Below are 57,671 nucleotides of genomic sequence, written 5' to 3' on the forward strand. Positions count from 1 at the left end.
GCCCGCCGGGCAACGGCCCGGCGGGCGGGCGTGTCGGCCGGGTCACACCCCGACCGCCTCCTCCATCTCCTCCTCCGCCGCGGGGGCGGGAACTGCCGGCGCCGGCGTGCCGCGCCGGGCCTCGACGGCCGCGGCGACGGCGACCGTGACGACACCGGCGGCCAGCCACGCCACCAGCGTCCACACGTGCCGCCCGAGCCCCGTGCCGTCGAAGTAGACGAGGCTGCGCGTGCCCTCGACGAAGCCGGCGCCGTTCCAGAAGGAGTGCAGGGCCGCGAAGAAGCCGTTCTGCAGCTCGGGCCGGTACACGCCACCGGCGGTGGTGAAGTTCAGCATGACGAACAGCACCATCACGCCCAGCGTGGTCCAGCGCCTGAGGAACGTGTGCAGCCCGGTGCCGACGAGCAGGATGCCCGCCGAGTAGATCCACGCCATCGTCCACAGCCCCGCCAGCCCCCGGTCGACCAGGTGGAAGACCGGTCCGGCGAAGACCACGCCGATCACGCTCACCACCAGCGACATCGCTGCGGCCAACGTCACACGCGCCCGCATGGCCAGCGCCCCGCCCGCGCCGCCGATCACGGCGACGGAGGCGTACGAGCCGATGCTCAGCGCGACGAGCAGGAAGAAGATGCCCTGGCCGGTGGGGTCGCCCTCGGCCGGCGGGACGACGTCGGTGACCTTCAGCGGGCTGCCCTGGTGCAGGGCGACGGGCGTGAAGACCTTCTGGACCGCCATGGCGGAGGTGTCCGACCCGGCGGAGGCGATCAGCAGCTCGGGCGAGCGCCGGTCGGGGACGTAGGCGCCGAAGACGTCCTGTTCCTTGAGCTGTCGTATCGCCTCGGTGCGGTCGGCGACCGTCCGCACCACCAGACGGTCTCCGGCCTTGTCCTCGATCGTCCGGGCCAGGGCCCGGGCGTCCGCTCCCTGCCCGACGACGGCGACGGGCATGTCGTGCGGGGCCGGGTGGGCGAAGGCGCCCAGGTAGGCCAGGCCCATGCCGATGCACATCAGGAGGGGGGTGAGCAGGTGGGCGAGTACGTGACGCAGTGCGCCGCCGGTCGTGCTTCTCATCGGCGTTTCCTCGGGAGGTCGGCGGTGGGGCAGGGGGTGGGGGCAGAGGATGTGGTCAAGGGCCGGGCGGTACGCGCCACCACGATGGTTGGCAAATACAACCCACCCATGAGGTTGTACTATACAACTACGACCTTGAGAGGAACTCCCGTGGCCCACCGTGACGAATCCGTGGCGACCATCCAGCGCGAGCTGACCGCGTTCGCCCGGCGCGCCCGCGCCACCGCCGCCCGCATGCACCCCGAGCTCTCGCTCGTCTCCTTCACCCTGCTCGCCCACCTGGAGGACCAGCAGGGCTGCCGGGCGACGGACCTCGCCGCCCACTACCTGCTCGACAAGTCCACGGTCAGCCGCCAGGTCGCCACGCTGCAGCGCCTCGGTCTGGTCGAACGCCGCGTCGACCCGGACGACCAGCGCGTGCAGGTGCTGCACCTGACGGCCGCGGGTGCCGAGACGCTGGCCGAGGTCGCCGCCAGCCGGCTGGCGGCCTTCCAGGAGCGGCTCGCCGACTGGAACGAGGACGACCTCGGCCGTTTCGCCGACTACCTCCTGCGGTACAACGCGGCGGCCCACGACCCGTCGGCGGACGGCCGGCCGGCCCCGGTGCCCGCACCCCCGGTCACTTCACGACGACCGTGACCTTCCAGGGGACGATGACCTGGGCACAGACGCGACCGCCGTCCGGAACGCACCTGCTGTAGGTGTCGACGGTCGTCGTCCCGGCTTCCCCGGCCCGGAAGTCCGCGGTGACGCCTCCGTCCGGCGACGCCGAGGAACCGGTCGGCAGGAGCACCCAGAAGTCGCCGGTCACCGGATTGCCCCACACCCACGTCGCCCCCGGGACACGGATCCCGGCGAGCCGGACCGTCACGACGTCACCGCTGTTCACCGTCACGGTCCGGCCGTGGTCCTTGTTCGTCAGCACCACCTCTCCCGCGGGCACGGTCGCCGGTGCCGACGCGGATACGGGCGCGGACGCGGACGCGGGCCCGGCGACCGCCACGGCGGTCAGCGCCAGCCCCAGGACGAACGGAACGGTCGGAAACCTCGTGGTTCTCACGTAGCCACCTCAACCCGTCGGAGAGCTTCCGTCGGTGACCCGTCTACACGCCCGCCGGCTCCGCCGCCGCCCCCTTTTCACGCCATCCTGCGCACCCCCCCCCGCCCCGGCGCGCCCGTCTCACTCGCCCAGCAGGCGCCGCACCACGCGGCCGAAGACCAGGCGGCCGCACCGATTCATCAGGGGGTCGGCCAGGCGCGGCTGCCCCTTGACGCGCAGCGCCTCCCGCCAGACGACGTACGAGCCCGCCGCCCGGGGGCCCGCGTCGCGCGGGCCCACCTCCAGTTCGGCCCAGCCGGTGATCACCGCACCGCGTTTCTCCAGTCGGCAGCGGCCGGGACTGGCGCCGGAGGGCGGTTGCCAGCGCACGACCTCCATGACGTCGTCGACGACCGCCCGGCCCGCCCCGGTCCGCGCCACGAAGCGCGTCCCCACGCCCGTCGGCGGTGTCGTCGTCACGACGATGCGGGTGAGCGGCACATGGTCCGCGTGGCGCGCCCAGTCGGTCAGCCGCCGCCACGCCTCGTCGGCGGACAACCGGCAGTCGTGCCGGACGAGGAAGGGCGTCATGGCCGCATCGTAGCCAGCGGCGCGGGCGGGGCCCCGGCCCGGCGCGCGTGCACGTCAGCGCCGCAGGTAGCAGCGCGTGGTGGTGGAGCCGGGCACGGTGTGGGTGCGGACGAGGTCGCTGAGGAAGTGCACCAGGAGCAGGCCGCGGCCGCCCGGCCGGTCCGGTGGGGGCGGGCACCGGCCGGCCAGCGGGTCGCCGATGTGGCCGCGGTCCTCGACCTCCCACACGACGTGCTCCGCATCGGCCCAGATCCGCACGGTGCCGCGGCCGCCGCCGTGCAGGACGCTGTTCGTCGTCAGCTCGGCGACGGCCAGGGCGAAGTCGTCGCGGCGGCCGGGCGCCAGGCCCAGCGCGACGGCGCGTTCGAGGACGAGGTGGCGGGCGTCGGGAAGGAGGTCGCCGTCGAAGGAGAACGAGAACACCGGCTCGTCGGGCGGGCCCGGCAGCGGCTCGTTGTACGCGGCGATGACCCCGTCCGGTGCGTAGGACCCGCTGACGAGCTCCACCCCGCCGCTGATGACGACGGGGTGGGTGGCGTGGGCGTCCGTCAGCACGTGGGGGGCGAGCCGGGACGCGTCGTACGGGCACAGGATGGTGACCCGGCGGCCGGTGAACGCGTGGTTGATCAGGGCCTCGTGCTGGGCGCAGGCGGGGTACTCGGTGGGCGAGCGGCCGGCCCAGATCGGTTCGCCGATGAGGCGGACGTGCCGGCCGGGGTGGGCGTCGGCGAAGGCCAGCAGCACCCGGGGGATGATTCTGCCCGGGTTGCGCCCGGCCTGCTGCATGTCCACGAACGTCACGCCCGACCCGTCCTTGCCGAGTTCCCCACGCAACAGCTTCAGGTTGTCCTCGGGGACGGCCACCGCGACCGGGTCCCCGGCCTCCAGCCCGGCCCGGACGAACGCCACGTTGGCCGACAGGTACTCGAACTGGTCGCGGTAGAACAGCGCCGGGTGTGTGAACACCTCCGCACCCGCCGTCGCTTCCCTCACTCCGTCACCCCGCTCACCCACACGCCGGACCAGTGCCCTCCCAGGATGGGGTGCAATCAGGGCGGTGGGGGCCGACATCATGGAACCGGTACCTCTCCCGCACCGCGGCCGGGGTCACTGCTCGGTGAGCAGGTGCCCGCGGAGTTTGGCGAGCGTACGGCTGAGCAGCCGGGAGACGTGCATCTGGGAGATGCCCAGCTCCTCCCCGATCCGGGACTGCGTCATCTCCTCGCCGAAGCGCATCCGGAGTATCTCCCGCTCCCGCCCGTCGAGGCCGGGCAGCAGCTGCTTGAGGACCTGGATGTTCTCGACCTTCTCCAGGTTCTCGTCGGTCGTCCCGATGCGGTCGGACCAGGGGCGCGCGCCGGTGCGGCCGCGCTGCGGTGCGTCCTCGTCGGTGGGCATGTCCAGGGAGTTGGCCCGGTAACCGTTGCTGGCGATCTGGGCCTCGACGATCTCCTCCTCGGAGAGGTCCATCACCTCGGCCAGCTCCTTGACGCTGGGGGAGCGGCCGAGGCGGCTGGAGAGCTCGTCGGTCGCCCTGGCCAGCTCGACCCGCAGCTCCTGCAGCCGCCGGGGCACGTGGACGGCCCAGCTGGTGTCGCGGAAGAAGCGCTTGATCTCGCCGGTGACGTAGGGGATGGCGAAGGTGGTGAACTCCACCTCCCGCGTCAGGTCGAAGCGGTCGATCGCCTTGATGAGGCCGATGGTGCCGACCTGGACGATGTCCTCCATCTGTTCGGCACGTGACCGGAAGCGGCCGGCGACGAAGCGGACGAGCGACAGGTTCATCTCTATGAGGGTGTTGCGCACGTACTGGTATTCGTGCGTTCCCTCCTCAAGAACCGTCAGCCGGTCCAGGAACAGCTTGGTCAGGGACCGGGCGTCCCGCGGGTCGAGGCCGGCCGGGTCCGCGATCTCCGGCAGCACGCCGGTCTCCGTCCCCGCCTCGCCCCGTGTGCTGGTCCTCTCGGTCCTTGCCGACCGCGTCGCATGTGTGGTGGTCACGCGCACACCCCTCCTTTGCTCTGCTGTCGGTCCGGCTTCTGCCCGTCAGCCGGTTCCTCATTCCCCTGCGGAGCGAATTTCTGCAGCGGGCCGGAAGAGGGGGGCTCCGGCGGGCGGATGAGATCCGGGGAGGGACGGGTGGTCAGTGCGACGGCAGGTGCCGGGCGAAGAAGGAGTGGACGCAACCGCGCACCGAGGGCACCGAGGTGGCGGGATCGATCGCCCCGACCAGTGTGCCCCGGTCCCCGGCCGTCATCAGCCCGGCGGCCTGCAACTGGGGCGCCAGGGCGGCGTAGTCGGTGAACACCCAGTGCGTGGCGTTGCGGAGCCGTCCCCGGCGGGTGCGCCCCCGGGGGTGGGCGAGCATGGCCGACCAGGAGCGGTTGAACCGCTCGTCACGGAAGCCGTCGGTCCCCAGCAGCAGGAGCGGCCGGTCCACCCCGTCGCGGGCGACCGGGAACAGCTCCCCTTCCCGGCCGGACGCGTCCGGCGGGTAGTCGAGGTACCCCTCCAGGTCGACCGCCGCGCGGACGCGGCGGTCCTCGTACAGGACTTCCGCGGCGGTCGTGCCACCCGCCGAGTGGCCGTACACGCCCACGCGCCGCAGGTCGAGCGCCCGGCCGAGGCCCGGCGGCAACGGCCGGCCCTCCGCGTCGGGGTTGTGCCCGGCCGCCAGCGCTTCGAGCCGGTCCAGGACGAAGCGGGTGTCCGCGATCCGTGTGCTGATCATGGTGCGGAAGAACTCCGGTGTGGGCGCTCCGCGCAGGACGGTGGGGCGCAGCTTCTCCCGGTGGGCCGTCGCGGTGGGGAAGTCCACCTCACTGGCGTCACCGGGGTGATCGATGGTCACCACCACGTACCCGCGGCTCGCCAGCTCTTCGGCGAGCCCGGTGCCCAGCGTGCGGGGATCGCCGCCGCCCGGGCTGTACAGCAGGACGGGGCGTCGAACGGCCTGTGCGGGTGCGTTCGTGTGCGCGTGGGTCGCGGTGGCCGCCCAGTCCACGCCGGTCCCCGGCACCTCCCGGTGCACTGCGTGGCCGGACTCCACGAACGACCGGGCGGCGTCGGCGGTCATCTGACGGGCGACCGGACAGCCCTGGACGGACCGGGCCGGGTAGAAGACGGTGGTCATCACCTCGCGGACGGGGATGGCGCTCTCCCAGGGGTCGCGCCGGGAGCGGTCGACCAGGTGCAGCGTGGTGACACCGATCCGGTGGGGGCCGGTCGGCGCCGGCAGCCGCAGGGTGACGGCACCGGCGGGGCCCGCCCCGCCCGCTGCCCGGGCCTGCGCGGCGCCGGCGCCCGTGAACAGCAGCGCGGCCGCTGCGACGGCGGACTTGGTGACGGTGCGCCGATCGACCATTCGATGCATGACTCTCCCCTTGTGGCTGTGTGACGTGTGTGGCTGTGTGACGCCGGTCCTTGCGCCTGCCGGTGGCCCCTGCCTTGAATGACGGGGGCATGACCTGAATGCTGGCGCGGGGCGGGGAGCGCGGGCGAAGGTTGAGGCCCTGGCCGAAACGATGGTGCGGGGCCGTCAGGGAGCGTAGTGATCCGGATCCACTTCACGGCAGCGGACCTCGCCGGCGTCCGGTTCGCGCCCCGGCCGGCGCCGCTGCAGGAGCTGAACACGGCCCTGCTGAAGATGTGCGTCCGTGATGACGAGCTGCTCTACGGCCGCTGGAGACAGCGGCTGCTCCGGACCCTGCCGGCCGCCGTGGACCCGCTGGCGGACCTCGTTCCCGCGCACGAGGCCCCGGCGTTCATCGACGTGTTCAGCGACACGCTGACGGAGGGGCTGGACATCGTCCGGGCGTCGCCCCCGGACCTGGTCCGCGCCGAAATCGAGCGCGTGTACGCCCGTCGTGCGGCACCGGCCCCGCTGTGGATCCGCGGCCTGCACCGCGGGGACGCCGACGCCTGGCACGTCCTGCGCCGCGCGCAGCAGACGGCGTTCGAGACGATCCTGCGCCCCGTGTGGCCCCTGGTGCAGGACCTGCACCACAAGGAGTTCGCCCGCCATGCGCTGGTGACCGCCGAGCACGGCATCGGCGCCGCGCTCGCCGCACTCGCGCCCGGCAGCCGGCTCCACGACGGCGTGTGGGAGGTCGAGGGACCCGGGGAACGGGACGTCAGGCTGTGCGGCCGCGGGCTGGTGCTCGTCCCCACCTTCCACTGGACCGGCCACCCCCTCGTCGCCGACCTGCCGGGCCGCCCCCTCCACGTCACCTATGCGGCCGGTCCGGGCCTGCCGCTCTCCCCGGCCGGGGCGGGTGGTGCCGGTGGCACCGAGGAGGCGTTGGCCGGGGTCCTCGGGCGCACCCGTCTCGACATGCTGATCCTGCTCGTGGACGAGCACACCACCAGTGGGCTCGCCCGCCGGCTGGGCGTCAGCAACGCCACCGTTTCCGCCCATGCCACGGCCCTGCGCGGCGCGGGCCTGATCAGCACGGCCCGCGCCGGACGCGCGGTCCTGCACCGGCGCACCGCGCTGGGCGCCCTGCTGGTGCAGCGGGGCGGAGCGATCCCCCGCCCCGGGGACGCCGGCGTCCGGAGCTCGCCGCGCCCGCGCCGGTGACCCGGCCGGCGGCTGCCTGCCATGATCTGCGACATCCTCCCCGGCTGCTTATGGTGCTCGTATGGGTGGAACGAGCGACGGCGACGGCCCCGGCTCCGGCGCCCGGACGTCCTCCGCCCCTGCCTCCGCCGGCAGGCGGCCCCGTGCCGGTGAGCGGTGGAGGGCCTTCCGCCACTCGCCGTTCTTCCCGGCCACGGTGCTCGTCCTCATCGTGGCCGCGGCCGCCGGCCTCTTCGCCGGCTCGTACACCTACGCCATGGCCAATCCGACGCCGCACAGCGTCCCCACCGCTGTCACCGGCGTGCCGGCATCCGAGGTCAAGCGGGCGGAATTCGTCCAGGGCATGGAAGAGGCGCTCGGGGCCGAGCTGACACTGCACCACTACGACACGTACGAGGCCGCCCGGAACGCGGTGGACGAGCAGCGGGTCTACGCCATCCTCCAGGAACGCCCCGGCACGGCCGAACTGGACGTCTCCGGTGCCTCCGGCGCCACCGTCGCCCAGCTGCTCGCCGAGACGGCGCCCCGCGTCGGCAAGGCCATGGGCGTGCCGGTGACCGTGCGGGACGTCACCCCCCTGCAGGAAGGCGACCCGCGCGGCCTCGCCCTCTTCTACCTCACCCTCGCCGCAGTGATCGTCGGCTTCGTCGGTGCCATCCAGCTCAGCGTCCACGCCCGCGAACTCAACCCGGCCGAACGCATCGCCTGCACCGCCGGCTACGCACTGCTGGGCGGATTCACCATCGCGGCGGTCGTCGACTGGGGACTGGGCGCGCTGCGTCTGCCGTTCGCGGAGTCCTGGCTGATCCTGGCCCTGACGATGTTCACGTCGGGCATGGTCTTCACCATGTTCAACACCCTGATCGGGCGGTGGGCGATGCTGCCCACGTGGGGCCTGCTGGTCCTGCTGGGCAACCCCTCCTCCGGCGGCGCGGTCTCCTGGCCCCTGCTGCCCTCACTCCTCGGCGAGATCGGCCGCTGGCTCCCCCCTGGCGCCTCCATCAACGCCCAGCACACGGCCGTCTACTTCGGCGGCCACCAGCACGTCTTCCCCTTCGCGGTCCTGGCGGCCTGGTCCGCCGTCTCCTGCACCGTCTTCTGGACCTGGCGCCACCGCCACCCGGGCGGCCGGGAGGGACCCGCGACAGCGGGTGCGCCGGCGGGGTGAGGGGGCGGAAAGGGGGGAAGTCGAGCGTTCGCTGCAGTTTCTTACAGTTTGATGTAGCGATCTAGCGCGCTGCGTGCGGAGCTGGTCTGGTCGGACGAGGGCGCCGAGCTGGGTGAGACGCGGCTCTGCGTACAGGGCGAGACGGACATCGACTTGTCGGCGGCCGAGGCGGACGCCCTCATCGCGCAGGCACAGGCGTTCGTGGACTCTCTGCGGGTGCTGCGGCGGCGGATGGGGTGAGGGCCTTGCTGGGGGGCCGGGGCGGCGGAAGGCTGCCCCGGCTGCAGGGTTCAGCCGGCTTCGGCTGTGGGCGGATTGAAGTGTGCTGTCAGGCCGGAGTTGTACTCCCAGAGGGCTTTGAGTGCGGGTGTGTCGTTGCCGGGCGGTTTGCCGCAGGGGCAGACGATCGCGTGCGGGATGCGGCAGTAGGCGGCTTCGGGTCCTGCGCTGTTGATGGCTGTGCCGTCGGACAGGACGGTCCACCGGGCTGGCAGCTGGCGTTGGTGCTCAAGCAGGACGTACCGGTGGTGCTGGGTCTGGTGCAGGTCTTGGAGGGATGTGCAATCGGGGCAGTGCGGTGACGGTGCGGTGGTGTCGCTTTCGCTTGGTTCGTAGGTGACCCCCATCTGAGGCAGCTTGCCGGTTCGATCTTGCCGGGGTCAGGGATTCGCTGGCCGTTTTGCTGGTGGTCGTAGGTATGAGTGGGCTGGTAATCAGCCCGCGGGGTGTCGCCGGGCCCGGTCGTGTACACGACGGCTGGCTGGTGGGGCGGTCTTGTCAAAGTTTCCCGGCCCGTCGGGGAGCCGGGGTCGTTCGGGCTGTGGAAGAGGGTGAGTGCGATGGCGGAGTGTGACCACGATTGGTGTGAGTGGAGCGGTAAGGCGCGTTGCTCGAAGTGCGGTGCGACGCAGAAAGGGCAGTGGTCCGCTGTGGGTCATGGCGGGGGTCGCGGTTGCGGCCCCCGTTTTTGTGTCGGGGAGGCGTGGTGCGTACTGACTGGGCGGGGTTGCCGGCAGGTGTGCGGGCGGCTGTGGTGGCAGAGGCGGGACCCGTGGTGGCGGTTGAGGTCGTGCCGCATGGGACCACCTGCTCGTTCACTGCGGTGTTGCGGACCGCGGCGGGCCGGGTGTTCGTGAAGGGCGTGCCGGTGGGCGATGAGCGTGGCCGGGCGGCGCAGGCAAGGGAGGTTGCGGTCAACACGCTGGTGACGTAGGCGAGTCCTCGCCTGCTGTGGCAGGTCGAGGCTGACGGCTGGAATGTGCTGGGTTTCGAGGCGGTGGACGGTCGGTACGCGGACCTGTCGCCGGGGTCGCTCGACCTGCCGCTGGTGGCCGCGGTTCTAGATGCTGCTCAAGGGCTGGTGGCCCCGGTGGGCGTGCCGCAGTTCGTTGACCGGGCTGATGGCGAAGTCTCCGCCCATCGTTAGCGGAAGTTCTCACAGTGAGCTGCCCAGGTCGACAAATCCGATGAGTTCGCGTATCCCGGAAGAAAGGATAAAATGGCCCTTTCGGGCCACTGGCCATATCGCCCTCACCCCTTGGTGGCGATCATTATGCGTGCCAAGCGGCTGATCGGCGTCTTCCTCGGCTTGGCTCTGGCCGTGTCAGTCTGCCTGTTCGCGCCTATGTCGGCGCACGCAGCACCGGCAGCACCAGATCCTTGTGCGGGGAAGCCGATCCTCACGAAGATTCAATGTCTCGCGGGATACCCGAGTGCCCGCAGTCTCCTCAACTACTACTGTCAGGTAGCGGTCTCGATAGGGCTTCTGAGTAAGTCGAACCCGCAGCTACTGGCTTACCAGATTTGCAACAAGATCATCCCGATCAACAGTTGAGGCTCCCGGCATTCATCCATTTGGTGCAAGCTCCAACGGACAACACAAGGAGCAGTCGCGCCGAAGGACGCGACATCGCAGCGTCGAAGTCCTGATGTGAAAGAAGGCCCCCGCCCGGAGCGTGGGCGGTGGCCTTCATGTGTCTCGGGGTTCAGCCCACGCAGTTGATCTGAACCAGCGTGATGGTGTCGTCGCCGATGAGGATGACGCCGGCAGTGTGGCCGTGGGCGATGGTGCGGAAGACGCCGTCGTCCATGCCGTACGGGGCGGAGTGGGCGATGGGGTCGGCGAGGGCGTCGAGCAGACAGACGGCGAGGTCGCGGCGAGCGTCGTCGGGGAGGCTCTTGTAGGTGGCGTGGAGGCTCGGGTCGATGTGGAGCCGATGGGTCACGCGGCACCTCGGCTGCCGTGGTCGGCGGCGGCACGGAGCTCGCCCTCACTCACGGCGATGAGATCAGCGGTGTAGGTCTCGGGAAGCCGGCCGTTCTCCCGGACCAGCGTCCGCAGGTGCTCGACTCGGTCCCGGCCGGCTTCGAAGTCCTCGATGAACCGGACCCAACGGTCGAGGATGCCCGGCAGGTTGCGGACGTCCGTGAAGGTGGCTTCGCGCATGAAGGTGGCGCGGAGCTCGGGGTGGGGGAGGGCGTGCGCGATGCTGTCGATGGTCCACGGCAGGTTGGTGCTCACGGGTCCTCCAGGCGTCGGCTGCTCGCGTGCTTCACGATATCGCAGGTGGTGTCACGGGCGTGTCCGATGGCCCGCTTGCCGTGTTGCCGGTCCATGGCTCGCCGAACGTCATCTGCCGCTCGTGCCAAGGGATCGCGCCGGGTGGGTTCACCTGCGATAGCCTCGCAACGGCGTATGTCGTACCGGTCGGTCCGGGCCCCCGTCCGTTGGCCGGCACCGATGTGACGGGCCGGTGCGTGTGGGCGCCTTTCCTCTTCACCGTGGGTCGGACGAGCGGAACGAGGCTGGTACATGAGCGACAGCACGCTGGACGACTGCTTGCCCGGGCCCCGCGGAGGGACGTCCCGCGCCGCCGGCGATCCCGTGGAGCCGGAACTGCGGCAACTGCTGGCGGGACTGACCGCCGTGCGCGACGGGGACTTCGGGATCCGGCTGCCGGACGGCGGCGAAGGGCTGCTCGGGGAGATAGCCACCGTCTTCAACGGGATGGTCGACCAGCTGTCGCTGTTCACCTCCGAAGTCACGCGCGTGGCCCGCGAGGTCGGCAGCGAGGGCATCCTGGGCGGTCAGGCCGACGTCAAGGGCGTCTCGGGCACGTGGCGGGACCTGACGGACAACGTCAACGTCATGGCCTCCAACCTCACCGGCCAGGTGCGTTCCATCGCCCAGGTCGCCACGGCCGTGGCCCGCGGCGACCTCTCGCAGAAGATCACCGTCGAGGCGAAGGGCGAGGTCGCCGCGCTCGCCGGGGTCATCAACGTCATGGTGGACACCCTGTCCGCGTTCGCCGACGAAGTGACGCGCGTGGCACGTGAGGTGGGCACCGAGGGCATCCTCGGAGGCCAGGCCCGGGTGCCCAACGTCGCGGGCACCTGGAAGGACCTCACCGACCACGTCAACTCGATGGCGAACAACCTGACCAACCAGGTGCGCAACATCGCCCAGGTGACCACGGCCGTCGCCAGGGGAGACCTGTCGAAGAAGATCGACGTCGACGCCCGCGGCGAGATCCTGGAGCTGAAGGAGACCATCAACACGATGGTCGACCAGCTCTCCGCCTTCGCCTCCGAAGTCACCCGCGTGGCCCGCGAGGTCGGCAGCGAGGGCCGGCTCGGCGGCCAGGCCGAGGTCGAGGGCGTCTCCGGCACCTGGAAGCGGCTGACCGACAACGTCAACGAGCTGGCCGGCAACCTGACCCGCCAGGTACGGGCCATCGCGGAGGTCGCGAGCGCCGTCGCCGAGGGGGACCTGACCCGGTCCATCACCGTCGACGCCTCGGGCGAGGTGGCCGAGCTCAAGGACAACATCAACTCCATGGTCGGGTCGCTGCGCGAGACCACCCGCGCCAACCAGGAACAGGACTGGCTCAAGTCCAACCTGGCCCGCGTCTCCGGACTCATGCAGGGCCACCGCGACCTCGCCGCGGTCGCCGAGCTGATCATGGACGAGCTCACGCCCCTCGTCGACGCCCAGTACGGCGCCTTCCACCTCGTCGAGGAGGACGCGACCGGCACCGTCCTCCGCCTCATCGGCTCCTACGGCTACCCCGACGACGCCGAACGCCCGCCCTGCATCCCCATGGGGCGTACGCTGGTCGGCCAGGCCGCCCGCAGCCGGCGCACCATCGTCGTCGACGGGCTGCCGGCCGGCTACGTCACCATCGGCTCGGGGCTGGGCCGCGCCGACCCGGCCAGCCTGATCGTGCTGCCCATCGTCGCCGAGGACCAGGTGCTGGGCGTCATCGAGCTGGCCTCGGTGACAGCGTTCACGCCTGTACACCGCGACTTCCTCGACCAGCTGATGGAGAACGTCGGCGTCAACGTCAACACCATCCTGGCCAACGCCCGCACCGACGAGCTGCTCGCCGAGTCCCAGCGCCTCGCCGCGGAGCTGCGCGCCCGCTCGGAGGAGCTCCAGGTCCAGCAGGACGAACTCCAGCGCTCCAACGCCGAGCTGGAGGAGAAGGCGGCGCTGCTCGCCTCCCAGAACCGCGACATCGAGCACAAGAACCTGGAGATCGAGCAGGCCCGCCAGGAACTGGAGGAGCGGGCCCAGCAGCTGTCCCTGGCCTCCACGTACAAGTCGGAGTTCCTGGCCAACATGAGCCACGAACTGCGGACCCCGCTCAACAGCCTGCTCATTCTGGCCCAGTTGCTGGCCCAGAACCCCACCAGGAACCTCACCGCCAAGCAGGTCGAATACGCCGGCATCATCCACTCCGCCGGTTCCGACCTGCTGCAGCTGATCAACGACATCCTCGACCTGTCGAAGGTCGAGGCCGGCAAGATGGACATCACGCCCGAACGGGTCCCGCTGCGCCACCTGCTGGAGTACGTCGAGGCCACCTTCCGCCCCATGACGGCACAGAAGGGCCTGGACTTCCGGATCACCACGGGACCCGGGCTGCCGGCCGACGTCCTCACCGACGACTCCCGGCTGCGGCAGGTCCTGCGCAACCTGCTCTCCAACGCCGTCAAGTTCACCGAGGAGGGCGGCGTCGAGCTGCGGATCGTTCCCGTCGGCGAGGCGCAGCTGCCCGACCCCGTCCACCGCGGCGGACCCGTCATCGCCTTCGAGGTGAAGGACACCGGCATCGGCATAGCCGAACACCAGCTGGAGACCGTCTTCGGCGCCTTCCAGCAGTCGGACGGCACCACCAGCCGCACCTACGGCGGGACGGGGCTGGGCCTGTCCATCAGCCGCGAGATCGCCTACCTGCTCGGCGGCGCCGTCACGGCCCGCAGCACCCTCGGGCAGGGCAGCACCTTCACCCTCTACCTGCCCGTCGCCCGCCCGGACTTCCAGGAGAGGAGCACCGCACCGCAGACGGGCGGCCCCGAGCAAGCCGTGGACGCCGACGGCACGGACGCACCGGCCGCCCTCACCACCGCTCCCGTGCCCGCCCGCCGCAGGGTGCTGGTGATGGAGGAACGCCCGCGCGGCCTGCTGTCCCTGGTCGCCGAGAGCGCCGTGGCCGACCTCGCCGACAGCCGGCGGACACGGACACCCGGCCGGACCGTACCGGTCGAAGCCGTCCCGACCGAGGTCGTCCCGACCGCGATCGTCACGGCCGAGGTCGTCACGGCCGTCAACGCCCAGGAGGCGGCGGCCTCGCTCGCCACCGGACCGTGTCACTGCGTGGTGCTGGAGGCCGGCATGCCGACCGGGGCGGCCCTGCGCCTCCTGGAGGCCATGGACGGCGATCCCGCGCTGAGCAGCGTCCCCGTCCTGGCGCACAACGGCCACCGCCTGGACGCCGCCCGGGAACGAGCCTTCCGGGAGCACGCCGCCAACCGGCCGGTCGAACTGCTCTCCAGCCTCGACGGACTGCGCGAACGCATCACCTTGCACCTGTCCGCCGGCGGCCCCGGCGAAGTCCTGCCCCCGGTCCGCGAGGACACCGCCGCACAGGCCGGGCCGCCGGCGGAAGGCGGTGACCTGGCCGGGCGGACCGTGCTCGTCGTCGACGACGACGCCCGCAACGTCTACGCGCTCACCGGGATCCTCGAACTGCAGGGCATGCGCGTCCTGCACGCGGAGAACGGCCGCACCGGCATCGAGACCCTGCAGCGGCACCCGGAGACCGACATCGTGCTGATGGACGTGATGATGCCGGAAATGGACGGCTACACGGCCACGGCCGCCATCCGGGCCATGCCCCGCCACGCGGACCTGCCGGTCGTGGCCGTCACGGCCAAGGCCATGCCCGGAGACCGGGAGAAGGCACTGGCCTCCGGGGCGAGCGCCTACATCACCAAACCCCTCGACGCCGACGACCTGATCGCCTGCATCCACCGCTCGCTGAACGTGTAGACCCTCCGCCCTACGGGTCGTTCGGGGTACCCGCCCCGGGCCGACACCGTCGCCACGACGAGGAGCAGCCACGTGGTCACCCCCCGACAGCCCGAGCGCAGCGAGCAGCGGAGCAACGCGGCCCCCGACGACGAACGGGCCCGGCCCGGCGGCCCCGACGGCCCGGCGGGAGGCGGCGGCCCGGGCGGTTCCGGGGGCACCGCCTCGGCCCTGGGCCGGCTGGCCGACACCGTCGACCGGCTGCGCCGTGAAGTGCGCGAGGCCCACGCGGCGGCGGACGGCCGGGCCCTCATCGAAATGGCCAAGGGCATCCTGGTCGAACGCCTGCGGTGCGGCCCGGTGCAGGCGGACCGTCAGCTGGCCTCCCTGTCAGCCCGGGCCGGCGTCACCCGCCTGGAACTGGCCGCCGACATCATCAGCCAGGCCGCCCACGACCGCCTCGCCGAGGTGACCGCGAGCTTCATCGCCGACGTCGGCGCCGTCCCGCCCGCGGCCGACGGAACGGCCGGAAGGACGGCCGGCGGAACGGCCGGCGGGACGACTGCCCGGGCGACGGGACGAGGAGCCACCGCGGTCCCGTCCGTGGCGGTCCGGCTGCGCACCGCCGAGAGCGGCGCGCTCGCCGCCGATGACACCCAGGCGGTCGCCGAATCACTGCTGGCCCACGCCCTCGCCCCGTTGGGCGCGGTCGCCGTCGCCGTGTGGGCCGCGCGGACCGACGCCTCCCTCGCCCTGGCGGGATGCGCCGGACTTCCGGCGGAGGAAGCAGCACGCTGGCACTACGTGCCTCCCGCCGTGGCCACCCCCGCCCGGCGCGCCCTCACCGAGCGGCGCCAGGTGTCCTTCCCGGTGCTCAAGGACGCCTGCCTGCCGTCCGTCGGACACCGCGAACTCCCCGACGGCGGCCGCGTGGCCGTCCCCGCCGAAGCCGGCGGGCGCATCCTGGGCGTGCTGGAGATCTGCTGGCCCCGCCCCCTGCCCTCGCAGTCTCCGCAGATCCGGCGCCAGCTCGAAGCCCTCGCCGAGCTGTGCGCGCACACCCTCGAACACTCCTCACCCGCCGCGGCCGGTCCCTGCCCCGCCCTGCAGCCCTGCGCGGCCGGCGGCGTCGGAGAGCTCGTCGACCTCGCCGACGGCATCCGTGACCCCGCCCTCGTCCTGCTCCCGGCCCTCGACGCACACGGCAGGCTCGGCGACTTCCGCATCCACCACGTCAACCGTCACTTCGTGGACCCCCTCGGCCGGCCCGCGGGCGCGGTCACCGGTGCCCTGCTGCTGGAGGCGTACCCGATGGCCGCGGGCCACGAGGGACTGTTCCACACGATCGAGCGCGTCCACGCCACCGGTGAACCGTTCCGGGCCGAGCGCATCACCCTCACCACCGTCGTCGACCACCAGATACCGGTCACCTCCCTCGCCGACATCAGCATCAGCCGCCACGGCACCTGCCTGCTGCTCGTCTGGCGGGTCGAGGACGAGGCGGTACGGCTCGCCAACCTCCTGCAGCACGCCCAGCGCCTCGGCCGCATCGGCGGTTTCGAGGAGAGCACCACGACCGGCGAGATCACCTGGAACCAGCAGCTGTTCTCCTTCTACGGACTGCCCTCCACCGCGCGGCCCGTGCCCCTCGAACAGCTGCCGGCCTTCGCCCACCCCGACGACTCCGCGACCATCGGCCGGTTCCTGCGCACCCTCCTGCACCACCGCCGCCCCGCCTCCACCGACTTCCGGCTGCGCAGGCCCGACGGCATCGCCCGGCACATCCGCATCGTCGGCGAGCCCGTCCTCGACGCAGCCGGCCGGCTGCTCGCCGTGCGGGGCGCCTACCAGGACATCTCCGCCCAGCACTGGACCGAGGTCGCCCTGGCCGCCACCAGGGACCAGCTCGCCCACACCGAACAGCAGGCCGCCGAGCGCAACCGCCTGACGCTGCAACTGCAGCACGCCATCATGCCGCCCGCGCGCGGCCCGATGGACACCCCGCACCTGCACATCGCGGTGCGCTACCGCCCCGCGGAGAAGGACCACCTCGTGGGCGGCGACTGGTACGACGTCGCCACCCTGCCCACCGGGCAGACCCTGCTGTGCGTCGGGGACGTCGCCGGACACGGCATCGACGCGGCCACGGACATGGTCGTCCTCCGCAACGCCCTGCGCGGCCTCGCCGCGACCGGCGCCGGCCCGGCCCAACTCCTCGCCTGGCTGAACGTGGTGACGTTCCACCTCACCGAACGCGTCACCGCCACCGCCGTCTGCGGCCTCTACGACCCCGCGAGCCGCGTCCTGAGCTGGGCGAGGGCCGGGCACCTGCCGCCGGTGCTGATCCGCCGGGGCCACGCGGACGCCCTCCCGCTCATCAAGGGCCTCCTCCTCGGCGCGGTGCCCGAGACGCGGTACGAGGAGAGCCGGCTCCAACTGGAACCGGAGGACGTCCTGCTCATGTACACGGACGGGCTCATCGAGTGCAAGGACCGTTCGCTGCACGACGCGCAGCGCCAGCTCCTGACGACCGGCGACTGCTCCACCGACACCCTCGAACAGCGCCTGGACAAGCTGCTGTCCCGCAGCAGCGCCGACACCGACGACGACACCTGCGTCATCGGCATGCAACTGCGCTGAGCGCAACCCGGTCACACCCCGGACCGGCCGTGACGTCGTCATGCCGTGACGCCAGATGCGTCACAGCGAAAAGACGGGGCAACCCCTAGAGTGCCCCGCATGAAGATCATCGACCTGGCTCCCGGCGACGCACGGCTCCTGTCCGACCTCCTCCCCGTCCTGCGCGAACTGCGCCCGCACCTCACCGAGGACCTCTTCCGCGAGATCTACGACGAGGGGCACGGCCTGGGCCTGCGCTTCACGGCCGCGTACGACGACGACGGCCGGTGCGTGGGCGCGGCGGGCTGGCGCGTGGTCGTCAACACCAGCACGGTGCGCTCGCTGTACGTCGACGATCTCGTCACCGCCTCCGACGCGCGCTCGACCGGCGTCGGCCACCACCTCCTGACGTACCTGCAGGACCACGCGCGCGAGACCGGCTGCCACCTCTTCACCCTCGACTCCGCCACGCACCGCACGGACGCCCACCGCTTCTACCTGCGCGAGCGGATGGCCATCGCCGCCTTCCACTTCCAGAAGGAGCTCGGCTGACCCCGGCGGGAGCCGCCCCCCGGCCAGGGACGTTCGCCCCTGGCCGCCATGGCCGGTGAGCTATGTTGAGCGGGAAAGGCGAGAAGGAGGCCCACCGGTGCGATCAGGGCAGCGGGCACGTGCACAGGCGTCTGCGATCACTCCGGGAAGGCGCTCTCCGGAGACGGAGCCCGCCCCCGCGGACAAGGTCCGTGCGTTGTTCGGCGGCCACCGGCTGTCCCCCGCACAACGGCGCATCGCGCAGTACATCACCGACCACCTCACCGAGGCCGCGTTCCTGTCGATCACGGACCTCGCCGAGCGCGTCGGGGTGAGCCAGCCGTCCGTGACCCGCTTCGCGACCTCCCTCGGCTTCACCGGCTACCCCGCCCTGCGCGAGGCGCTGCAGCCCATCGCCCTGAGGGCGGTGGCCGGCTCCCCGGGGACGGGGCAGGCGGACCGCAGCAACGAGCTGCAGGCGGCCGTCGACGCCGAGATCGCCAACCTGGAGAGCCTGCGCAGGGTGTTCGCCGACACCGACCGGGTACTCGACCTCGGCCGCGAGCTCGCCCGGTCCGTTCCGCTGACGATCCTGGGCCTGCGGATCTCCGTCTCGCTGGCCGAGTACGTCGCCTATGCGGCGAAGCGCATCCACCCCGACGTCCGCCTCGTCTCCCGCGGGGGCACCGTGGCCTACGACGCGCTGCTCCAGGCGCGGGAGGCGGGCGGCACGTGGGTGCTGGCGTTCGCGATGCCGCGGCACGCCAACGAGACGCTGGCCGCCATCCGGGCCGCCCGCAGCACGGGGCTGCGCGTCGCCCTGATCACCGACGTCACGCTGGGGCCGCTCGTGGAGGAGGCCGACGTGGCGTTCACGGCCGGCACCGGCTCCCGCCTCGTCTTCGACTCCTACGCGGCGCCCGGAGTGCTCTCCGCGGCGATCCTCCAGGCCATGGCCGACGCGGACCCCGAGCGCACCCAGCTGCGCCTGGAGAAGTACGAGCAGGCGGCGGAGCAGCACGCCTTCTTCCTGGACTGACGGCCGCCCACCCAAGCCGTCCCGGCCGGGACGTTTTCAGGCCCCGAGCTGCATGAAATTTTTCATACCCTTGCGTACTCGGCGGTAAATATATTTACTGCACTTGGCACAGCGCAGGGGCCGACGGCCTCCTCGTCGACCCGCGTGGTGTGCCCGTACGGGTGGTCCGCTCCCCTCGGACGCCCCGTTCGGCCCCGGCCGGCCCCTGGGCCGGGGCCGCAGCCTTCCTTCCGCGCCCCGGCAAGCCGCAACGCCTCACCCGTTCGGCCTAATGCCCTCGCGCTCCTCTCCGCGTCCACGCTGGTCAAGAGGGGTCCGGCCCCCCGCCCGCCGCGAACCCATGCCGCCCGCCTGTCCCGGGTGGCGCAGTGGTGCTGAGCTGGTAGAGGGGTCCCTCGGGGCAGTGCAGGCAGCACAGAAGGGATGCGGATCATGTCGATCAGGATCGGGAACAGGAGCCCCTGCAGGTGCCTCTTCGTCCCGCCGCACATTCTCGATCACATCGCCAAGGTCACCGCGGTGAGCGACGCCAAGCCCCATCCGGCGACCTTGACCGCGGCGGCCAGTAAGCAGCTCCGCGACCAGAGGAGGCGTGCGGTCGTCGACCTCGTCGCGCTGACCGCCGCACAGGAGGGCCAGGCGCGGCGCGTGATCTTCGACTGCGACCGGGGCGTCGACTTCGACGCCGCCCGGAAGGTCCGGGGAGAGGGCGACCCCCCTGTCGGCCAGCCCACGAGCGCGGATGCGGCGTACGACAGCGTCGGAGCGGTGCTGGACTACTACAGCAAGGTCCTCAGGCGCAACAGCCTGGACGACCTCGGCATGGACATCGACGCCTATGTGAACTACGGGGAGAACTTCGACAACGCCTTCTGGGACGGCTCCCACATCGTCCTGGGGACCGGGGACGGGGAGATCTTCACCGACTTCAGCCAGTCCCGCGAGGTGATGGGCCACGAACTGGCCCACGGCGTGGTCGAGCACACCGCGAACCTGGAGTACAACGGCCAGTCCGGGGCGTTGAACGAGCACTTCGCCGACGTCTTCGGCAGCCTGGCCGACCAGCATTCCCAGGGGCTGACCGCGCAGAGCGCCAACTGGCTGATCGGCGACGAGATCATGGCGCCGGGCCTGTACGGGGAGGCGCTGCGGTCGATGGCCCACCCCGGCACCGCGTACGACAACCCCCTCATGGGCAGGGACCCGCAGCCCGCACACATGCAGGACTACTACGCGGGCCCTCTGGACAACCAGGGCGTCCACCGCAACAGCGGCATCCCGAACCGGGCCTTCTACCTCACGGCCGCGGAGATAGGCGCCGACGAGGCCGGCCTGATCTGGTTCCAGGGCCTGCTGAACCTCTGGCCCACCGCCACGTTCCCGGACGCGGCGACCGTGATCAGCGCCCAGGCGAGGATCCTCGTCCGCGACAAGGTGGTCACCCACCGGAACGGCGTTCAGGCGGTGCGCTCGGCCTTCCGGGCGGTGGGGATCCTCTGACCGGCTGCCAGGCCGAGTGGCCGGCCGGCTGACGGACCGGCCGGCCGGGAGTCACGTATGCGGCCCTGCCGGCACCGGCAGGGCCGCTTTCTCGTGCGCCGAGCGGCGGGTCGGCGATTACTTGACATTTTTAACTGTTGGTATTTACATCGAAGCAGTTGCTTGAGGCTATCAAGTAAACCGTCGTCCGCCCCGCACCCGCAATCGAGGGACCATGCCCCACCCCACCGCCGAGCAGCCCGCCGACGTCGTGGCCCGCCTGCGCGCCACCTTCCGGACGGGCCGCACCAAGCCCACCGCCTGGCGCACCGCTCAGCTGCGCCGGCTGCGCGCGATGCTCACCGAGAACGACGCGGCCCTCGTCGCCGCCCTCCACGAGGACCTGGGCAAGAGCGCATACGAAGCGTTCCGGACCGAGATCGACTTCATCCTCCGCGAGATCGATCACACCCTCGACCACCTCGACGCCTGGCTGCGCCCCGAACCGGCCCCCGTCCCGCCCCACCTCGGCGAGGCCGCGGCCTGGACCCAGTACGACCCGCTCGGTGTCGTCCTGGTCATCGCGCCCTGGAACTACCCGGCGCAGTTGCTGCTCGCTCCGATGGTGGGGGCCCTGGCGGCCGGCAACGCGGTCGTGGCCAAGCCCAGCGAGCTGGCGCCGGCCACCTCGGCCGCGCTCGCCGGTCTTCTGCCCCGCTACCTCGACACCGATGCGGTGGCCGTCGTGGAGGGCGGCGTCCCCGAGACCACCGCCCTGCTCGCCGAGCGCTTCGACCACATCTTCTACACGGGCAACGGTGCGGTCGGCCGCATCGTCATGACCGCCGCCGCCCGGCACCTCACCCCGGTGACCCTGGAGCTGGGCGGCAAGTCGCCCGTCTTCGTCGACCGCGACACCGACCCGGCCGTCGTCGCGGAGCGGCTGGCGGCCGGCAAGTTCCTCAACGCCGGCCAGACCTGCGTGGCGCCCGACTACGTGCTCACCGACGTGGAGACCGCCCGCGCCCTGGAGCCCGCGCTGATGCGCGCCGTCGAAGCGCTGTACGGACCCGACCCCGCCGCGTCCGGGTCCTACGGGCGGATCGTCAACGAGCGTCACTTCGACCGGCTGACCGCCCTGCTCGGCTCCGGGCGCCTGGTCACCGGCGGCGGCAGCGACCGCGCCACGAAGTACATCGCCCCGACCGTTCTCGCCGACGTCGACCCCGGGGCGCCCGTCATGCAGGAGGAGATCTTCGGTCCCGTCCTGCCCATCGTCACGGTCCGCGACCTGGACGAGGCCATCGCCTTCATCAACGACCGCGACAAGCCGCTGGCGCTCTACGCCTTCACCGGCTCCGAGGCCACCCGGCGGCGCCTGGCGTCCGAAACCTCCTCCGGCGGCCTCGGGTTCGGCCTGCCGCTGGCCCACCTCACGGTCTCCGACCTGCCGTTCGGCGGCGTCGGCGAGAGCGGCATGGGCAGCTACCACGGGCGCTACTCGATCGAGACGTTCAGCCACCGCAAGGCGGTGCTCGACAAGCCGCTGAGCTGACGCCGCGGCCGGAGCGGCCCGCGCATCGTTGTAGGGTGAAGAGATCTTCGAGCCGGCGGCGACGGCCCGACGCCCAGGGTGGATGGCGGCAGGTGCGATTTCAGCCATTTCTGCGGGTTGTCGTACTATGTCCGGCGTCGCTCTTGCATCCTCGGCCATGCCCGGTGTCCGCTCCCGGTGGCCGTTCCGGCAAAGCCGATGAGGCTGGTGCCGGTGTGCAGTGCAGGCGGTTGCTCTTCGCTCGATCCGGCAGGTGGCGGCTTCCAGTCTTTGTCTCCCGGCAGAACGGAAAGCACATCGTGGACATGAGCGCGGCCAATCGAAAGGGCCTCAGTCTCTTCGCCCTGATCATGATCGGGCTGGGGTCCATCTTCGGCTCCGGCTGGCTCTTCGGGGCCGGGCAGGCGGCCCAGGTCGCCGGCCCCGCCTCCCTGGTCGCCTGGGTGATCGGCGCCGTCTTCATCGGCATGATCGCCATGTCGTACGCCGAGGTCGGTGCCGCCTACCCGCTCCCGGGCGCCATGGCCAGGTTCGGCTCCATCTCGCACGGCCCGGTGCTCGGCTTCATCACCGGATGGGCGGTGTGGATCGCGACCGCCTCCCTGATCCCGATCGAGGCCATCGCGGGCACCCAGTACATGGCCTCGTGGAGCTTCGGCTGGGCCCGCGGACTGGTGTCCGACGGCAGTCTCACCGGCACCGGCCTGGCGACGGCCCTGGTCCTGACGTGCGCCCTGTGGCTGGCCTGCTACTGGTCGGTCGCCCTGCTGGCGCGCGCCAACAACCTCCTGACCCTGGTCAAGTTCGCGATCCCGGTCCTCGCCGTCGCCGCGCTCATCGCCTCCGGCTTCCACACCGGCAACTTCACCGACCACGGCGGCTTCGCCCCCAACGGCTGGTCGGCCGTGCTCACCGCGGTCTCCGCCTCCGGCGTCGTCTTCGCCTTCAACGGCTTCCAGGCCGTCGTCAACCTCGGCGGTGCCGCCAAGGACCCCGGCCGCGCCATCCCCCGAGCCCTCGTCGGCGCGCTCTCCCTCGGTCTGCTCATCTACCTGGCCCTGCAGGTGGCCTTCCTCGGCGCCGTGCCCCCGGAGCGGCTCGCGGAGGCCGGTGGGTGGAGCGGTATCAACTTCGCGTCGCCCTTCGCCGACCTCGCCAAGCTGCTGATGCTGCACTGGGTCGTCACGATGCTCCAGTTCGGCGCCTTCATCTCGCCGAACGGCGCCAACATCGGCAACGTGGCGTCCTCCGCGTACCTGGCCCAGAACCTCGCCGAGACCGGCTTCTTCCCCAAGAAGATCGCCGAGGTGCACCCCCGCTACGGCGTCGCCCGCCCGGCCATGTGGCTGAACCTGGGCTTCTCCGTCCTGCTCCTCCTCACCATCGGCCACAGCTGGGAGGCCCTGGCCAGCGTCGTCTCCGCCGCCATGGTCGTCTCCTACCTCATGGGCCCCATCGCGGTCGGCGTCTTCCGGCAGACCAAGCCGGACCTGCCCCGCCCCTTCCGCCTGCCCGCGGCGAAGGTGCTCTGCCCGGTCACCTTCGCCTTCGCGGCCTGCGCCCTGTTCTGGTCGAAGTGGCCCAACACCGGCAAGGTCGCCCTGCTCACCCTGGTCTCGGTGCCCATCGCCGCCGTCGTACTGCGCCGCCGGGGCGAGACGAGCCTGCGCCGGCAGTTCGCACCGGCCTGGTGGATGGTCGGGTTCCTGCTGTGGACGGCACTGCTGTCCGCCCTCGGCAGCACCGAGTTCGGCGGTCACGGAGTGATCCCGGGCGGCCTCGACACGGCGCTCGTCGGCCTGTCGGCGGTGGCCTTCTACTTCTGGGCGGTACGCGCCGGCGTCCAGGCCCACCGCACGGGGCTCCCCGACCCGGACCCCGTGCTCGACGCGGCCCCCGGCCCCGTGGCCGAGGCTCCCGAGCCGCAGCCCGCAGGCTCCCTCGTCTGACCGGACGACCACCCCGACCGGACGACCGGCCCCGGACCCGTCACCCCTCGCGAAGCCGAGCGGAGGACGTGCCCGGGGCCGCTGCGTTGCCGGAGGAAGCCGGTGCGCGTGGACGGCGAACGCCCACGGGCCCACCGATAGAAGCAAGCCTTCCGCGTCACGGGTGTGCGTACGGGGTCGCGCCGTCCGTCCGGCGCGCCGGCGTGTGCGAACAGAGAACGGACGTGCGGCGCGCACGCCGGCAACACCGGAGGTGGACGGCCCCCTCGGCGTGCCGCCCGGCACGCGATGAGCCCGTGCGCGAAGCTGTCGTCCGTCGTGCGACCCGTCCGTTCCAGCCGCTCGGGACGCGGCGCGAATGTGCCGCTGTGCAGGGCCTTTTGTCAATGCTTGGTTTTCGCGTGACCATCTCTTGGTAGCCTCCAGCCAGATGATCGGCCGTCGGCGCGAGCGGCGGATGATGCTGCAGCGCTCCGGCCGGTGAGGTGTACCTCTGCCTCGGAACGGCATGCCGCGGTACGGCGTCAGAGCGAAGAGAAGTGCACGTCCGGGAGCGCACCGCCCCGTGAAACGGGGCGGCCGCCCCCCGGCGAACCGGCCCACGGCACACCAGGAAAGGACTGCCGACCGAGCTTCGCAGGCGACAGGTCGGCAAGGACGAACCCACCGCAGACCAGTGCCCAGGAGGATACCCATGAGTCACGCGCAACGGCTACGTGCCGCCGTCGAGGGACCGGGAACGACACCCCTGATCGGCGTCTTCGACATGTTCTCCGCCTCCGTGTCCGCCCAGCACTACGACGGCATGTTCGTCTCCGGCTTCGGATTCGCCGCTTCCCACTACGGCTTACCCGACATCGGCTTCATCGCCTGGCCCGACATCGTCGCGTTCGTCCAGCGGTTGCGCCTGGCCTTCCCGCGCCAGCACCTGCTCGTGGACATCGACGACGGCTACGTCGACCCCGAGACCGCCTGCCACGTCGTGCGGCACCTCGAAGCCATCGGCGCCTCGGGCGTCATCCTGGAGGACCAGAAGCGCCCGCGCCGCTGCGGACACGTCGACGGCAAGCAGGTCCTGCCGCTGGAGGAGTACCTCGAAAAGCTGAACATGGTCCTGGCGACGCGCCGGGACCTGCTCGTCGTCGCCCGCACCGACGCGACCGAGGAGGACGAGATCCTGCGGCGCGCCAAGGCGCTGGCGGCGACGGACGCGGACGTGATCCTCGTCGACGGCGTGCGCAGCGTCGAGTGGATCACCAAGGTGCGCAGGGTCATCGGCGACAAGCCGTTGCTCTTCAACCAGATCGCGGGCGGCAGGTCGCCGCGGCTCTCGCTCACCGAGCTGGGCGACCTGGGCGTGAACGTCGCCATCTACAGCACCCCTTGCCTGTTCGCCGCCCAGACCGCCATCGACCGTGCCCTGAAGGAGCTGAAGAGCGCGGACGGCCGTCTGCCGCAGCACACCGCGGACAGCGTGGGGGTCGCCGAGTCACTGGCCCTGCTGGAGAAGAACATCAGCCGGCACCACGACCGCGAGCCCATCGGCTGACGCGGACGCAGGACGGCACCCGGCGAGACGGGGAACGGACGGGCCCGGTGCGGCGCAATGCCGCCCGGGCCTGTCCGCCATGCTGTCACGCCACCGCACCTTTACCACGGTCTGCGACCGGGGCTCCATCCTGCTGGTCGTCCACGCCACCCTCGCCCGTCGCCGGCCGTGCGTCCCGGCCCCCGGGGACGGGCCGCCGGGGCAGCAGCGACGCCGGCAGCAGGCCCAGGGCGGCGAGTCCGGCCAGGACCAGCAACGTCGTCGCAGGCGTCGCCCCCGTGGCCGGTGCGGGCGCCGGACCGTCAGGGGTCAGCAGCATCAGACCTGCCGCGACGGCGATGCCGAGCGTCGGGCCGACGTTCATCGCCGTCTGCTTGAGCCCGCCGACGACCCCCGCGTACCCGGCGGGCGCCTCACCGACGACGGTTCCCGTCGCGGTGACCATCACGGCGGCGAACCCCGCACCGAGCACGGCGAACGCCACGCCGGTGACCGCCGGCGTACTGCCCGGACCGAGCCGTGAGAGGCTCGCGATGCCGGCGACCATGAGGCCCGTGCCGCCGAGCGCGGTGGGACGCGGCCCGAACCGGCGCAGCGCGGCGGCCGCCACGGGCGCACCGAGCACCATGAGCGCGGTCAGCGGCAGCACCCACAGGCCGGTGGTGAACGGGTCGAGCCCGATGACGTCCTGCAGCAGGAACGTGCCCACGAACAGCGCCCCGAACATCCCGCCGCTCGTGCACAGCAGGAGCGTCATCGACGCCGTCACGGGGACGGAACGCGCCACGACGGGCGGCACGACGGGGTGCTCCGCACGCCGTTCGTGCACGACGAGCACCGCGGCCACACCCACGACGACGGCGCCTCCGAGCAGCGTCGGCAGGCCCGTCCACCCCTGCGCGGGTACCCCGGCCAGGGTGTGGACCAGCGCGGCGAGCACGGTCGCGAGGAGGGCCGCGCCGACGGCGTCGAGCCGCTGGGAGACGGTCCGCGCCGGTGCGGGCGTACGGACGGCCAGCGTCAGCCCGGCGATGAGCAGCGCCACCGGAACGTTGATCACGAAGACCGCCCGCCAGCCGAACTGCGCCACCAGGACGCCCCCGAGCACCGGGCCGGCCGCCGCGGCCACTCCGATCGCGCTCGTCCGGATGGCGACCGGCCTGCCGAGCTGCTCCGCGGGGTAGGCGAGCCTCAGCAGGGCGAGGGTCGCCGGCTGGAGGAGGGCGCCGAACCCCCCCTGCAGGGCCCGCAGGCCGATCACCCACCCCGCCCCGGGGGCGAGCGCGATGCCCGCCGAGGCGGCCCCGAAGCCGAGCACGCCGATGCACAGCATCCGCGGGTGCCCGTAACGGTCGCCGAGCCGCCCCGCGATGACGAGGAACGCGGCCACCGTGAGCAGGTAGGCGGTGCTGGTCCACTGGACCTGTGCCACACCGACGCCGAGGTCGCGCTGCAGGCTGGGCTGGGCCACGGACAGCACCGTGCCGTCCAGCGCGACGATCATCGCGCCGGCCACGCTCGCCGCGAGCGCGAGGCGGCGCCGTACGGTCGTGGTCATGCGACGTCCCGGCCGAGGTGGGCGTCGAGAGCCGCCGCGACGAGCCGGTCGAGCTGGTCGAGCTGGTCGAGCCCGTCGCCGTCCGGCGTCCCGGCCGCCGACGGCGCGGAGCCGAGGACCAGTTGCAGACTGCCCCACGCCCACAACTGGGCGATGCCGTGCAGGTTGGCCCAGAGAGCGGCGGCCGTGACGGACGCCGGCGGCAGGGAGCCCCCCGGCGCGCCCGGCCGGTCCGGGGCCGTCCGCTCGGCCCGGTAGGCGGCGATGAGCCCGGCCATGTGCTCGAACAACGGAAGCGTCGACTCCCTGAGCCGCGGCCGGCCCGGCTCCTCCTGCCCGCTCGTGAGCAGCTCATGACGGAACATCAGCTCGAACATGCCGCGGTGCTCCAGGGCGTAGCCGAGGTACGCCCGGCCGAGCGCATGGAGCCGGCCGCGCGGCGACGCCGTGCCGGCGGTCGCGGCCGCGAAACGGGCCTGGAGGTCCGCGAAGCCGCGGCGGGCGATCGCGGAGAGCAGGGCCTGATGCGTGGGGAAGTACCGGCGCGGCGCCCCGTGCGACACCCCCGCCTGCCGGGCGATCTCGCGCAGCCCCAGCGCAGCGGTGCCGCTGGTCATCACCAGCTCCACCCCGGCATCGACCAGCCGCTCGCGCAGCGACGTCTCATGTGTCATGGACAGTGTCTACCAGGAGGGCGTAGACACTGTCTACTCGGCGGGTGCGGCAGCCGCAGCGGGGGAGTGCCGGGGCGTCAGGAGTGGTCGACGAGCTCCGTGTAGCCCTTCACACGGGCGCAGTGGGCGCCGCAGAAGAACATGCCGTCGGTCTCGTGACCGTGACCGAGGATGCGACAGCCGCAGTTGTCGCAGACCGGTGCCATCTTGTGGACGGCGCACTCGAAGCTGTCGAAGACGTGCACGGCTCCCGCGGCACGTACTTCGAAGGCCATGTCGTAGTCGTTCCCGCATACCTCGCACGCTGCCATGGGGCACATCTCCTGGCTCGGTTGCCGCCGGAACTCCCTCGCCGTCCGGCGTTCGACCGTCAGGATGCACCTGGCCGGCCCTCCTGCGCGGCAGCGCCACGGCGCGGCCCGGGGAAACGCGGCCCTCTGCGCCCATCCGGCTGGACGCGGTGACAGCCGGCCGCCGGCCGGCGGGACCCGTACGAACGGTCCCGCGGGCCGGCGGGCGGCCGTGGCACCCTGCGTCGTCAGCCCGTGGGCCGGCGCCCGAAGTGCACGGTCTTCGCGGTCAGCAGGAACACGTCCGGGCGCCGGTCGACGCCCGCCGGGTCGGCCGGGTCGAGCAGCCGCTCGATCGTCGCCACGTCGTCGGCGTCCAGCACTCCGTCGAGGACTGTGCGGTGCCGTTGCAGCATCTGCCGCACCGACTGCCGCGCGTCCCGGTCGAGGGGCGCGGGGCGGTCGACGAGGAAGGTCTTGCTCCGTACGTCCGTGAGCCCCGCGGTGCGCAGCATGCCGGCCCAGTCCTCGACCACCGCCACCGAACCGGGCAGCTCGGCCCGCATCCGGCTGAACCGCTCCGCCATCGCCGCACCCAGCCGGTCCTGCAGCCCGGGACGCCCGAACCCGATGTCGCGCGGCAGCCAGCGGGCGGGCAGGCCACCCTCGACGACGGCCAGCACGCCGTCCGGTTCGAGCAGTCCGGCGAGCCGGGCGAGCGCGTCCTGCTGGTCGCCGACGTGGTGCACGACCTGCCCCGTCCACACCAGGTCCGCCGGCGCCAGGCCGTCGAGCCCCTCGGGGAACCCGGCCACCTCGGTCCGCAGCCGGACGCCGAGCCGCTCCGCTCGCTCCGTGGCCCGGGTCAGCAGCTCCGGCGCGCCGTCCACCGCGGTGACCTCGGCCAGTGGGAACGCCGCCGCCAGCCGGCAGGCGGCGACCCCCGGCCCGCTGCCGATGTCCAGGATCCGCCGCGGGGTGAGATGCCGGAGCTGCTCAAGAGCCTGGTCCACGTAGGGACCGTGCGCCTCCCCTTCGCGTTCCAGCAGGTCGGCCATCGCGGCCCAGTCGAAATCGTTCATGGGAAAACCTCCTGCCGACGACCATGCGCCCGGCCGGTCGCGAGGAGCAAACGTTCTTGCGGTTCCTGCAATAAAGGGCGTGCCGCCGGCGGCGCATGCGGGTCCGCGCACGGCCTCCGGCTGGAAAGCGCCGAAGGGAATGGCGCGATCACACCAGCCGAAATGCCTCTCCGTGACGATGAGGTGATAAATTGTCACCGAGCTGCGATGGCGCGTGCGCATCCAGTGCTGTTTGGTGACGCGCGCAGGAATTCCATGCGACGAGGTGGGGGCACGGTCGCATACGTCGGATGCATCGCTGCTTTTTGCATGCCTCCTTCCTTATATTTTTGAGTGAAGTTCTGAGGAGTACGTAAGTGAAGCGCACCTCCCTTCGTGCAGCCGGAGTCTCGGCACTGGCTGCCGTCGCTCTGGGCATCGCGGCACCCGCGGCGACCGCGGCGACCGTCGAGCCGGTGGCCAAGAGCGACCGGGGCGCGGGTACGAAGTCCGCCGACGAGGCGCGGCGTGCGGCGGAGGACGCCGCCAAGGCCGCCTCGGAGGCCGCGGCCAGGGCCGCTGCGAAGTCGGCCGCCGACGCCGCCGCCAGGGCCGCCGCCGAAGCCGCTGCGAAGTCGGCCGCCGAGGCCGCCCGCAAGGCCGCCGAAGCGGCGAAGGCCGCCGCGGCGCCGTCCGTGAGCGTCAGGAAGATCTTCCTCGGCAAGGGCATCGTGGCCTCGCTCGACGTCTCCTTCGACTACACCTGCACCGCCGCCACGGACCACCTGGAGGTGACGCTCGCCTCCGACCCGGGCAGCGGCAAGCCCACCGTCCTCAAGGGCGTGCGCGCCAAGAAGGACCTGCAGTGCGACGGGGCCCGGCACAGCGGCTTCTACGAGTGGACCGGCAACGGCGGGGGCGCCTTCCCGCCCGGTTCCACGGCGAAGGCCACCGTGGCCCTCTACGGCAAGGACAACGCGCTCCAGGCGCCCGTTGCGGAGAAGACCGCGCAGCTCGGCTACGACCTGCCGACGTCCGGCTCCGGCGCCCTTTCCGCCGGTCGCTGACGCGGCGTTTCCCCTTCAGCACCCCAGGGCGCTCAAGCCGTCGTCCGCGCAGGGCGCGGTGGCTGGAGCGCCTTGGGGCGTGGCTCGTTGTGCGGCGGCGGACGGTCTTGTTCAGTTGTCCCCGCAGTGCCGTATTTCGGAGCGAGGAGAGGAAAAGCCCTGTGCGTCGTATGACTATCGCCCTGGCGGGGGCCGTCGTGCTCGTCGGAATGAGCGTTCCGGTGGCGGCCGCCCAGGCCGCGCCTCCACCCCGGCCCCAGACGAACGTGCGCGCCGACCAGCCGCCCTTTCCCTACGCGGACTGCATCGCCGCCGCCAAGAAGAAAGGGGAGAGCCCGGGCTATGCCAAGTGGCACTGCGACGAGCTGGTGAAGAAGGGCTGGATCAAGCCGCCGAACGGCTGAGGGTGTCGCGGAGTTCGGTCAGGTCACGCGCATAACGCATTCCCGGGCGGCCGTCGAGGAGAATCCCGTCGCCCGGAATGAATCCCGTGCGGTTCAGGACCGCCCGCGATCCGGCGTTGTCGAGCGTCGTCACCGCCCGCAGCGTGGTGAGTCCGTACGCCGTGGCGGCGAGGGCGCACGTCCGGAGGACGGCGGCCGTGGCCAGGCCCCGGCCGCTCGCCCTCTCCGCGATCCGGTAGCCGAGCTCCGCGGAACCGTCCGTCACGTCGACGAGGTTCACCCGTCCCAGCACGGCACCGTCACCGTCGACGAGCACGTGGAAGTGGTCCAGCCCGGCCTCCTGCGCGGCGAGCAGGGCCGCGTGCCGCGCGTCGAAGTGGGCGAAGTAGTCGTCACCGCGGTCGGGAATCGTCGCGGCGAAGTAGGCGCGGTTCTCCCGCTCGAACGCGAGCAGGGCCGGCGCGTGGCCGGGGCGGAGGCGCTGAAGTTCTGGCATGGGCGGAACGCTACGCAGGCGCGGCCGCTGACGCCTTGCGTTTTACCGGGCGCCGAGCGCCGGAAAGGAACGGGCTTTTCCGGGTGATCTGCGAAAGTTGTCCGCATGAGATCTCGGTTCCGGCTGTCCGGCCTGCACTGGTCCGTCGTCATGCCGGTCCTGGCCGCCCTGGTCCTGGCCCTGACCTGGGGGCAGTCCCTGTCCGCCGCGCTGGTGGCCCTGGTGAGCGTCCTCCTGGGCGGGGCGGTGCTCTCCGCCGTGCACCACGCGGAGGTCATCGCCCACCGGGTCGGCGAGCCCTTCGGATCGCTGGTGCTCGCCGTCGCGGTCACCGTCATCGAAGTGGCCCTGATCGTGACGCTGATGGCCGACGGGGGCGACAAGAGCAGCTCCCTGGCCCGTGACACCGTCTTCGCCGCCGTGATGATCACGTGCAACGGCATCGTCGGCCTGTCCCTGCTGGTGGGGGCGCTCAGACGGCGGGTCGCCGTGTTCAACGCCGAGGGCACGGCCGCCGCCTTCGGAACGGTGGCGACGCTGGCCGGGCTCAGCCTCGTCCTGCCGACCTTCACCACCAGCACCCCCGGCCCCCAGTTCTCCTCGGCCCAGCTCGTCTTCGCGGCTCTGGCCGCCTTGATCCTCTACGGGCTGTTCGTCGCGACCCAGACCGTGCGGCACCGCGACTACTTCCTGCCGGTGACCGCAGAAGGCGTGGTCATCGACACCGACGACCACGCCGACCCGCCCTCGGCCCGGACCGCCCTGACCAGCGTCGGGCTGCTCGCGGTCGCCCTGATCGCCGTGGTCGGCCTGGCCAAGGGCGTCTCCCCGGCCATCGAGTCCGCGGTGGCCGCCGCCGGCCTGCCCGCCTCGGTCGTCGGGGTCGTCATCGCCCTGCTCGTCCTCCTCCCCGAGACGATCGCCGCCCTGCGCGCCGCCCGCCGCGACCGCGTCCAGACCAGCCTGAACCTCGGCCTCGGCTCGGCCATGGCCAGCATCGGCCTGACCATTCCCGCCGTTGCGGCGGCCTCCGTCTGGCTGGAGGGACCGCTCCTGCTCGGCCTCGGCGCGACCCACATGGTGCTCCTCGCTCTGACCCTCGTCGTCGGCACCCTCACCGTGATCCCGGGCCGCGCCACCCCGCTCCAGGGCGGGGTGCACCTCTCGCTCCTGGCCGCCTACGTCGTGCTGGCCGTCAGCCCCTGACACCGGACGGGACGTAGACGCGGGGACCGGCCCGTCTCCGCCTCCTGCACCCTTCACCGCGCGACGGCTCCGGTGCCAGAATCCCTCATGCAGCGATATGACGCGATTTTGGTCGGCAGTGGCCACAACGCACTGGTCGCGGCCGCGTACCTGGCACGCGCGGGATGGGGAGTCCTCGTCCTGGAGGGCAACGACCGGCCCGGCGGTCTCGTCCGTACCGAGGAGCTCACCGTGCCCGGCTTCCGGCACGACGTCTACTCCTCGGCCCACCCCCTGTTCACCTCCGGCCCCGCCTACGCCGAGCTGGGCCCCGAACTGACGGCACTCGGCCTGACGTACCGCACCTCCCGGTACTGCACCGGCGTCTCGATGCCGGGGGCGCCGACGGCCGTGCTGTCGACCGGTGCCGAGGAGAACGTCGCCGAGTTCGAGCGCCTGGCGCCGGGCGACGGAGCCGCGCTGGCAGCGCTGCTGGAGGAGTTCGCGCCCTACGCCGGGCCGGTGTTCGCCCTGTTCTCGGCCGAACTCGCGAGCGCGGGGGCCGCGGAGGTCGTCCACGGCCTGATGCACGAGGACGGCCACCTCTCGCCGTTCGCGCAGCTGTTCCTGCGCACGGCCCGTGACCTGCTCGAACACCACTTCTCCGCACCGGTCGTGCACGGGCTGCTGGCCCCCTGGGCGCTGCACCTGGGCCGTGGCCCGGACGAGGCGAACAGCGCCCTGTGGACCATTCTCGTGCTGATCGCGCTGACCACGGCCGGCATGCCCACGCCCGAGGGCGGCAGCGAGCGGCTCGCCCGGGCGCTGGTGGCCCTCGTCGAGCGGCACGGCGGACGCGTCGCGACCGAACGGTGGGTCGACCGGATCATCGTGCGGGAGGGCCGCGCCGTCGGGGTGCGGACGGCGGACGGCGAGGTGGTCCACGCCCAACGGACGGTCATCGCCTCCGTCAACCCCGACCAGCTGTACCTGAAGCTGCTCGCCCACGAGGAGGGCGTGGTGCCGCCCGCCATCCGGCGACAGGCGCGCGCCTACCGCTACGGGCGCGGGTGCGTACAGATCCACCTGGCGCTCTCCGAACCCCCGTGCTTCGAGGACGAACGCCTTTCCCACACCGGACAACTGCACCTCACCGGCGGCCTCGACGCGCTGTCGCGCTCGGTCGGTGAGGCCACCCGGGGGCTCCTCCCCGCCGAACCGACCATCTCCTTCGACGCGCCCTCCGCCGTGGACCCCACCCGCTGCCCGCCGGGCGCGGCGGTCGCGCGGCTGCAGATGCTCGACGTCCCCCTCCGGCTCCGGGGCGACGCGGCGGGGCAGATCGGGACCGGTGACGGCTGGACCGACGGGGTGAAGAACGCCTTCGCGGACCGGGTGATCGGGCTCGCGGGCCGGCACGCCCCCAATCTGCCGGACGCGATCATCGGCCGGCACGTGATCGGCCCGGCCGACCTGGCCGCGTTCAACCCGAACTGCGGCCCGGGCGACCCCTACGGCGGCAGCCACGACCTCAGCCAGAGCTACCTCCTGAGGCCCCTGCCCGGCCAGCCCTCGCACCGGACCGTCGTCCCGAACCTGTTCATGGTCGGCGCCGCGACCTGGCCCGGCCACGGCGTCAACGGCGGCTCCGGCTACATCGTCGCCAGGGAACTCCTGGGGCCCGGGCCGACGGCGCCCACCGGCTAACGATCCGTCATGACCCGTCGGCGCGGCCGACGCGCGTGCCGCCACCTGAGGACGACGAGTCCCGCACACAGCACGGCGGCCGCACCGAACGGGTACGGCCACCACCCGATGCGGTGGAGGCCGGTGAGCAGCGTCATGGCCAGACAGGCGGCGAACAGCACCAGCAAACTGATGTTCTCCCACCCGAACGATCCGCTCGCAGCGGCGACCCGCTCGTCGAATTCCTCCCGCGCGGCCCGCTCGTAGCCCTGCCGGGCGTCCGTCATGGAGTAGGTGGCTTCGATGTGGTTCATGCCTTCGAGCGGGTCCGGCTCCCGTACCCGGCGGCGCCGGAAGGCGGGAGCGAGTATGCGGCGGCGCATCATAGGGCGTCCGTTTCTCCGTCCGTGCCGCTAGGCCAGCGCCAGGGTGGCGCCCAGCAGGCCGCCCAGGGCCGTCATGAGGTGGACGTGCTCGGCCTGGAGATCGGTGTCCTTGGGCGCGTCGACGACGAGCACACCGAATTCCCGGGGGCCGGCCACCACCGGCACGGCGATGACGGACCGGTACGTGGTGCTGAACTGGTTCACCTTGCTCACGAGACCGGTCTCCTTGCCGACATGGTACGGCTGCCTGGGTTCCAGGACGTCGTGCAGGAAGTGGCTGCCGGCGGCCCCCTTGATCTCCCGGCAGGGCGGCCCGGGACGGCCTGCCCAGTCCTCCAGCGTGAACATGTGCCGTGCCGGGTCGGCGAGGCGGTAGTACGCGCTGCGGGCGGCGGGGTGGCCCGATCCCGGCTGGAGATCCGCGGTGAGGGCGGCGGCTCCGACGAGCACTGTCTGGAGGATCAGCGGGCTCTGGGCGCTCCGGGCGTTCGTCAGTGCGGGCGGTGGCGCGGTCACGGCTGCCGAGTACGCCGCCGCATGGGCCTGGGAGAGCTTGCCGAGGGCCTCCGAGAGCGGCGTGAGCGTTTGGTGGTACGCGGCGCGGAGGGCTCCCGCCGCGCGGGCCACCTCCTTCCGGGCCTGTTCCTTCTCCCGTTCGTTGAGGGCCGTTTCGGACGCTGCCACCATCACCACGGCCATCGCCATCACGGCACCGGCCCAGAGAATGGTCGTGTGGTGCGGGTCGGACAGGTCACCGGCCCTGACCGAGGCCACGAAGACCCCCGCGCCGAGCGCGCTGGAGCTCGTCAATAAGAAGAGTTTCAAGCGGTATCTGCGAAACCAGTCCAATGTCCGCACCGTCGTGTCGTCGCCGAAGAGGGGTCCGGGCGCGGCCTCCGCCACAGCGGGCTCCGCACCTCATGCCCGACTGACGTCTGCGGTCCCCCCATGGTTCCCGCACGCCACGGCAGCTGACGGACGTGCGCAGAGACATCAGGCAGGCCGGCGGCGCAGGGCGACGGCCGCGACGTCGTCCTCAAGGCGGCCCCGCACGTGCGCCATCAGCTCCGTGCGCAGCAGCCGCACCACTTCGTCGGGGTCCTTGCCGCTCCACGCGGCCGCCCGTTCGGCGAGGGGGAAGAACTCGCCCTCGGCATTGCGGGACTCGATGACGCCGTCCGTGTAGAGGAGCAGCAGGTCGTCCGGTTCGAAGGGGAACGTCGTCACTTCGTAGTCCGGGAAGGGGGAGAGGGTGCCCAGCCCGATGGGCACGTGGCTCACCTCGGGCTCCAGGGGGATGACCCGCTGCCGCCGCAGCAGCAGGGGCGGGGGATGGCCGCACGAGACGAGGTGGACCACCGGTTCGGCGTCGGGTACGTCCATCAGGACGGCGGTGGCGAACGACTCGTCGGTCACCTCCGCGTCCGTGCGCCACTGCACGGTGTCCCAGCGCAGCGCACCGTCCAGGTGGATGGCCAGCCGGGGGAGCGTGGCCTGGCGGTGGGCGGCGGCCCGGAAGGCGCCCAGGAGCAGGGCGGCGTGGCTGATGGCGGGCAGGCCCTTGCCGCGGACGTCCCCGACGAGCAGCCGCGTGCTGCCCATGACGGTGCGCGCGGCCGCGTACAGGTCGCCGCCCATCTCCGCCTCGCTCTCGGCGGGCAGGTACAGGTCCGCGATCTGCAACGGGCCGCTGCGGCGGGGCAGCGGCTGGAGGAGGACGCGCTGGGCGGCCTCGGCGACCGACCTGACCCGGTACAACTCCTGCTCCCGGCGGTCCCGCACCAGGCACAGGACGACCAGCAGGGCCGAGACGAGGACCAGGGCGGCGATCTGCGCCTGGATGTTGGCGGTGACCAACACCCCTCGCGCCACACCGATCACGACCTGCGCCGCCACGGCGAGGGCGCCGACGAGCGCGGTCAGGCGGGCGCCGGCGAACGCCACGGTGAGCGCGGGTGCCGCCACCAGCAGCGGGCCGAGGTGGATGTGGGGAGGGGCCAGGATGTCGACGACGCAGACGACGACGATCAGCCCGAGCGGGATGACCACCCACACGGGCGCGTGGCCCGGCTGCCACGACCGACGGAACGCGGACGACCTAATCGGCCGCGCTCAGCACTGAGGACGACGGCCGTGATTGGCCCCGTGCTTACGACGCGCCTTCTTCTTGCGGCGCCGCTTCGAGGACATGCCGCCTCCTCTCTCAAAGGGTCTTTTGCGGCAATTTATACCATTCCGGGGTCGGCTGCCCGGTGACCGCAACGCCCGGCCGGAACGGCCCCCGGGCCCGGTGCGTTCCTCCCCACATGACGAGCGAGCTGGTGGCCGGCGGGAACCGGGCGTTGCCCGCGGGCGAACTGTGGATACGGGTGCCCGGGCCGTTCGACGTGTCGGTGCTCGTCACCGGCAGCGGCGGCAGGACCTCAGGGGACGAGGACTTCGTGTTCTACAACCAGCCCTCGGTGCCCGGAGCCCGGCTGGACGGCGACACCGTCACGGTCGACCCGGCACGGCTGCGCCCCGGCGCGGAGCGGGTCACGGTGGTGCTCAGCCCGGCCGACGGCCGGACCCCGCTGGCGTCGCTGCCGGCTCCCGTCATGACCGTGGCGAACGCGGGCGGCCGGGTCCTGGCCCGGTTCGCCCCGCCGCGGGCGACCGACGAGACCGTGATGCTGCTCGCCGAGCTCTACCGGCGCGACGGCGCATGGAAGGTGAGGGCCCTGGGGCAGGGGTATGCGGACGGCCTGGCCGGGCTGGCGCGGGACTTCGGCGTCGACGTCGCGGACGAGGGGGCGACGGCCGCCCCCGCACCGTCCCCTGCCCCGTCCGGCCCCGGCCGCACCGCATGCCCGTCCCCCGTCCTGTCCCTGGTCAACGCCGAGCGGTCCCGGGCCGGCGTGCGGCCGGTGACGGAGGACGCGAAGCTCACGGCCGCCGCGCTGGCGCACGCTCGGCACATGGCCGCCTCCGGCCACCTGTCCGCCGAGAGTCCCGGGGGACCCTCGCTCTTCCAGCGCGTGACCGCCGGCGGCTACGCCTACCTCCTCCTGAACGAGCACCTGGTCGCGGGCCCGCGCACCCCCGGCGAGTTCGTGGACCACTGCCTGACGGGTCACCGGTCGCGTGCCCCTTTCCATGACGCGACGTTCACGCACATCGGTTCCGGTCACGCCGTGGACGGCGGGTCGGGCCGGACGTACTGGACGGTGCTCTGGGCGCAGCCCTACTCGACCGCGGGGGCCGAGGGGTTGGCGGAGGAGGTCCTCGCCCTCACCAACGCGGAGCGGCGCGTGGCGGGCCTGCCCCCGCTGGCCGCCGACCGCCGCCTGGCGTCGGCGGCCGGGGCGCACAGTGCGGACATGGCGGGCCGTGACTTCTTCTCCCACACCACTCCCGAAGGGCACGAGCCCTGGGACCGGGCGCGGGCCGCCGGCGCCCCGCACCGTGCGACCGGCGAGAACATCGCCTGCGGCCAGCGCACGTCCGCCGAGGTCGTCCGGGGCTGGATGGACAGCCCCGGCCACCGCGCCAACATCCTCACGCCCGGCTTCACGCACCTGGGGGTGGGCTACGCGACGGGCGGCCGGGCGGGCACGTACTGGACCCAGCTCTTCGGCGGCTCCTCCTGACGGAGCCACCGCCGCTGGCGGAAGTGGTCATTCCGGACGTACGGGGCCGGGGTGCGCAGACCTCCTGACGTGCCGTTCGATCCGTGAACCGGACATGTACTCACATGACGAATGTGTGTGCGAGGATTCCGTTTCCCTGGCCCGTGGTGGGCCGGGGATGAAGGGGATCTTCGTGAGATCTAAAATGATGTTGAGAGCGGCTGTCGGGTCCGTCCTGGCAGTGGGCGCCACGGCTGCCCTCATACCTGCTTTCTCCGCGGACGCCACGCCGGGCCGCAAGGTGGACGGCAGCACGGTGGAGTCCTTCGGCCGCATGGCCGAGGCCGTCCTGCAGGACCGCACGTCGGCCCTGGTGGACAACCGGTCCACGGGCCGGGTGGCCCCGTCCGGCGCCGGCAAGAAGGTGCGCCTGTCGTCCGGTCTCGTGCGCAGCGAGGACACCGCGGTGTCGTCCCTGCAGGACCGCAAGAAGCTGCTGGCGAAGCTCGGCGAGGCGTACAGCGCCGCCGACACCAAGGTCGTCGTCGACAAGACCGAGGTCAAGGGCAGCCGCGTCACCGTCGAGGTGACCGAGAGCACCACGCTGACCTACAAGCGGGTGCGCGGCGACGAGCCGACGACGACGGGCTTCAAGGCCCGCCACGAGCTGACCTTCTCCGCCGCCAAGGGCGGCAAGTGGGAGCTGACGGGCATCCAGTCCGCGGACCAGGGCCTCCGGGCGGTCAACGCCCCGGCGCCGAAGGTCGCGGCCGCCGACGCCGGTTCGACGCCGAGCGCCGCCCGCGCCGCCACCACGTGGCCGGTCAAGGCGGTTCCGAAGAAGCAGACCTCCGGCTACAACTACGCCGCCATGGCGGCGTACGCGGAGAAGTACTGGCGCAACTACAACCCCGAGTACCGCAAGTTCAACAGCGCGGGCGGGGACTGCACCAACTTCATCAGCCAGGCCCTCAAGGCGGGCGGCTGGAAGCCCGAGGCCGGCAAGTCCTCGGACTACACCAAGTGGTGGTACGACTCCAAGGGTCAGTCCGACTCCTGGGTCGGGGCCAACGAGTGGTCGTGGTACGCGCAGAACTCCAAGCGCGTCACCAGCCTGTCCAACGTGTACCAGCTGGAGGTCGGCGACATCCTCCAGATGGACTTCGACCGGGACGGGTCCAAGGACCACTCCATGATCACCACGTACCGGAGCCGGGTGGGCATGCCCTACCTGACCTACCACTCCACCAACACCTTCCGTAAGTCGATGGCGAGCATCGTCGCGTCCTACCCGGACGCCAACTACTACGCCTACCGCACCTGACGGAAGCGGCCGGGCACGAGCACACCGCCCGGCCGGCCCAGGTGCCTCCGGGGCCGTCGCCGGCAGGCGACGCCCCCGGAGCCACCGCCCGGCAGCGGGCCCGTGGACCACCGCCCCGAGCGGAGGCCACGGGCCCGTCGTCGTCCGCTGCTCCTCGCCGTCACGGCCGCGTACGTCGTCCGGCGCCGCCGCGGCTGAGTCCGCCGGCGGTCAACGGTCCCGGTCCGCCACCGGATACGGCACGAACGTGCTGCTGTTCTCGTCGACGGCGAGCGGGCGGCCGAGCGGGGGCACGGCCCGCTGCGGGCAGTCCAGGCGTTCGCAGATGCGGCAGCCCATGCCGATGGGCGTGGCCGCGGAGGCGTTGCCGAGGTCGAGGCCGTCGGAGTACACGAGCCGGGACGCGTGCCGGATCTCGCAGCCCAGACCGATGGCGAAGGTCTTGCCGGGCTCCCCCCAGCCGCCGCGCTGCCGGGTCACGGTGCGGGCGGTCCACAGGTACCGCTGCCCGTCGGGCATGGCGGCGACCTGGACGTGGATGCGGCCGGGGGCGGCGAACGCCTCGTAGACGTTCCACAGGGGGCACGTGCCGCCCGCGCGCGAGAAGTGGAATCCGGTCGCGGACTGACGCTTGGACATGTTGCCGGCGCGGTCGACGCGCACGAACGAGAACGGCACCCCGCGCAGCCGCGGCCGCTGGAGCGTGCTGAGGCGGTGGCAGACGGTCTCGTAGCCGAGCCCGAAGTGGTCGGTGAGCCGCTCGACGTCGTACCGCATCTCCTCGGCCGCCGCGTGGAAGGCCCGGTACGGCAGGATCAGCGCGGCGGCTGTGTAACTGGCGATGCCGATCCGCGCGAGCGACCAGGTCGTGGAGCCCTCGGGGTAGTCCTCGGAGGCGAGCGCGGACAGCTCGTGCCCGCATTCGAGCAGGGCGAGCTGCGTGGCCATGCGGAACGCCCGTTGCCCGGGCCGCAGACGGCTGGACAGGTGGAGCACACGGCGCATCGGGTCGTAGTGGTGCAGGCGATCGGAGCCCGTCGTCAGCCGCACGCCGTGCCGCTCGGTGAGCCGGGCGGACAGGGCCGCGAGCACCCCTCCGGGGCGGATGCCGAGGCCGTCGGCCAGCTCCTCGGCGGCGAGGTCGAGATCGTGCAGGTAGTTCTGGCGGCGGTAGAAGAACTCCCGGATCTCCTCGTGCGGCGGGCGCGGCGCGGCCGGGTCGGCGGCGCCCGCACGGCCTTCCGCTGCCTGGGCCAGACGCTCGGTCAGGGCCTGGTTGCGCCGCCCCAGACCGAGCAGGACCGCGGCGACGGCCGGCAGCCGGGAGGCGAGCTCGGACAGGTCGGCGGCGGAGACCTCGGCGGCGGCGATCTCGTCGGCGAGCGCCTCGCGCAGATCGGCGAGCACACGGGTGGTGCCGGCCTCGGAGAAGAAGCCGGGGTCCACGCCGAACGCCTCGGTCAGGCGCAGCAGGACGGGGACGGTCAGCGGACGGGAGTCGTGCTCCATCTGGTTCAGGTAGCTCGGGGAGATGGCCAGGACACGGGCCAGCTCCGCCTGGCTGAGCCGCCGCTCCTCCCGCAGCCTCCGCAGCCGTGTCCCCGCGTACGTCCTGCCCACCGTCGACTCCTGTCCGCCCCTGCGCACGAGTACCCGGCGCCCAGCTTCGCAGAGTTGGCAGAACGCCCGCAGAAGATTCGCAACACTTGGCAGAAGGCCACGCTTGAGGGCACTCAGTGCCACTGGCAGAGTCGTAGTGCGGCCCGCCGGCCCGGTTCTCTCCACTTCCGCTCACCACCGATGGCACGGCGGGCCGCGCTCCCCAGGGAGATGCCCTGCCCCTTCACATGCTTGGCAGGCCCCTCCGGAGCCCCGACCACTGCTCCCACCCCGATCCCAGGAGACAGCCATGGCACAGGCAGCGACGGGTACCCGGACGACCGCCGAGGACCTCGCCCGGCGGTGGGCGACCGACCCCCGCTGGAAGGGCATCGAGCGCACCTACGGCGCACAGGACGTGATCCGCCTGTCCGGCAGCGTGCGCGAGGAGCACACCCTCGCCCGCCGGGGTGCCGAACGCCTGTGGCGGCAGCTGCACGAACGCGACTACGTCCACGCCCTCGGCGCCCTCACCGGCGGCCAGGCGGTGCAGATGGTCAAGGCCGGCCTGCAGGCCGTCTACCTCTCCGGCTGGCAGGTCGCCGCCGACGCCAACCAGGCCGGCCACACCTACCCCGACCAGAGCCTCTACCCCGCCAACTCCGTCCCCCAGGTGGTGCGCCGCATCAACAACGCCCTGCTGCGCGCCGACCAGATCGCCACCGCCGAGGGCGGCGCCGACACCACCGACTGGCTGGTGCCGATCGTCGCCGACGCCGAAGCCGGCTTCGGCGGACCGCTCAACGCCTTCGAACTCACCAAGGCGATGATCGCCGCAGGCGCGGCGGGCATCCACTACGAGGACCAGCTGGCCTCCGAGAAGAAGTGCGGCCACCTCGGCGGCAAGGTCCTCGTGCCCACCGCCCAGCACATCCGCACCCTCAACGCCGCCCGGCTCGCCGCCGACATCGCCGACGTGCCCACGCTGATCGTGGCACGCACGGACGCCCTGGCCGCGAACCTGCTGACCAGCGACGTCGACGAGACCGACGCACCGTTCTGTACCGGCGAACGCACGGCCGAGGGCTTCTACCGGGTGCGCAACGGCATGGCACCGGTGATCGCACGCGGCCTGGCCTACGCCCCGTACGCCGACCTCATCTGGGTGGAGACCGGCACCCCGGACCTGGCGCAGGCCCGTGAGTTCGCCGAGGCACTCCACGCCCGCCACCCCGGCAAGATGCTGGCCTACAACTGCTCGCCCTCCTTCAACTGGAAGGCAGCCCTGGACGACGACGCGATCGCCAAGTTCCAGCGGGAGCTGGGCGCCATGGGCTACCGCTTCCAGTTCATCACCCTGGCCGGCTTCCACTCCCTCAACCACGGCATGTTCGACCTCGCCCGCGGCTACGCCGAGCACGGCATGACCGCCTACGTCGACCTGCAGGAGCGCGAGTTCGCCGCCCAGCAGCACGGCTTCACCGCCGTCAAGCACCAGCGCGAGGTCGGCACCGGCTACTTCGACCTCGTCTCCACCGCCGTCAACCCCGCCTCCTCCACGACGGCGCTCACGGGCTCCACCGAAGAAGAGCAGTTCCACTAAGAGGTCAGGGCGCGGCCCACCTCGGCCGCACGACCGCCAGGGGATTCCACACCTACGACCGGGGCTGAGGGGCCCGGGTCGGTGGCCGGGCCTGAGGGGGCCCGGGCGACGGGAAGGCGGAGCGCGAAGCGGCCCCGGCCGCTTCGCGCTCCGCACCGCCCACCCCGCACATCGTGTGGCCGGCATGTGAACAGCACGTGCGAACACGGGGAACAGCCCCTAGTGTTGCCGGTGCAGCTGGTTCGCCCTGCCCGCCAGGCAGGCGCGTCGCAAGAGGGAACCCGGTGCGAATCCGGGACTGCCCCGCAGCGGTGAGCGGGAACGACCGCCGTCATACGCACTGGCCCGTACGGGCCGGGAAGCGACGGCCAGTAGGTGCCCGGCCCCCGGCCGGACGCGCCCGCGAGTCCGAAGACCTGCCGCTGCCCGTGCGCGACCGTTCGCGCACGGACATCCCGGTGACCTCTCGGGCGGGTCGGCGTGCACACCAGGCGGGACGCGACGGCCGCGTCGCTGCCTGGTCCGTCATCCCTTCGCGCCCCGGACGATCCGAGATCCTGGAATGAAGCTCGCGAAGGAGAGTTCCATGACCGCCAAGTCCGCAGCCGCGGCAGCACGGGCCACCGTGCACGGCTACCCCCGCCAGGGCCAGGGCCGTGAACTGAAGAAGGCGATCGAAGGCTACTGGAAGGGCCGCGTCACCGCGGCGGCCCTGCGGGAGACGGCCGCCGGACTCCGCCGCGCCACCTGGCGGCAGCTCGCCGGGGCCGGCATCCACGAGGTGCCCACCGGCGACTTCTCGTACTACGACCACGTCCTGGACACCAGCGTCATGGTCGGCGCCATCCCCGCCCGGCACCGCGCGGCCGTCGAGGCCGACGCCCTGGACGGCTACTTCGCGATGGCCCGCGGCACCCAGGAGGTGGCGCCGCTGGAGATGACGAAGTGGTTCGACACCAACTACCACTACCTGGTGCCCGAACTCGGCCCCGACACGGTCTTCTCGGCGGACTCCGGCAAACAGGTCGCCGAGCTCACGGAGGCCCTGGCCCTCGGCCTGGCCGCCCGCCCGGTCCTCGTCGGCCCCGTCACCTACCTCCTGCTGGCCAAGCCCGCGCCCGACGTGGCGGCCGGCTTCGAACCCCTGACGCTCCTCGACCGTCTCCTGCCGGTGTACGCCGAGGTGCTGGCCGACCTGCGGGCCGCCGGAGCGGAATGGGTGCAGCTCGACGAGCCCGCGCTCGTCCAGGACCGCACGCCGGCCGAGCTGAACGCCGCCGCCCGCGCCTACCGCGAACTGGGCGGCCTCACCGACCGCCCCCGCCTGCTGGTCGCCTCCTACTTCGACCGCCTCGGCGACGCCCTGCCGGTCCTGGCCAAGGCCCCCGTCGAGGGCCTCGCCCTGGACTTCACCCGGTCCGCCGCCGCCAACCTCGACGACCTCGCCGCCGTCGGCGGCCTCCCCGGGAAACGCCTCGTCGCAGGCGTCGTCAACGGGCGCAACGTATGGATCGACGACTTCGAGAAGTCGCTGTCCACCCTGGGCACCCTCCTCGGCCTCGCCGACCGGGTCGACGTCGCGGCCTCCTGCTCCCTGCTGCACGTCCCCCTCGACGTCACGGCCGAGCGCGACATCGACCCGCAGATCCTCCGCTGGCTCTCCTTCGCCCGGCAGAAGGCCACGGAGGTCGTCACCCTGGCCCGCGGCCTGGCCCACGGCACCGACACCATCGCCGCCGAACTCGCCGCCAACCGCGCCGACCTGGCCTCCCGTGCCACTTCCCCCATCACCTACGACCCGGCCGTACGGGCCCGCACCGCAGCCGTCACCGACGCCGACGCCCGCCGCTCCCACCCCTACCCCGAGCGGGCCGCGGCGCAGCGCGCCCACCTGCGGCTGCCGCTGCTGCCCACCACCACCATCGGCTCCTTCCCCCAGACGACCGACCTGCGCACCGCCCGCGCCGACCTGCGCGCCGGACGGACCGGCACCGCGGCCTACGAGGAGCGCATCGAGGCCGAGATCCGCGAGGTCATCGCCTTCCAGGAGAAGACCGGCATCGACGTCCTGGTGCACGGCGAGCCCGAACGCAACGACATGGTCCAGTACTTCGCCGAGCAGCTCACCGGCTACCTGGCCACCCAGCACGGCTGGGTCCAGTCCTACGGCACCCGCTACGTCCGTCCGCCCCTCCTCGTCGGCGACATCTCCCGCCCGGAGGCGATGACGGTCCGCTGGACGCGCTACGCCCAGTCGCTCACCGACCGCCCCGTCAAGGGCATGCTGACCGGTCCCGTCACCATGCTCGCCTGGTCGTTCGTCCGCGACGACCAGCCGCTCGCCGACACCGCCCGTCAGATGGCCCTCGCCCTGCGCGACGAGGTCGGCGACCTGGAGGCCGCCGGGACGTCCGTGATCCAGGTCGACGAGCCGGCGCTGCGCGAGACGCTCCCGCTGCGGGAAGCCGGCCGCGGGGCCTACCTGGCCTGGGCGACCGGGGCGTTCCGCCTGGCCACCGGCGGTGTCCGGCCCGCCACCCAGATCCACACCCACATGTGCTACGCCGAGTTCGGTGACGTCCTGGCGGCCATCGACGACCTCGACGCCGACGTCATCAGCCTGGAGGCCGCCCGCTCCCACATGCAGGTGGCCGGGGAGCTCGCCGCCGTCGGCTACCCGCGCGAGGTCGGCCCCGGCGTCTACGACATCCACTCGCCGCGCGTGCCGGGCGCGCAGGAAGCGGCCGCGCTGCTGCGCAAGGGCCTGGCGGCCATCCCCGCCGACCGCCTGTGGGTCAACCCCGACTGCGGCCTGAAGACCCGCGGCTGGCCGGAGGTCCGCGCCTCCCTCGCGAACCTCGTCGCGGCGGCGCGTGAGGTCAGGGAGGACCTGCCCGACAGGTCTTCCCGACAGGTCTGACAGGTCTGACAGGTCCGGACCGGGTCCGGCAGAGGCAGGGAACAGGACGCGGGGCGGGAGGCACGGGAGAGCCTGCCGCCCCGCGCGGTCCGTCCGGCCGCGCGCCCGGTAGCCGGACGGTCACGTCCGCGGGGCGCCGAAGTCCCGTACGTAGCGTTTCTGCCAGGGCGTCTCCACAGCGTGGCGGTCGTAGTGCCGGCGGACGAAATCCACCGCTTGACCTGCAGGGATCCCGTCCAGGACGGCGAGGCAGGCCAAGGCCGTCCCCGTCCGTCCGCGGCCGCCGCCGCAGGCGATCTCGACCCGCTCGGCCCCGGCCCGTCGCCATGCCTCGGCCAGCACGGCCCGGGCCTCGGCCGGGCGGCTCGGCAGCCAGAAGTCCCGCCAGGGCAGCCACCGCGCCTCCCAGGGGACGCCGGCGGGCCGTCTGCCCAGGAGATACACGCCGAAGTCGGGCACCGGCCCCTCCGGAAGCGCCCGTCGCAGCCCCCGGCCCCGGACGAGACGCCCGGAGGGAAGCCGCAAGACCCCTGCGTCCTCAGCAGTCCACGTTGCGATCACCCGCCCCACCGTAGCCGCCGCGCGCTTACCGGCGGCGACGGACCGTTCCTCTCCGTACGGAATTCGAGGCCGCCGTGTGAGGCCCCTCATGGGGCCCGGATCACATACGAAGCGGGATAGTGAAAACCGCGCCCGGGAATGGGGCGATTCCTCTCGTGCGCTGCGCCGCATTACGGCGTTCCGCCGTAGGTCACACCTTTGCCAGCGCCTTTCGCCGCCGCTAACAATTACCGGGTCGCACGGCGCCGTCGACCGAGACACGGCGCTCTTCTTATGCGCCCACGAACGGCCACTGCGACGCTCCCGACAGGAAGGTTCAGCTCAGTCATGCGTTCCACCATCTCTGGCTATAACCGTCTGCCCAAGGCCCACAAGGCCGCCACCGCCGGCCTCACCGTCGCGGCGGGCGCCGCCCTCGCCTTCGCGCTGGTGCCGCAGGCCACCGCCGCCGACGCCCGGACGGGCGCCGTGAAGCCGGTCGCGCAGAACGCCCAGGACTTCGGTGTGACGCAGCACGACGAGCTGGCCAAGGCCGTGGACGTGGCCGCCGGCCAGGCCACGACCGACGCCAAGGCCAAGGCCGCCGGCCAGGCGAAGGCCGACCAGGAGCGTGCCAGCCGTAGTGAGGCCCGCAAGCCGGTGAAGCCCGCCGCGAAGCCGGCTGCTCCGGCCAAGAAGGCTTACGCCGACAACCTGGACGGCTGGATCAAGGAGTCGCTGGACATCCTGCATGCCAAGGGCGTCCCGGCCTCCTACGAGGGCATCAAGCGCAACATCATGCGTGAGTCGACCGGTAACCCGCGTGCGATCAACGACTGGGACATCAACGCCGTCAATGGCGTTCCGTCGAAGGGTCTGCTGCAGATCATCGACCCGACGTTCAAGGCGTATCACGTCGAGGGCACGTCCTGGGACATCTACGACCCGGTCGCCAACATCACCGCGTCCTGCAATTACGCGGCCGACAAGTACGGCTCGATGGACAACGTCAACTCCGCGTACTGACCGGCCCACAGACCGCACACGCCACACCCCTCGGGGCGGCAGCATCCGCAAGGAAGCTGCCGCCCCGAGGCCGTTCCCTTGCGAGTTGGCCGGCCCGTGCCCGACGACGAGCAGGGGCCGAACGCTGGGTAGAGTGTCGCCGCCAATCAGAACGTCGCAGGTGAGCAGGTCAGAAGCATGGGCATATTCGAGCGGGTCAAGACGCTGGGCGATGCGGTGGGCACGGCGGCCACCACACTCGGCAAGGACGTCGCGCAAGCGGTACAACGCGGCGTCGACGCGGGGCGCGCCGGCACCAACGCCTCCGGCGACTGGGTGGTCTCCGTGCTCCGCTCCCTGCCCGCGCCCGCCGCGCCCACCCCCGTGGAGTGGGAGTTCTCGCTGGGCGCCCTCGTCTGCCGCCACCCCCGCATCCCCGCCCTCACCGCGAAGGCGCTGCGCCCCCTGGACGGCATCGGCGCCCTGCGCTTCGGCCCCGAGTCGGTCGGCTTCGACGGCGAGGACGTTCCGTGGTCGAAGGTGGTCCACCTCCAGCTGCACGACGCGTTCAGCGCCATGACCACGGAGGCACTGGACGCCGAGATCGACCGGGTCCGGGAACTGCTGCCGCCGCTGCCGGGCCGCAAGTGGGTGGTCACCAAGGTCGTCGAGGGCCTCGCCTCCGTCATGCTGGCCGCGCTGGAGCAGGCGGCCGAACAGCGGCTGGAGAGCGTCGCCGTGGCCTGCGAGATCACCTACCGGGGTCCGCTCGGCATGAAGAAGACGCTGCGTGCCAACCTGTTCACCACCGCCCTGCTGGCCCACGAGGCGGACGTCATGCGCAGCCTCGTGCTCACCGCCCAGGCCCAGGGCGTCCCCGTGCTGCCCGCGGAAGCCCCCCAGGAGGGAACGCGCACCGCAGAGCGCGTCCGTATGCTGCGCGCCCGCACCGACGCGGTGACGGCCCAGCTCCGCGCCGACCAGGGTGCGGAGGATCCCGCCCTGCACGCCGCGCCGTCGGCGCCGGCCCTTCCCCCCGCCTGACCCCTGGCAGACCGTCACGAACACCCCGCACCACGCAGACGTCCTGAAGCACGTACGCGCCAGGACGTGAACCGGAAGGAGCCGGCCCCGTGCACACGGCAGCCGAGGACGAGATGCACGACGAGTTCTTCCCGCTCGTCCCGGCGCCGGAGGACGGTGTCCACTGGCAGGCGCCCACCGACCTGGAGCAGTACCTGTACAAGCTCTGCCGGGCGGACAACGCCTACGCCTACCTGCGCACCCTCGCCATCGAGGGCGTCTACTACCCGGTGCGCCTCGACGAAGCGCGCGCGGCCGGCGACGACGCCCGCCCCATGCTGACCAACGAGACGCCCGACGGGCTCACCGTCGCTCAGGTCTACACGGCCGGCCTGCTGCCGCGGCCCCATCCGTTCCTCGTCTACGAGCACGCGACCCTCGGCGCGCTCGAACAGATCGTGCCCGAGGGCGTGGACGTCCTCGCCGTCAACGCGGCCACGCCGTGCGAGCAGTACTTCCTGATCAGCGACGAGGAACGGGAGGTGTGGCTGGACCTCCATCACGAGCTGTTCTCCTCCGACGCGCTGATGGACCGTGTGGTCACGCGCCGTACCGGTGCCCCGGCCCCCGGACCGTTGCTGCACGGCCTGGCCTGCGGGGCACACCTGTGCTTCACCAACGGCGACGCGTGGAACACCCTCCACTGGCACGGCATGGGCTACCGGGGGGAGGTCGAGCGGATCGCGGAGAGCTGGGGCGTGCACAGCCGCGAGAACTGGCTGAGCACCCAGAGGCGGCTGCTCGACCAGGAGGTGAGCCCCTGGTACTGGGACTTCGTCCTCGGGGCCCGCAACGAACTCCTGCGCCTGCGGGGCGGCGGCCGGGTGGATCCCGAGCAGTGGCGCGACACCGTGGAACGGACGCTGCGCGCCCGGGCCCAGGAGAGCGGCAGCCCCACGCACGACCCCGATGTCGACGACTTCGTCGCGCACCTGCGGTCTCTGGTCGGCACGGTCCTGCGGTACGAGGCCCGCTTCCGCGCCGACGGCCTGCTGCCCACCGGGGGCCACGTCCGCACGGTCGCCGCCTGGGACATCGGCCGCGCCTCCAAGATGGCCCGCTGGGGCCGGGGAGCCCGGTACGCCACGGAGGCCGAGATGCACGCGGCGATCGGGCGCGCGAGCACCGCCGCGCAGGCCGCGTACGACTCGTGGGAGGAGTTCTCCGCCGGCTACGTGCTCGGACGGTGCCTGCACTTCGACGACGAGGAGTTCGGCCCCTGGTACGCGGACGTCCTCACCGCCCACCGGGCCCTGACCACCGACCCGGAAAGCCCCTGGCTGACGGTTCCGTTCAAGGACCGTGGCGCAGCCGCGCACTGACGGCGCGCACGGCTGCCGTCTCACTTCGGTGCGCGAGCGCCGGCCCCCGCCATGTGGGCCACCAGCGCGTCGGCGACCTGCGCGACGGCACCGGGCGTGAGCATGTGACCCATGCCCTGAACCATCATCAGCCGCGCCCCCGCGATCTCCTCCGCTATGAGCCGGCCGTGTCCCGGCTTGGCGGGCTCCGCGGTCCCCTCGACGACGAGCGTGGGCGCGGTCACGCGCGCCAGGGCGCCCGTGGGCTCGCAGTTCAGGTCGGCCATCCCGGCGAGCCGGTGGTTGGCGGTGGTCCTGGGGTCGCGGGTGCGGTCGAAGACCCGCTCCTCCAGGCGGCGCTGGGCGTCCTCGTCGAAGGGCAGCTCGTCGCCGTGCAGGACGCGGGCCACCTCGATCTGGAAGTCGACGGCCTCGGCCCTGGTGGCGGGCGGCGGGCTCACCGCCGCCCTGCGGAAGAACTCCGTGAACGCCGGGAGCGGCTCCGGCAGGCTGCCCTCGGGCTGCGGCTCTCCCATGAGCGCCCGCACGATCACCGCTCCCTCCCGGCGGCCCAGCGGCGAGGAGCCCACCACGGTGAGGCTGTCGACCCGGCCGGGGTGGTCGGCGGCGATCCACTGGGCGAGGAGCCCGCCCGCGGAGTGGCCCACCAGGTGCGCCGAACCGACGGCGAGCGCGTCGAGCAGCCCCACCGCGTCGTCCTTGAGGGTCGCCCAGGTGTAGGGGTGCTGCTCGAAGTCACGGGCCGTCGAGCGGCCCATGTCGCGGTGGTCGTAACGGATCACCCGGTGCCCCGCCGCGGCGAGCCTGCCGACGAACTCGTCGGGCCAGAGCACCGCCTGGCTCATCGCGCCCGCGATGAGCAGCACCGGCGGGTGGGTCGGATCGCCGAACTCCTCCGTCCACAGCTCGACGTCGCCCACCTGGATCATGCGTGCTTCGGTCGTCATACCCGTTCCCGTCCCGTTCCTTGCCTCTGCTGCTGCTGCTTCTGCGTCCCCTTGCCGTGGGGCGCGGTGACAGGAAGAACTCTGCCGTGACCGCCCGCACGGGCCATCCGTAGGACCACTGGTGACATCACTGGTGACATCACTGGGGGCCGCCACCGGCCACGGCCGGGAGCCTCACTGCAGCAGCCGCGCCAGTTCGGTGCGGGAGGTGATGCCGAGCTTCGGGTAGACCTTGTACAGGTGGTACTCGACGGTCCGGGGGCTCAGGAACAGCCGGGCGGCGACGTCCTTGTTGCTCGCGCCGTCGGCGACGAGCCGGGCGATCCGCAACTCCTGCGAGGTGAGGGCCGCCAGGGCATCGGGCCCCGTCGGCTCACCGGACTCGCCCGCCGCCCGCAGCTCGCTCCGGGCCCGGTCCTCCCAGGGCGCGGCCCCCAGCCGGTGGAAGGTCTCCGCGGCCTGCCGCAGAGGGGGGCGCGCGGCGCCCGCCCGCCGGTCGCGGCGCAGCCGCTCGCCGAGCAGGAGCGCGGTGCGGGCCCGGTCGTAGGCGGCGCCGCCGTCCTCGGCCAGCAGCTCCAGGGCCTCCTGGAGGAGCGCCGCCGCTGCGGTGTCGTCGTCGGTCACGAGAGCCCGGCACCGGGCGAGCAGCGCCCGTGCCCGGGCCGAGGAGGAACGGGCCGACCACTGCTCCAGGAAGCCGGCCCCCTCCCGCGCGGCCGCCAGGTCGCCCGCGGCGACGGCGGCCTCCACCCGGTCCGCCACCGAGCCCCACGCGACCACGGGATGACCGGTCCCCGGTCCCGCCGTGGCCAGGGACGCCAGACGCTCGTGCGCCCGGTCGAAGCGGCCGAGACCGAGGTCGAGCAGGCCGAGCGCGTACGTGGCCACGCCGGCCCGCAGGCCCAGCCGGTGCGGAATGGCGATGACCAGCGCCTCGTGCGCAAAGCCGCGGCAGTCGTCCTCCTCGCCGCGCACGGCGGCGCAGACGGCCAGGTTGGCCAGGTGCGCCGCGACGGAGTTGACGGTTCCCGTCTCCCGGGCGAGGGCGAGGCCCTCCTCGGACAGGGCGGCGCTGAGCGCGAACCCGCTGTTCATGCGCTCGGCGGTGGCCGCGTTCTCCAGGACGACGGGCAGGGTGCCGACCATGCCCGACACGCGGGCGACCCGCCCGGCACGAGCGCCGTGGTCGCCGGCGGCGTCGCTGTCGCCGAGGAGGCTGGCGGCCGCGGCCGCCCACAGCAACATGGCGGCCTGTCCGCCGAACGCGGCGGCGCCGTCGCCGACGTCGGCCAGGCCGTCCAGCGCCCCCCTCAGCAGACGGGCGCCGCGCTCCGCTTCTCCGCCGTACATCGCGCCCATGCCGGCCAGAACGCCGTGGAGGAACGCTTCCGCCGGCTCCTGCGCGGGCCCGTGCAGCCGCCCCAGGTCCTCGACGCGCCGGCCGATGTGCACGGCGGCCCCGGTGTCGCCCACGGCGGAGGCGGCCTCGGCCGCGTCGGCCAGCAGGCCGAGGACCGTCCCGCGAACCACTCCCGTGGGCTCGGCCATGACCCGGTCCGCGGCGGCCAGGAAGACCCGCTGGGCCTCGGCGGCATCACCCGAGGACAGTTCGAACCGCCCGTCGAGCTGTGCGACGGCGGCCAGCAGCACGGGTTCCCGCGCGAGGTCCCGGGCCGCCGCGAGGGCCGTGCGTGCCTGACCGGCGTGGCCCCCGAGCCACGCGGCGACGGCCGTGTCCTTGAAACGGCGGGCCCTGGTCCCGGGATCCGGGGTCAGCTCCGCGGCCCACGCCCACGTCCGGGCGGCGTCCGCGTAACCGCCCCGGGCACGGGCCCGTTCCGCGACGGCGGCAAGACCGGCGGCGACGCCCTCCTCCGGTCCGGTCGCCGCTTCCGCCCGGTGGCGGGCGCCGCGCTCCCACTCGCCCCGCTCGTCCAGCAGCACTGCCAGCTGACCGTGCACCGCGCGCCGCGCCGCGGGAGCGGCGCCCGAGTGCACGGCGGAACGCAGCAACGGATGACGGAAGGTGATCTGCGCGGGGCGCATGTCGATGACCCCGGCCGCTTCGGCGGCGTCCAGGGAGTCCGCTCCGGCGCCCAGCCGCCCGGCGGCCTCCCGGATCAACAGCGGATCACCCCGCCCTTCCAGCGCGGCGACCAGCAGGACGAGGCGTACGGCCTCCGGCAGTTGCGCCACCTGCTCCCCGTAGACCGCTGCGACGCCGTCCCCCGCGGGCAGCGGATCCGGCAGCGGCGCCCGGCCCGTCAGCTGCTCGGTGCTCAGGAGCGCGGCCGTCTCGCGCAGGGCCAGCGGATTGCCGCCCGTGGCGGCGGTGACGAGCTCGACGACGTGCGGCGCCGGCGCCACCGCGGCACGGGCGGCCAGCACCTCGCCCGCACTCCCGGCGTCGAGGCCGCCGATCTCCAGCGTCCGCACACCGCGCAGGGCCTGCCGGGCCGCGCCGGTGTCCCGGGTGCCGATCAGTAGCCCCACGCCATGACCGCCGAACCGGCGCGCGGCGAACAGCAGGGCGTCGGCCGACGCCTGGTCGACCCACTGGAAGTCGTCGACGACGCAGAGCAGCAGCCCCTGGGGTGCCGCCGCTTCGACCAGAAGGGAGAGGACGCCCGCCGACACCAGGAAGCGGTCCGCCTCGGCCGTCGGCTCCGCCAGGCCGAGGACCGTGCGCACGGCCTGCCGCTGGGCGTCCGGCAGTGCCTCCACGAGACCGGCGACGGGATGCAGCAGCTGGTGCAGAGCGGCGAACGCCATCCCGGACTCGGGCTCCACCCCGGTGGCCCACAGCACGCGAGCGGGAGCAGCCTCCCCGGCGGCGTGCCGCAGCAACGTGGACTTGCCCGCACCGGGCTCGCCGCACAGCACCAGTGCCCGGCCGGAGCCGGCCCGTATCTCCGTCAGCATCCGGCCGAGCTCGCCGCGTTCGCCGACGCGGCCGGTGATCTGATCGCCTGTCATGGTCGCTGCGCCCTGGTCGTGCACGGGCACGACCCTCCGCCGCCCCCTCGGCGCCGCCGACTGTACCCCGACGTGCGCGGCACGGACCCGCCGAGGGGGCGGAAGGCATCGGTCAGGGGCGGCGGCCGTGGGCGCCCGGCGTGCAGCCGAAGGCGCGCCGGAAGACGTCGATGAAGGCGCTGGCGGAGGACCAGCCGCAGCGGTGGGCGACGACGGTGACCGGCTCGTCGTCGGCCAGCATCCGCAACGCGTGGTAGAGGCGGAGCTGGGTGCGCCACTGGGGGAAGGTCATGCCCAGTTCGCGGCGGAAGAGACGGCTGAGGGTGCGCTCGGCGGCTCCCACGTGGTGGCCGAGGGCGGCAAGGGTGCGGGGGTCCGCCGGGTCGTGGTGCAGGAGGTCGCAGACCGCCCGCAGGCGCGGGTCGGTGGGGGAGGGCAGCTGCAACGGCTGCTGCGGGGACGCGCGGAGCTGGTCGAGCAGGACGGCGCGCAGGCGGCGGCGCTCGGGGCTGTCGTCGTGGGGGCCGCGGGTGGAGGCGAGGATCAGTTCGCGCAGCAGGGGACTGACGGCCAGGACGGTGGGCGCGTCCAGGCCCAGGGGGTTGACGGAGGCGGGCAGGCCGAGCAGGTGCAGGTCGAGGTGACCGTGGGCGCGGTGGGCGTGGACGCATCCCGCCGGTATCCACAGGGCACGGGTGCCGGGCGCGAACCACGTGCCGGCGTCGGTGGTGACGGCCAGCACGCCGGAGCCCGCGTAGACGATCTGGTGGTCGTCGTGGCGGTGCGCGTCGATGCTCTCGCCCGCGGCCATCGTCCGGGTGCTGGTGGGAGCCTGCGGAGTGTGGCGGATGTCCGGCATACGTTGGCACTTTATCGGAAGCAGGCCGAAGCGGCCCCTGCGGACGATGGAGGGGTGCCGATGAACCGGAACTCCCGTACCAGACCCGTCGTGTTGCTGTCCCTGGGGCATGCCTGTGTGGACGTCTACCAGGGGGCGGTGGCCGCCCTGGTGCCCTTCTTCGTAGCCGAGCGGGACTACACCTACGCCGCGGTCTCCGGCCTCGTCCTGGCAGCCACCCTGCTGTCCTCGGTCGTACAGCCGCTGTTCGGGGCGCTCACCGACAAGTGGCCCATGCCCTGGCTGCTGCCCGTGAGCACCCTGGTCGGCGGAGCCGGCGTCGCCCTGGCCGGTGTCGGCGCCTCCCGCACCCTCACCCTGGTGGCGGTCGCCGTGTCCGGGATCGGCGTCGCCGCCTACCACCCCGAGGCCGCGCGCGTGGCCCGCGTCGCGAGCAGGGGCAGCCACACCGCGATGGGCTGGTTCTCCCTGGGCGGCAACCTCGGGTTCGCCACCGCGCCCCTCGCGGTCTCCGTCGTCGTCGCAGCCGGCGGACTGCACGCCTCCCCGCTGCTGTTCGTCCCGGCCCTGGCCGGCGCTGCCCTGTGCGTGGCCGCCCTGCGCACGCTCAAGGCCACCGCCCCGGCGGCGAACGGCGCGGCGGCCGGCAAGGAGGGCAAGGACGACTGGCCGTCCTTCATCAAGCTGTCCGGAGCCGTCGTGTGCCGGTCGGTCGTCTTCGTCGGCCTGAGCACGTTCGTCTCCCTGTACGTGCGCCAGCGGACCGGAGGCGGTGATGTCGCCGGCACGGCCGCGCTGTTCGTGCTCTACCTCGGCGGCGCCGTGGGCACCGTGGCCGGAGGCAGGCTCGCCACCCGCTTCGGCCGCATCCCGGTCGTGCAGTGGTCCTACGCCCTGACCGTGATCGCCGTCGCGGGAGTCGTCCTCGTCCCCGGCCCGCCGCTCTACCTGTTCGTCGCCCTCACCTCGGCCGGCCTGTACGTGCCGTTCTCCCTGCACGTCACCCTCGGCCAGGACTACCTGCCCCGCCACGTGGGCACCGCGGGCGGCGTCACCCTGGGCCTGACGGTCAGCATCGGCGGCCTCGCCAGCCCCCTCCTCGGAGCCCTCGCGGACGCCACCTCCCTCCGGACGGCCCTCACCCCCCTGATCCCCCTCCCGGCCCTCGCCTGGCTGCTCCTCCGCACCCTCCCCGAACCCGAGAGGCTCGAAGAGCCCTCCGCCGGCCGGCATCCGGACCGACTGGCGAGTGCGGGCTAGTCCCGGCCGGTCGTGCGGGCCCGTACGACCAGGTCGTGCAAGGCGTCGTACACCGCCTCGGGCGGGCTGTCCGGGAGGGGGGAGAGGGCCTGGGCCTCGTCGAGTTCCGTGTGGAGCGCCTCGACGTCGGCGCACACGCGGGCCATGTCCACGAGCTCGTCGGCCGCCCCGTGCTCCGCCGCGGCCTTCGCGGTGATGAGGTCGGGCACGTAGGCGGGAGCCTCGACCAGTCCGAGCAGGGTGGGCAGATGGGCGACGACCTCGCCGCTGCGCATGAGGTGGATGCCGGTGAGGAGCACCCGCAGGGTGTAGAGCAGGGGCTTGAGCTCGCGCTGCTTGTCGAAGAGCCGCCACTGGGTGGCGGCGAAGCCGCGGTAGTGGTGGGCGTGGTGACGGGTGAGCACGCCGGGCGCGAGAGCGGCCAGCTCCGCGTGCACGTCCGTGGTGTGCACCACGAGCGGCGACAGCAGCTGCTCCAGGACGTAGCCGTTGCGGCGCAGCAGCAGGCGGGCGAACTTGCGCAGGTCGTGCGTGACGAGGTCCATCTCCACCCCGTCGCGGTCACCCATCCGCGTCAGGGTCTCCTCGCCGTCCCGCAGCCCGATCAGGTCGCCGACCGGCAGCAGGTGCACCCCGCGCAGGTCCACGTCCGAGTCACGCGACGGGAAGCCGTACAGATGCGCCCCGGAGACAGTGGCGAAGACCAGCGGGTGCGTCTGCTGCGCCAGGACGGGCGACAGGTCGACGGTGGGCAGCCCGGCCTCCCGTAGATGCGTGGTGGAGGCGGGACGCATGTTCTCGGTGTTCATACGCAGCAGTCTCGCAAAGCCCGCGGAGGCCGTCGCCGGGGGGCGAGGCGGCGCTCTCCGGCAAAGAGTGACGCGAACACGTCACAGCCCTGCCCGGAAGGGCCGCTGCGGCACGGGATGCTGCCAGAGTCCGGGGCGGCGCCCCGTCCCTCACCACCCCACCGGCATCGAGCGCGGCCCGCGCACCAGCATCTCCGTCTTCCAGACGACGTCACCTGCCAAACGGATGCCCGGCAGGCGCAGGACGAGGGCCCGCAGGGCCTCCTGGAGCTCGACGCGGGCGAGGGACGCCCCCAGGCAGTGGTGGACGCCGTGACCGAACCCCAGGTGCTGATTGCCCTCCCGGCCCAGGTCGAGCGAGTCGGGAGAGGAGAAGCGCAGCGCATCGCGGTTCGCGGAGCCCACCGACACCAGAACCGGCTCGCCCGCCCGCACCAACGTACCGCCCACCTCGACGTCCTGCGTCGCGTAGCGCGCCATGGCCGCCGCCATCCCCAACGGCACGAAGCGCAGCAACTCCTCCACCGCCGCCGGAATGAGACCGGGATCCCTGCCGAGCCGGGCGAACGCGTCGGGATGGTCCAGGAGCGTGCACACGAAGTTGGGGATCTGCGTCGCGGTGGTCTCGTGCCCGGCGACCAGCACCCCCACGCACAGGTCGACCAACTCCGGCTCCGACAGCCGGTCGTCCTTGTCACGGGCCTCGATCAAGGCCGTCATCAGGTCGTCCGCCGGCCGGGCGCGGTGCCCGGCGATCAGCCCGGCCATGTACGCGCGCAACTCCTCCCGGCTGGCGTCCGCCTCCTCGGCCGTGAGCGAGCTGGTGGACAGCGCGTCGTCACTCCACTTGCGGAAGAGCGGACGGTCCTCTTCGGGAACCCCCAGCAGACGGCAGATCACGGAGACGGGGATGGGCAGCGCGTAGTCCTCGACCAGGTCGGCGGGCGGCCCCGCCGCCACCATGCCGTCCAGCAGCCCTTCGGCCAGCGTGCGGATGCCGGGGCGCAACCGCTCCATCCGCTGCACGGTGAACGCCTTCATCACCAGCGTGCGCAGCCGGGTGTGGTCGGGAGGATCCATGGAGAGGATGCCGCTGTCGGACCGGCCGGGCGACTGCCGGGGCTCGTCGTGACCGGCTGCGGCGGCGCGGCTGAACCGCCGGTCGCCCAGGACGAGCCTGGCGTCCGCGTAGCGGGTGACGAGCCAGGCCGGCTCCCCGAACGGCAGCCGGACGCGTTGCAGCCCCTCACTGCGGCGCGCCTCCTCGTACCGCCCGGACAGGGCCAGACCGATGGGTTCGTTGAAGGGGTAGGTGGCGGGCTCGCTGTGGGAGGTGGACATCAGGACCCCTGCTTCCCTCGCGTCGCGGTGTAAGCACCTGCTTACAACGACCGTAGGGCGGGGTAGGAAGGACGTCAACGGCGCCTGAACGCCGCCGACTCGGACGCCGTGACGCGGCCGGCCTGTGAGGAGTGACGGGATGACCGCAGAGAAGACACAGAAGCCGGCGCGCCGACGCGACGC

50 protein-coding genes, 1 pseudogene and 1 riboswitch (1 of these 52 running past the window's edge) are annotated in these 57,671 nt (G+C 72.5%); of the genes and pseudogenes, 26 read left to right on the forward strand and 25 right to left on the reverse strand.

Features of this window, described 5'->3' with window-relative positions; translation table 11 throughout:
• Positions 1-42 precede the first annotated feature (42 nt).
• On the reverse strand, positions 43-1,074 hold the full coding sequence (locus LE181_RS03210; RefSeq protein WP_225659369.1) for a hypothetical protein: 1,032 nt from the start codon (positions 1,072-1,074) through the stop codon (positions 43-45).
• 150 nt (positions 1,075-1,224) lie between these two features.
• On the opposite strand from LE181_RS03210, the gene LE181_RS03215 reads away from it, so the two are divergent.
• Positions 1,225-1,713 (forward strand): MarR family winged helix-turn-helix transcriptional regulator, encoded by a 489-nt coding sequence (locus tag LE181_RS03215; protein WP_225659370.1) that lies wholly within the window; start codon positions 1,225-1,227, stop codon positions 1,711-1,713.
• Here the strand turns inward: LE181_RS03215 and LE181_RS03220 are convergent.
• The 5 genes from LE181_RS03220 to LE181_RS03240 form a co-directional block, all read right to left on the reverse strand.
• Positions 1,694-2,134: a hypothetical protein gene (locus LE181_RS03220; RefSeq protein ID WP_225659372.1), complete on the reverse strand. Its 441-nt coding sequence runs from the start codon at positions 2,132-2,134 to the stop codon at positions 1,694-1,696. The genes LE181_RS03215 and LE181_RS03220 overlap by 20 nt on opposite strands.
• Before the next feature lie 120 nt (positions 2,135-2,254).
• The gene (locus LE181_RS03225) at positions 2,255-2,704 is read right to left on the reverse strand and encodes an SRPBCC family protein (RefSeq protein ID WP_225659373.1); all 450 of its coding nucleotides are present in this window, start codon (positions 2,702-2,704) and stop codon (positions 2,255-2,257) included.
• 54 nt (positions 2,705-2,758) lie between these two features.
• Complete coding sequence (locus LE181_RS03230) at positions 2,759-3,670, reverse strand: anti-sigma factor RsbA family regulatory protein (protein WP_225659375.1); 912 nt, start codon at positions 3,668-3,670, stop codon at positions 2,759-2,761.
• A 141-nt stretch (positions 3,671-3,811) separates the two neighbouring features.
• Positions 3,812-4,705, reverse strand: a complete 894-nt coding sequence (locus tag LE181_RS03235; RefSeq protein ID WP_372458223.1) for an RNA polymerase sigma factor SigF — start codon at positions 4,703-4,705, stop codon at positions 3,812-3,814.
• 142 nt (positions 4,706-4,847) lie between these two features.
• Entirely contained in the window at positions 4,848-6,068 is a 1,221-nt protein-coding gene (locus LE181_RS03240) for an alpha/beta hydrolase family protein (protein ID WP_372458234.1), read from the reverse strand.
• Between the two features lie 186 nt (positions 6,069-6,254).
• Here LE181_RS03240 and LE181_RS03245 point away from each other — a divergent pair, with 186 nt between their 5' ends.
• The 3 genes from LE181_RS03245 to LE181_RS32575 all read left to right on the forward strand — a co-directional run bounded on the left by LE181_RS03245 (position 6,255) and on the right by LE181_RS32575 (position 8,691).
• Positions 6,255-7,283, forward strand: a complete 1,029-nt coding sequence (locus LE181_RS03245; RefSeq protein ID WP_225659378.1) for an ArsR/SmtB family transcription factor — start codon at positions 6,255-6,257, stop codon at positions 7,281-7,283.
• 61 nt (positions 7,284-7,344) lie between these two features.
• Complete coding sequence (locus LE181_RS03250; protein WP_225659379.1) at positions 7,345-8,451, forward strand: ABC transporter permease; 1,107 nt, start codon at positions 7,345-7,347, stop codon at positions 8,449-8,451.
• A gap of 69 nt (positions 8,452-8,520) precedes the next feature.
• On the forward strand, positions 8,521-8,691 hold the full coding sequence (locus LE181_RS32575; protein ID WP_372458236.1) for a DUF6907 domain-containing protein: 171 nt from the start codon (positions 8,521-8,523) through the stop codon (positions 8,689-8,691).
• A gap of 50 nt (positions 8,692-8,741) precedes the next feature.
• Here the strand turns inward: LE181_RS32575 and LE181_RS03255 are convergent, their stop codons facing one another.
• Positions 8,742-9,077, reverse strand: coding sequence for a DUF6083 domain-containing protein (locus tag LE181_RS03255; RefSeq protein ID WP_225659380.1), 336 nt, complete (start codon positions 9,075-9,077; stop codon positions 8,742-8,744).
• Between the two features lie 359 nt (positions 9,078-9,436).
• On the opposite strand from LE181_RS03255, the gene LE181_RS03260 reads away from it, so the two are divergent.
• Complete coding sequence (locus LE181_RS03260; RefSeq protein ID WP_225659381.1) at positions 9,437-9,664, forward strand: hypothetical protein; 228 nt, start codon at positions 9,437-9,439, stop codon at positions 9,662-9,664.
• A gap of 772 nt (positions 9,665-10,436) precedes the next feature.
• Here LE181_RS03260 and LE181_RS03265 read toward each other — a convergent pair.
• Complete coding sequence (locus LE181_RS03265; protein WP_225659382.1) at positions 10,437-10,676, reverse strand: hypothetical protein; 240 nt, start codon at positions 10,674-10,676, stop codon at positions 10,437-10,439.
• Positions 10,673-10,972: a hypothetical protein gene (locus tag LE181_RS03270; RefSeq protein ID WP_225659383.1), complete on the reverse strand. Its 300-nt coding sequence runs from the start codon at positions 10,970-10,972 to the stop codon at positions 10,673-10,675. Before LE181_RS03270 ends, LE181_RS03265 begins: the two co-directional genes overlap by 4 nt.
• A 291-nt stretch (positions 10,973-11,263) precedes the next feature.
• Here LE181_RS03270 and LE181_RS03275 point away from each other — a divergent pair, with 291 nt between their 5' ends.
• The 8 genes and pseudogenes from LE181_RS03275 to LE181_RS03310 all read left to right on the forward strand — a co-directional run bounded on the left by LE181_RS03275 (position 11,264) and on the right by LE181_RS03310 (position 25,485).
• Positions 11,264-14,785: a hybrid sensor histidine kinase/response regulator gene (locus LE181_RS03275; RefSeq protein ID WP_225659384.1), complete on the forward strand. Its 3,522-nt coding sequence runs from the start codon at positions 11,264-11,266 to the stop codon at positions 14,783-14,785.
• Between the two features lie 72 nt (positions 14,786-14,857).
• Entirely contained in the window at positions 14,858-17,404 is a 2,547-nt protein-coding gene (locus tag LE181_RS03280; RefSeq protein WP_225659385.1) for a SpoIIE family protein phosphatase, read from the forward strand.
• A 99-nt stretch (positions 17,405-17,503) separates the two neighbouring features.
• Positions 17,504-17,935, forward strand: a complete 432-nt coding sequence (locus LE181_RS03285; RefSeq protein ID WP_225659387.1) for a GNAT family N-acetyltransferase — start codon at positions 17,504-17,506, stop codon at positions 17,933-17,935.
• Positions 17,936-18,032: 97 nt separating this feature from the next.
• The gene (locus tag LE181_RS03290; RefSeq protein WP_225659388.1) at positions 18,033-18,953 is read left to right on the forward strand and encodes a MurR/RpiR family transcriptional regulator; all 921 of its coding nucleotides are present in this window, start codon (positions 18,033-18,035) and stop codon (positions 18,951-18,953) included.
• 432 nt (positions 18,954-19,385) lie between these two features.
• Entirely contained in the window at positions 19,386-20,453 is a 1,068-nt protein-coding gene (locus tag LE181_RS03295) for a M4 family metallopeptidase (RefSeq protein WP_225659390.1), read from the forward strand.
• A gap of 211 nt (positions 20,454-20,664) precedes the next feature.
• Positions 20,665-21,987: pseudogene (locus tag LE181_RS03300) on the forward strand (aldehyde dehydrogenase family protein); the annotation flags it as partial.
• A 299-nt stretch (positions 21,988-22,286) separates the two neighbouring features.
• Positions 22,287-23,936, forward strand: coding sequence for an APC family permease (locus tag LE181_RS03305; protein WP_225659393.1), 1,650 nt, complete (start codon positions 22,287-22,289; stop codon positions 23,934-23,936).
• Positions 23,937-24,630: 694 nt separating this feature from the next.
• Positions 24,631-25,485, forward strand: coding sequence for an isocitrate lyase/PEP mutase family protein (locus LE181_RS03310; RefSeq protein ID WP_225659394.1), 855 nt, complete (start codon positions 24,631-24,633; stop codon positions 25,483-25,485).
• A gap of 85 nt (positions 25,486-25,570) precedes the next feature.
• On the opposite strand, the gene LE181_RS03315 is transcribed toward LE181_RS03310, so the two are convergent.
• From LE181_RS03315 to LE181_RS03330, 4 genes are all read right to left on the reverse strand, one after another.
• Positions 25,571-27,043: an MFS transporter gene (locus LE181_RS03315; protein ID WP_225659395.1), complete on the reverse strand. Its 1,473-nt coding sequence runs from the start codon at positions 27,041-27,043 to the stop codon at positions 25,571-25,573.
• Positions 27,040-27,717: a TetR/AcrR family transcriptional regulator gene (locus tag LE181_RS03320; RefSeq protein ID WP_225659397.1), complete on the reverse strand. Its 678-nt coding sequence runs from the start codon at positions 27,715-27,717 to the stop codon at positions 27,040-27,042. Before LE181_RS03320 ends, LE181_RS03315 begins: the two co-directional genes overlap by 4 nt.
• A gap of 77 nt (positions 27,718-27,794) precedes the next feature.
• The gene (locus tag LE181_RS03325; RefSeq protein ID WP_225659398.1) at positions 27,795-28,028 is read right to left on the reverse strand and encodes a metallothionein; all 234 of its coding nucleotides are present in this window, start codon (positions 28,026-28,028) and stop codon (positions 27,795-27,797) included.
• 227 nt (positions 28,029-28,255) lie between these two features.
• Positions 28,256-29,089: a class I SAM-dependent methyltransferase gene (locus tag LE181_RS03330; RefSeq protein WP_225659399.1), complete on the reverse strand. Its 834-nt coding sequence runs from the start codon at positions 29,087-29,089 to the stop codon at positions 28,256-28,258.
• Between the two features lie 356 nt (positions 29,090-29,445).
• Here LE181_RS03330 and LE181_RS03335 point away from each other — a divergent pair, with 356 nt between their 5' ends.
• Both LE181_RS03335 and LE181_RS03340 read left to right on the forward strand, forming a co-directional pair.
• Positions 29,446-30,135: a hypothetical protein gene (locus LE181_RS03335; protein ID WP_225659400.1), complete on the forward strand. Its 690-nt coding sequence runs from the start codon at positions 29,446-29,448 to the stop codon at positions 30,133-30,135.
• A gap of 161 nt (positions 30,136-30,296) precedes the next feature.
• Entirely contained in the window at positions 30,297-30,539 is a 243-nt protein-coding gene (locus tag LE181_RS03340) for a hypothetical protein (RefSeq protein ID WP_225659402.1), read from the forward strand.
• Here the strand turns inward: LE181_RS03340 and LE181_RS03345 are convergent.
• On the reverse strand, positions 30,520-31,035 hold the full coding sequence (locus tag LE181_RS03345) for a GNAT family N-acetyltransferase (protein ID WP_225659404.1): 516 nt from the start codon (positions 31,033-31,035) through the stop codon (positions 30,520-30,522). The two genes, LE181_RS03340 and LE181_RS03345, sit on opposite strands and share 20 nt — an antisense overlap.
• Before the next feature lie 105 nt (positions 31,036-31,140).
• Here LE181_RS03345 and LE181_RS03350 point away from each other — a divergent pair, with 105 nt between their 5' ends.
• Positions 31,141-32,241, forward strand: coding sequence for a calcium:cation antiporter (locus tag LE181_RS03350; RefSeq protein ID WP_225659406.1), 1,101 nt, complete (start codon positions 31,141-31,143; stop codon positions 32,239-32,241).
• Between the two features lie 87 nt (positions 32,242-32,328).
• Positions 32,329-33,927, forward strand: a complete 1,599-nt coding sequence (locus LE181_RS03355) for a phytoene desaturase family protein (protein ID WP_225659408.1) — start codon at positions 32,329-32,331, stop codon at positions 33,925-33,927.
• On the opposite strand, the gene LE181_RS03360 is transcribed toward LE181_RS03355, so the two are convergent.
• The 4 genes from LE181_RS03360 to LE181_RS32745 form a co-directional block, all read right to left on the reverse strand.
• Positions 33,924-34,220 (reverse strand): hypothetical protein, encoded by a 297-nt coding sequence (locus LE181_RS03360; RefSeq protein ID WP_225659409.1) that lies wholly within the window; start codon positions 34,218-34,220, stop codon positions 33,924-33,926. The genes LE181_RS03355 and LE181_RS03360 overlap by 4 nt on opposite strands.
• Positions 34,221-34,319: 99 nt before the next feature.
• Positions 34,320-35,102: a GAF domain-containing protein gene (locus LE181_RS03365; protein ID WP_225659412.1), complete on the reverse strand. Its 783-nt coding sequence runs from the start codon at positions 35,100-35,102 to the stop codon at positions 34,320-34,322.
• 183 nt (positions 35,103-35,285) lie between these two features.
• Positions 35,286-36,341 carry a PP2C family protein-serine/threonine phosphatase gene (locus LE181_RS03370; RefSeq protein WP_225659414.1) on the reverse strand — a complete coding sequence of 352 codons (1,056 nt, stop codon included), beginning with the start codon at positions 36,339-36,341 and terminating at the stop codon, positions 35,286-35,288.
• Positions 36,342-36,404: 63 nt separating this feature from the next.
• Positions 36,405-36,482: a 50S ribosomal protein bL37 gene (locus tag LE181_RS32745; RefSeq protein WP_470572749.1), complete on the reverse strand. Its 78-nt coding sequence runs from the start codon at positions 36,480-36,482 to the stop codon at positions 36,405-36,407.
• A 116-nt stretch (positions 36,483-36,598) separates the two neighbouring features.
• Between LE181_RS32745 and LE181_RS03375 the strand changes: the two genes are divergently transcribed.
• Together LE181_RS03375 and LE181_RS03380 are read left to right on the forward strand one after the other, a co-directional pair.
• Positions 36,599-37,921, forward strand: a complete 1,323-nt coding sequence (locus LE181_RS03375) for a CAP domain-containing protein (RefSeq protein ID WP_225659416.1) — start codon at positions 36,599-36,601, stop codon at positions 37,919-37,921.
• Positions 37,922-38,141: 220 nt separating this feature from the next.
• Entirely contained in the window at positions 38,142-39,224 is a 1,083-nt protein-coding gene (locus LE181_RS03380) for an amidase domain-containing protein (RefSeq protein WP_308103057.1), read from the forward strand.
• 210 nt (positions 39,225-39,434) lie between these two features.
• Here the strand turns inward: LE181_RS03380 and LE181_RS03385 are convergent, their stop codons facing one another.
• Positions 39,435-40,844, reverse strand: a complete 1,410-nt coding sequence (locus LE181_RS03385; RefSeq protein ID WP_225659417.1) for a short-chain fatty acyl-CoA regulator family protein — start codon at positions 40,842-40,844, stop codon at positions 39,435-39,437.
• Between the two features lie 289 nt (positions 40,845-41,133).
• Here LE181_RS03385 and aceA point away from each other — a divergent pair, with 289 nt between their 5' ends.
• Complete coding sequence (gene aceA / locus LE181_RS03390; protein WP_225659418.1) at positions 41,134-42,426, forward strand: isocitrate lyase; 1,293 nt, start codon at positions 41,134-41,136, stop codon at positions 42,424-42,426.
• Positions 42,427-42,646: 220 nt separating this feature from the next.
• Positions 42,647-42,864, forward strand: a riboswitch (cobalamin riboswitch).
• Between the two features lie 148 nt (positions 42,865-43,012).
• Complete coding sequence (gene metE, locus LE181_RS03395; protein WP_225659419.1) at positions 43,013-45,346, forward strand: 5-methyltetrahydropteroyltriglutamate--homocysteine S-methyltransferase; 2,334 nt, start codon at positions 43,013-43,015, stop codon at positions 45,344-45,346.
• A gap of 120 nt (positions 45,347-45,466) precedes the next feature.
• Here metE and LE181_RS03400 read toward each other — a convergent pair whose 3' ends face one another.
• Positions 45,467-45,907 carry a protein-tyrosine phosphatase family protein gene (locus LE181_RS03400; RefSeq protein ID WP_225659421.1) on the reverse strand — a complete coding sequence of 147 codons (441 nt, stop codon included), beginning with the start codon at positions 45,905-45,907 and terminating at the stop codon, positions 45,467-45,469.
• 327 nt (positions 45,908-46,234) lie between these two features.
• Here LE181_RS03400 and LE181_RS03405 point away from each other — a divergent pair, with 327 nt between their 5' ends.
• The 3 genes from LE181_RS03405 (at position 46,235) to LE181_RS03415 (ending at position 49,296) form a co-directional block, all read left to right on the forward strand.
• On the forward strand, positions 46,235-46,912 hold the full coding sequence (locus tag LE181_RS03405; protein ID WP_225659422.1) for a transglycosylase SLT domain-containing protein: 678 nt from the start codon (positions 46,235-46,237) through the stop codon (positions 46,910-46,912).
• A 177-nt stretch (positions 46,913-47,089) separates the two neighbouring features.
• Positions 47,090-47,935, forward strand: a complete 846-nt coding sequence (locus tag LE181_RS03410) for a hypothetical protein (RefSeq protein WP_225659424.1) — start codon at positions 47,090-47,092, stop codon at positions 47,933-47,935.
• A gap of 89 nt (positions 47,936-48,024) precedes the next feature.
• Positions 48,025-49,296 carry a DUF1266 domain-containing protein gene (locus LE181_RS03415; protein ID WP_225659425.1) on the forward strand — a complete coding sequence of 424 codons (1,272 nt, stop codon included), beginning with the start codon at positions 48,025-48,027 and terminating at the stop codon, positions 49,294-49,296.
• A 20-nt stretch (positions 49,297-49,316) separates the two neighbouring features.
• On the opposite strand, the gene LE181_RS03420 is transcribed toward LE181_RS03415, so the two are convergent.
• The 3 genes from LE181_RS03420 to LE181_RS03430 form a co-directional block, all read right to left on the reverse strand.
• Complete coding sequence (locus LE181_RS03420) at positions 49,317-50,243, reverse strand: alpha/beta fold hydrolase (protein ID WP_225659427.1); 927 nt, start codon at positions 50,241-50,243, stop codon at positions 49,317-49,319.
• Positions 50,244-50,417: 174 nt separating this feature from the next.
• Positions 50,418-53,219 (reverse strand): helix-turn-helix transcriptional regulator, encoded by a 2,802-nt coding sequence (locus LE181_RS03425; protein ID WP_225659429.1) that lies wholly within the window; start codon positions 53,217-53,219, stop codon positions 50,418-50,420.
• Positions 53,220-53,331: 112 nt separating this feature from the next.
• On the reverse strand, positions 53,332-54,078 hold the full coding sequence (locus LE181_RS03430) for a helix-turn-helix transcriptional regulator (RefSeq protein WP_225659431.1): 747 nt from the start codon (positions 54,076-54,078) through the stop codon (positions 53,332-53,334).
• A gap of 60 nt (positions 54,079-54,138) precedes the next feature.
• Here LE181_RS03430 and LE181_RS03435 point away from each other — a divergent pair, with 60 nt between their 5' ends.
• A complete protein-coding gene (locus tag LE181_RS03435) occupies positions 54,139-55,338 on the forward strand; it encodes an MFS transporter (RefSeq protein ID WP_225659432.1) in 1,200 nt (399 codons plus the stop codon).
• Here LE181_RS03435 and LE181_RS03440 read toward each other — a convergent pair.
• Together LE181_RS03440 and LE181_RS03445 are read right to left on the reverse strand one after the other, a co-directional pair.
• Positions 55,335-56,132: a nucleotidyltransferase domain-containing protein gene (locus LE181_RS03440; protein WP_225659617.1), complete on the reverse strand. Its 798-nt coding sequence runs from the start codon at positions 56,130-56,132 to the stop codon at positions 55,335-55,337. The two genes, LE181_RS03435 and LE181_RS03440, sit on opposite strands and share 4 nt — an antisense overlap.
• A 165-nt stretch (positions 56,133-56,297) precedes the next feature.
• Complete coding sequence (locus LE181_RS03445; protein WP_225659434.1) at positions 56,298-57,488, reverse strand: cytochrome P450; 1,191 nt, start codon at positions 57,486-57,488, stop codon at positions 56,298-56,300.
• Between the two features lie 139 nt (positions 57,489-57,627).
• Here LE181_RS03445 and LE181_RS03450 point away from each other — a divergent pair, with 139 nt between their 5' ends.
• Positions 57,628-57,671, forward strand: partial view of a TetR/AcrR family transcriptional regulator gene (locus LE181_RS03450; protein ID WP_225659436.1) — the 5' end (the start) only. The gene runs 547 nt beyond the window's last position; only the first 44 of its 591 coding nucleotides appear in the window; its start codon is at positions 57,628-57,630; its stop codon lies off the right edge, out of view.

The organism is Streptomyces sichuanensis (assembly GCF_020328095.1).
Lineage (GTDB): Bacteria > Actinomycetota > Actinomycetes > Streptomycetales > Streptomycetaceae > Streptomyces > Streptomyces cinnamoneus.

Excerpts from the sequence above, each read along its gene's own strand:
- LE181_RS03210 (WP_225659369.1), bottom strand. The coding sequence starts at position 1,074 with ATGAGAAGCACGACCGGCGGCGCACTGCGTCACGTACTCGCCCACCTG.
- LE181_RS03225 (WP_225659373.1), bottom strand. The coding sequence starts at position 2,704 with ATGACGCCCTTCCTCGTCCGGCACGACTGCCGGTTGTCCGCCGACGAG.
- LE181_RS03240 (WP_372458234.1), bottom strand. The coding sequence starts at position 6,068 with ATGGTCGATCGGCGCACCGTCACCAAGTCCGCCGTCGCAGCGGCCGCG.
- LE181_RS03250 (WP_225659379.1), top strand. The coding sequence starts at position 7,345 with ATGGGTGGAACGAGCGACGGCGACGGCCCCGGCTCCGGCGCCCGGACG.
- LE181_RS03255 (WP_225659380.1), bottom strand. The coding sequence starts at position 9,077 with ATGGGGGTCACCTACGAACCAAGCGAAAGCGACACCACCGCACCGTCA.
- LE181_RS03275 (WP_225659384.1), top strand. The coding sequence starts at position 11,264 with ATGAGCGACAGCACGCTGGACGACTGCTTGCCCGGGCCCCGCGGAGGG.
- LE181_RS03285 (WP_225659387.1), top strand. The coding sequence starts at position 17,504 with ATGAAGATCATCGACCTGGCTCCCGGCGACGCACGGCTCCTGTCCGAC.
- LE181_RS03295 (WP_225659390.1), top strand. The coding sequence starts at position 19,386 with ATGTCGATCAGGATCGGGAACAGGAGCCCCTGCAGGTGCCTCTTCGTC.
- LE181_RS03310 (WP_225659394.1), top strand. The coding sequence starts at position 24,631 with ATGAGTCACGCGCAACGGCTACGTGCCGCCGTCGAGGGACCGGGAACG.
- LE181_RS03315 (WP_225659395.1), bottom strand. The coding sequence starts at position 27,043 with ATGACCACGACCGTACGGCGCCGCCTCGCGCTCGCGGCGAGCGTGGCC.
- LE181_RS03320 (WP_225659397.1), bottom strand. The coding sequence starts at position 27,717 with ATGACACATGAGACGTCGCTGCGCGAGCGGCTGGTCGATGCCGGGGTG.
- LE181_RS03325 (WP_225659398.1), bottom strand. The coding sequence starts at position 28,028 with ATGGCAGCGTGCGAGGTATGCGGGAACGACTACGACATGGCCTTCGAA.
- LE181_RS03330 (WP_225659399.1), bottom strand. The coding sequence starts at position 29,089 with ATGAACGATTTCGACTGGGCCGCGATGGCCGACCTGCTGGAACGCGAA.
- LE181_RS03345 (WP_225659404.1), bottom strand. The coding sequence starts at position 31,035 with ATGCCAGAACTTCAGCGCCTCCGCCCCGGCCACGCGCCGGCCCTGCTC.
- LE181_RS03350 (WP_225659406.1), top strand. The coding sequence starts at position 31,141 with ATGAGATCTCGGTTCCGGCTGTCCGGCCTGCACTGGTCCGTCGTCATG.
- LE181_RS03355 (WP_225659408.1), top strand. The coding sequence starts at position 32,329 with ATGCAGCGATATGACGCGATTTTGGTCGGCAGTGGCCACAACGCACTG.
- LE181_RS03360 (WP_225659409.1), bottom strand. The coding sequence starts at position 34,220 with ATGAACCACATCGAAGCCACCTACTCCATGACGGACGCCCGGCAGGGC.
- LE181_RS32745 (WP_470572749.1), bottom strand. The coding sequence starts at position 36,482 with ATGTCCTCGAAGCGGCGCCGCAAGAAGAAGGCGCGTCGTAAGCACGGG.
- LE181_RS03375 (WP_225659416.1), top strand. The coding sequence starts at position 36,599 with ATGACGAGCGAGCTGGTGGCCGGCGGGAACCGGGCGTTGCCCGCGGGC.
- aceA (WP_225659418.1), top strand. The coding sequence starts at position 41,134 with ATGGCACAGGCAGCGACGGGTACCCGGACGACCGCCGAGGACCTCGCC.
- metE (WP_225659419.1), top strand. The coding sequence starts at position 43,013 with ATGACCGCCAAGTCCGCAGCCGCGGCAGCACGGGCCACCGTGCACGGC.
- LE181_RS03405 (WP_225659422.1), top strand. The coding sequence starts at position 46,235 with ATGCGTTCCACCATCTCTGGCTATAACCGTCTGCCCAAGGCCCACAAG.
- LE181_RS03410 (WP_225659424.1), top strand. The coding sequence starts at position 47,090 with ATGGGCATATTCGAGCGGGTCAAGACGCTGGGCGATGCGGTGGGCACG.
- LE181_RS03420 (WP_225659427.1), bottom strand. The coding sequence starts at position 50,243 with ATGACGACCGAAGCACGCATGATCCAGGTGGGCGACGTCGAGCTGTGG.
- LE181_RS03425 (WP_225659429.1), bottom strand. The coding sequence starts at position 53,219 with ATGACAGGCGATCAGATCACCGGCCGCGTCGGCGAACGCGGCGAGCTC.
- LE181_RS03430 (WP_225659431.1), bottom strand. The coding sequence starts at position 54,078 with ATGCCGGACATCCGCCACACTCCGCAGGCTCCCACCAGCACCCGGACG.
- LE181_RS03435 (WP_225659432.1), top strand. The coding sequence starts at position 54,139 with ATGAACCGGAACTCCCGTACCAGACCCGTCGTGTTGCTGTCCCTGGGG.
- LE181_RS03440 (WP_225659617.1), bottom strand. The coding sequence starts at position 56,132 with ATGCGTCCCGCCTCCACCACGCATCTACGGGAGGCCGGGCTGCCCACC.
- LE181_RS03445 (WP_225659434.1), bottom strand. The coding sequence starts at position 57,488 with ATGTCCACCTCCCACAGCGAGCCCGCCACCTACCCCTTCAACGAACCC.